Source organism: Methylomonas sp. LL1, assembly GCF_015711015.1.
Classification (GTDB): domain Bacteria; phylum Pseudomonadota; class Gammaproteobacteria; order Methylococcales; family Methylomonadaceae; genus Methylomonas.
In genome coordinates, this window is sequence record NZ_CP064653.1 from 4,437,280 (window position 1) to 4,494,950 (window position 57,671).

The 57,671-nt window shown below is 53.3% G+C and carries 52 protein-coding genes (2 of these 52 only partly in view); 25 read left to right on the top strand and 27 right to left on the bottom strand.

Going from position 1 to position 57,671, the window contains the following annotated elements; genetic code table 11:
* Positions 1-779 carry the final stretch of a dihydroxy-acid dehydratase gene (gene ilvD / locus IVG45_RS20845; RefSeq protein ID WP_196435667.1) on the top strand. Its footprint begins 1,072 nt before the window's first position, so 779 of the gene's 1,851 nt are visible here — the last part of the coding sequence; its start codon lies off the left edge, out of view; it ends in the stop codon at positions 777-779.
* A 326-nt stretch (positions 780-1,105) separates the two neighbouring features.
* On the opposite strand, the gene IVG45_RS20850 is transcribed toward ilvD, so the two are convergent.
* From IVG45_RS20850 to IVG45_RS20905, 12 genes are all read right to left on the bottom strand, one after another.
* Positions 1,106-2,440 (bottom strand): permease, encoded by a 1,335-nt coding sequence (locus tag IVG45_RS20850; RefSeq protein ID WP_196435668.1) that lies wholly within the window; start codon positions 2,438-2,440, stop codon positions 1,106-1,108.
* Between the two features lie 310 nt (positions 2,441-2,750).
* Complete coding sequence (locus IVG45_RS20855) at positions 2,751-3,563, bottom strand: hypothetical protein (protein ID WP_196435669.1); 813 nt, start codon at positions 3,561-3,563, stop codon at positions 2,751-2,753.
* Positions 3,564-3,838: 275 nt separating this feature from the next.
* A complete protein-coding gene (locus IVG45_RS20860; RefSeq protein ID WP_196435670.1) occupies positions 3,839-4,081 on the bottom strand; it encodes a thioredoxin family protein in 243 nt (80 codons plus the stop codon).
* 77 nt (positions 4,082-4,158) lie between these two features.
* Positions 4,159-4,617, bottom strand: coding sequence for a thioesterase domain-containing protein (locus tag IVG45_RS20865; RefSeq protein WP_230874676.1), 459 nt, complete (start codon positions 4,615-4,617; stop codon positions 4,159-4,161).
* A 4-nt stretch (positions 4,618-4,621) separates the two neighbouring features.
* Positions 4,622-5,440: a class I SAM-dependent methyltransferase gene (locus IVG45_RS20870; protein ID WP_196435672.1), complete on the bottom strand. Its 819-nt coding sequence runs from the start codon at positions 5,438-5,440 to the stop codon at positions 4,622-4,624.
* Between the two features lie 4 nt (positions 5,441-5,444).
* Positions 5,445-6,503 (bottom strand): ACR3 family arsenite efflux transporter, encoded by a 1,059-nt coding sequence (gene arsB / locus IVG45_RS20875; RefSeq protein ID WP_196435673.1) that lies wholly within the window; start codon positions 6,501-6,503, stop codon positions 5,445-5,447.
* 16 nt (positions 6,504-6,519) lie between these two features.
* Positions 6,520-6,963 (bottom strand): ArsI/CadI family heavy metal resistance metalloenzyme, encoded by a 444-nt coding sequence (locus tag IVG45_RS20880; protein ID WP_196435674.1) that lies wholly within the window; start codon positions 6,961-6,963, stop codon positions 6,520-6,522.
* Positions 6,960-7,505 (bottom strand): arsenate reductase ArsC, encoded by a 546-nt coding sequence (locus IVG45_RS20885; RefSeq protein ID WP_196435675.1) that lies wholly within the window; start codon positions 7,503-7,505, stop codon positions 6,960-6,962. Before IVG45_RS20885 ends, IVG45_RS20880 begins: the two co-directional genes overlap by 4 nt.
* A 16-nt stretch (positions 7,506-7,521) precedes the next feature.
* The gene (gene arsA, locus IVG45_RS20890; protein WP_196435676.1) at positions 7,522-9,276 is read right to left on the bottom strand and encodes an arsenical pump-driving ATPase; all 1,755 of its coding nucleotides are present in this window, start codon (positions 9,274-9,276) and stop codon (positions 7,522-7,524) included.
* A 26-nt stretch (positions 9,277-9,302) separates the two neighbouring features.
* Positions 9,303-9,911 (bottom strand): arsenite efflux transporter metallochaperone ArsD, encoded by a 609-nt coding sequence (gene arsD / locus IVG45_RS23065; protein WP_196435677.1) that lies wholly within the window; start codon positions 9,909-9,911, stop codon positions 9,303-9,305.
* Positions 9,912-9,927: 16 nt separating this feature from the next.
* Positions 9,928-10,407: an arsenate reductase ArsC gene (locus tag IVG45_RS20900; RefSeq protein WP_196435678.1), complete on the bottom strand. Its 480-nt coding sequence runs from the start codon at positions 10,405-10,407 to the stop codon at positions 9,928-9,930.
* 2 nt (positions 10,408-10,409) lie between these two features.
* Positions 10,410-10,778 carry an ArsR/SmtB family transcription factor gene (locus IVG45_RS20905; protein WP_196435679.1) on the bottom strand — a complete coding sequence of 123 codons (369 nt, stop codon included), beginning with the start codon at positions 10,776-10,778 and terminating at the stop codon, positions 10,410-10,412.
* Between the two features lie 345 nt (positions 10,779-11,123).
* Here IVG45_RS20905 and IVG45_RS20910 point away from each other — a divergent pair, with 345 nt between their 5' ends.
* Positions 11,124-11,762 carry a DUF5610 domain-containing protein gene (locus tag IVG45_RS20910; protein ID WP_196435680.1) on the top strand — a complete coding sequence of 213 codons (639 nt, stop codon included), beginning with the start codon at positions 11,124-11,126 and terminating at the stop codon, positions 11,760-11,762.
* 356 nt (positions 11,763-12,118) lie between these two features.
* Here the strand turns inward: IVG45_RS20910 and murI are convergent, their stop codons facing one another.
* The 4 genes from murI to IVG45_RS20930 all read right to left on the bottom strand — a co-directional run bounded on the left by murI (position 12,119) and on the right by IVG45_RS20930 (position 16,136).
* A complete protein-coding gene (murI, locus tag IVG45_RS20915; protein ID WP_196435681.1) occupies positions 12,119-12,919 on the bottom strand; it encodes a glutamate racemase in 801 nt (266 codons plus the stop codon).
* 269 nt (positions 12,920-13,188) lie between these two features.
* Entirely contained in the window at positions 13,189-14,226 is a 1,038-nt protein-coding gene (locus IVG45_RS20920; protein WP_196434802.1) for an IS110 family transposase, read from the bottom strand.
* A gap of 506 nt (positions 14,227-14,732) precedes the next feature.
* On the bottom strand, positions 14,733-14,879 hold the full coding sequence (locus IVG45_RS20925; protein ID WP_196435682.1) for a hypothetical protein: 147 nt from the start codon (positions 14,877-14,879) through the stop codon (positions 14,733-14,735).
* Between the two features lie 129 nt (positions 14,880-15,008).
* Entirely contained in the window at positions 15,009-16,136 is a 1,128-nt protein-coding gene (locus tag IVG45_RS20930; RefSeq protein WP_196435683.1) for a fatty acid desaturase family protein, read from the bottom strand.
* 479 nt (positions 16,137-16,615) lie between these two features.
* Between IVG45_RS20930 and IVG45_RS20935 the strand changes: the two genes are divergently transcribed.
* Positions 16,616-17,923 carry a DUF3422 family protein gene (locus IVG45_RS20935; RefSeq protein WP_230874677.1) on the top strand — a complete coding sequence of 436 codons (1,308 nt, stop codon included), beginning with the start codon at positions 16,616-16,618 and terminating at the stop codon, positions 17,921-17,923.
* A 210-nt stretch (positions 17,924-18,133) separates the two neighbouring features.
* Here IVG45_RS20935 and IVG45_RS20940 read toward each other — a convergent pair whose 3' ends face one another.
* Complete coding sequence (locus tag IVG45_RS20940; protein ID WP_196435684.1) at positions 18,134-19,045, bottom strand: PilZ domain-containing protein; 912 nt, start codon at positions 19,043-19,045, stop codon at positions 18,134-18,136.
* Between the two features lie 123 nt (positions 19,046-19,168).
* On the opposite strand from IVG45_RS20940, the gene IVG45_RS20945 reads away from it, so the two are divergent.
* The 9 genes from IVG45_RS20945 to IVG45_RS20985 all read left to right on the top strand — a co-directional run bounded on the left by IVG45_RS20945 (position 19,169) and on the right by IVG45_RS20985 (position 28,553).
* Entirely contained in the window at positions 19,169-19,741 is a 573-nt protein-coding gene (locus IVG45_RS20945; RefSeq protein ID WP_196435685.1) for a DUF2799 domain-containing protein, read from the top strand.
* A 601-nt stretch (positions 19,742-20,342) separates the two neighbouring features.
* Entirely contained in the window at positions 20,343-20,582 is a 240-nt protein-coding gene (locus IVG45_RS20950) for a hypothetical protein (protein ID WP_196435686.1), read from the top strand.
* Between the two features lie 155 nt (positions 20,583-20,737).
* On the top strand, positions 20,738-20,914 hold the full coding sequence (locus IVG45_RS20955; RefSeq protein ID WP_196435687.1) for a heavy metal translocating P-type ATPase metal-binding domain-containing protein: 177 nt from the start codon (positions 20,738-20,740) through the stop codon (positions 20,912-20,914).
* Positions 20,915-20,942: 28 nt separating this feature from the next.
* Positions 20,943-21,224, top strand: a complete 282-nt coding sequence (locus tag IVG45_RS20960) for a hypothetical protein (protein WP_196435688.1) — start codon at positions 20,943-20,945, stop codon at positions 21,222-21,224.
* Positions 21,225-21,331: 107 nt separating this feature from the next.
* Positions 21,332-21,946 carry a hypothetical protein gene (locus tag IVG45_RS20965; RefSeq protein WP_196435689.1) on the top strand — a complete coding sequence of 205 codons (615 nt, stop codon included), beginning with the start codon at positions 21,332-21,334 and terminating at the stop codon, positions 21,944-21,946.
* A gap of 67 nt (positions 21,947-22,013) precedes the next feature.
* Positions 22,014-24,461 carry a heavy metal translocating P-type ATPase gene (locus IVG45_RS20970; RefSeq protein WP_196435690.1) on the top strand — a complete coding sequence of 816 codons (2,448 nt, stop codon included), beginning with the start codon at positions 22,014-22,016 and terminating at the stop codon, positions 24,459-24,461.
* The gene (locus tag IVG45_RS20975) at positions 24,462-25,334 is read left to right on the top strand and encodes a sulfite exporter TauE/SafE family protein (RefSeq protein WP_230874678.1); all 873 of its coding nucleotides are present in this window, start codon (positions 24,462-24,464) and stop codon (positions 25,332-25,334) included. It abuts the gene before it with no gap.
* A 34-nt stretch (positions 25,335-25,368) separates the two neighbouring features.
* Complete coding sequence (locus tag IVG45_RS20980) at positions 25,369-26,220, top strand: SDR family oxidoreductase (RefSeq protein ID WP_196435691.1); 852 nt, start codon at positions 25,369-25,371, stop codon at positions 26,218-26,220.
* Positions 26,221-26,735: 515 nt separating this feature from the next.
* A complete protein-coding gene (locus IVG45_RS20985) occupies positions 26,736-28,553 on the top strand; it encodes an ABC transporter ATP-binding protein (protein ID WP_196435692.1) in 1,818 nt (605 codons plus the stop codon).
* Between the two features lie 166 nt (positions 28,554-28,719).
* Here the strand turns inward: IVG45_RS20985 and IVG45_RS20990 are convergent, their stop codons facing one another.
* The 8 genes from IVG45_RS20990 to IVG45_RS21025 all read right to left on the bottom strand — a co-directional run bounded on the left by IVG45_RS20990 (position 28,720) and on the right by IVG45_RS21025 (position 40,838).
* Positions 28,720-32,118, bottom strand: coding sequence for a DEAD/DEAH box helicase family protein (locus tag IVG45_RS20990; RefSeq protein ID WP_196435693.1), 3,399 nt, complete (start codon positions 32,116-32,118; stop codon positions 28,720-28,722).
* Positions 32,115-32,480, bottom strand: coding sequence for a HepT-like ribonuclease domain-containing protein (locus tag IVG45_RS20995; RefSeq protein ID WP_196435694.1), 366 nt, complete (start codon positions 32,478-32,480; stop codon positions 32,115-32,117). The genes IVG45_RS20990 and IVG45_RS20995 overlap by 4 nt, the downstream gene beginning before the upstream one ends.
* A complete protein-coding gene (locus IVG45_RS21000; protein ID WP_196435695.1) occupies positions 32,477-32,767 on the bottom strand; it encodes a nucleotidyltransferase family protein in 291 nt (96 codons plus the stop codon). Before IVG45_RS21000 ends, IVG45_RS20995 begins: the two co-directional genes overlap by 4 nt.
* Positions 32,768-33,964, bottom strand: a complete 1,197-nt coding sequence (locus IVG45_RS21005) for a restriction endonuclease subunit S (RefSeq protein WP_196435696.1) — start codon at positions 33,962-33,964, stop codon at positions 32,768-32,770.
* 29 nt (positions 33,965-33,993) lie between these two features.
* The gene (locus tag IVG45_RS21010; RefSeq protein ID WP_196435697.1) at positions 33,994-35,532 is read right to left on the bottom strand and encodes a class I SAM-dependent DNA methyltransferase; all 1,539 of its coding nucleotides are present in this window, start codon (positions 35,530-35,532) and stop codon (positions 33,994-33,996) included.
* Between the two features lie 141 nt (positions 35,533-35,673).
* Positions 35,674-36,711, bottom strand: coding sequence for an IS110 family transposase (locus IVG45_RS21015; RefSeq protein ID WP_196434802.1), 1,038 nt, complete (start codon positions 36,709-36,711; stop codon positions 35,674-35,676).
* Positions 36,712-37,881: 1,170 nt separating this feature from the next.
* Positions 37,882-39,291: a glutamate--ammonia ligase gene (gene glnA / locus IVG45_RS21020; protein WP_196435698.1), complete on the bottom strand. Its 1,410-nt coding sequence runs from the start codon at positions 39,289-39,291 to the stop codon at positions 37,882-37,884.
* A 176-nt stretch (positions 39,292-39,467) separates the two neighbouring features.
* Positions 39,468-40,838, bottom strand: a complete 1,371-nt coding sequence (locus tag IVG45_RS21025; RefSeq protein WP_196435699.1) for a porin — start codon at positions 40,836-40,838, stop codon at positions 39,468-39,470.
* A 397-nt stretch (positions 40,839-41,235) separates the two neighbouring features.
* On the opposite strand from IVG45_RS21025, the gene IVG45_RS21030 reads away from it, so the two are divergent.
* The 5 genes from IVG45_RS21030 to IVG45_RS21050 all read left to right on the top strand — a co-directional run bounded on the left by IVG45_RS21030 (position 41,236) and on the right by IVG45_RS21050 (position 45,753).
* Entirely contained in the window at positions 41,236-41,574 is a 339-nt protein-coding gene (locus IVG45_RS21030) for a P-II family nitrogen regulator (RefSeq protein ID WP_196435700.1), read from the top strand.
* Positions 41,575-41,596: 22 nt separating this feature from the next.
* On the top strand, positions 41,597-42,988 hold the full coding sequence (locus tag IVG45_RS21035) for an ammonium transporter (protein ID WP_196435701.1): 1,392 nt from the start codon (positions 41,597-41,599) through the stop codon (positions 42,986-42,988).
* 174 nt (positions 42,989-43,162) lie between these two features.
* Positions 43,163-43,501, top strand: coding sequence for a P-II family nitrogen regulator (locus IVG45_RS21040; RefSeq protein WP_196435702.1), 339 nt, complete (start codon positions 43,163-43,165; stop codon positions 43,499-43,501).
* A 107-nt stretch (positions 43,502-43,608) separates the two neighbouring features.
* Positions 43,609-44,901, top strand: a complete 1,293-nt coding sequence (locus tag IVG45_RS21045; RefSeq protein WP_196435703.1) for an ammonium transporter — start codon at positions 43,609-43,611, stop codon at positions 44,899-44,901.
* 87 nt (positions 44,902-44,988) lie between these two features.
* On the top strand, positions 44,989-45,753 hold the full coding sequence (locus IVG45_RS21050; protein WP_196435704.1) for an inositol monophosphatase family protein: 765 nt from the start codon (positions 44,989-44,991) through the stop codon (positions 45,751-45,753).
* A 182-nt stretch (positions 45,754-45,935) separates the two neighbouring features.
* On the opposite strand, the gene IVG45_RS21055 is transcribed toward IVG45_RS21050, so the two are convergent.
* A complete protein-coding gene (locus IVG45_RS21055) occupies positions 45,936-46,514 on the bottom strand; it encodes an ANTAR domain-containing response regulator (protein WP_196435705.1) in 579 nt (192 codons plus the stop codon).
* A gap of 2 nt (positions 46,515-46,516) precedes the next feature.
* Complete coding sequence (locus tag IVG45_RS21060) at positions 46,517-47,995, bottom strand: MFS transporter (RefSeq protein WP_196435706.1); 1,479 nt, start codon at positions 47,993-47,995, stop codon at positions 46,517-46,519.
* Between the two features lie 504 nt (positions 47,996-48,499).
* Here IVG45_RS21060 and nirB point away from each other — a divergent pair.
* From nirB to IVG45_RS21100, 8 genes are all read left to right on the top strand, one after another.
* Positions 48,500-51,040, top strand: a complete 2,541-nt coding sequence (gene nirB, locus IVG45_RS21065; RefSeq protein ID WP_196435707.1) for a nitrite reductase large subunit NirB — start codon at positions 48,500-48,502, stop codon at positions 51,038-51,040.
* A gap of 1 nt (position 51,041) precedes the next feature.
* Positions 51,042-51,374, top strand: a complete 333-nt coding sequence (gene nirD, locus IVG45_RS21070; RefSeq protein ID WP_196435708.1) for a nitrite reductase small subunit NirD — start codon at positions 51,042-51,044, stop codon at positions 51,372-51,374.
* Between the two features lie 3 nt (positions 51,375-51,377).
* The gene (locus tag IVG45_RS21075) at positions 51,378-52,295 is read left to right on the top strand and encodes a PhzF family phenazine biosynthesis protein (protein ID WP_196435709.1); all 918 of its coding nucleotides are present in this window, start codon (positions 51,378-51,380) and stop codon (positions 52,293-52,295) included.
* Positions 52,296-52,495: 200 nt separating this feature from the next.
* A complete protein-coding gene (gene glnL, locus IVG45_RS21080) occupies positions 52,496-53,566 on the top strand; it encodes a nitrogen regulation protein NR(II) (RefSeq protein ID WP_196435710.1) in 1,071 nt (356 codons plus the stop codon).
* 36 nt (positions 53,567-53,602) lie between these two features.
* On the top strand, positions 53,603-55,021 hold the full coding sequence (ntrC, locus tag IVG45_RS21085) for a nitrogen regulation protein NR(I) (RefSeq protein WP_196435711.1): 1,419 nt from the start codon (positions 53,603-53,605) through the stop codon (positions 55,019-55,021).
* A gap of 97 nt (positions 55,022-55,118) precedes the next feature.
* Positions 55,119-56,477, top strand: coding sequence for a hypothetical protein (locus tag IVG45_RS21090; RefSeq protein ID WP_196435712.1), 1,359 nt, complete (start codon positions 55,119-55,121; stop codon positions 56,475-56,477).
* A gap of 26 nt (positions 56,478-56,503) precedes the next feature.
* Positions 56,504-57,004, top strand: a complete 501-nt coding sequence (locus IVG45_RS21095; RefSeq protein ID WP_196435713.1) for a hypothetical protein — start codon at positions 56,504-56,506, stop codon at positions 57,002-57,004.
* A gap of 484 nt (positions 57,005-57,488) precedes the next feature.
* Positions 57,489-57,671, top strand: partial view of an alkaline phosphatase D family protein gene (locus IVG45_RS21100; RefSeq protein WP_230874679.1) — the 5' portion only. Its footprint extends 1,308 nt past the window's final position; only the first 183 of its 1,491 coding nucleotides appear in the window; the start codon lies at positions 57,489-57,491; its stop codon lies beyond the right edge, outside the window.

The window sequence follows — 57,671 nt, forward strand, 5'->3', positions numbered from 1 at the left end:
CGGCCGCGCTCGATCAATGGGACATCCAACGTACCCAAGACGAAAGCGTCAAGGAGTTCTATCGTGCCGCGCCCGGCGGTATCCCAACTACCATCGCTTTCTCGCAATCGGTGCGCTATCCGACGCTGGACGACAACCGCGCCGAAGGCTGTATCCGCGACAAAGCCAATGCCTATTCTCAGGACGGTGGTTTGGCGGTGCTGCATGGCAACATCGCCTTGGATGGTTGCATCGTCAAGACTGCCGGGGTGGACGACAGCATCCTCAAGTTCACCGGCCGCGCGCGCATATTCGAGAGCCAGGATGACGCAGTCGCCGGTATTCTGAACGATAAGATACAGCCGGGCGACGTGGTCGTGATTCGTTACGAAGGCCCCAAGGGCGGCCCCGGCATGCAGGAAATGCTGTACCCGACCAGCTATCTGAAGTCCAAGGGGCTGGGCAAGGCCTGCGCATTGCTCACCGACGGGCGTTTCTCCGGCGGCACCTCCGGCCTCAGTATCGGCCACGCCTCGCCCGAGGCCGCCGAGGGTGGAGCCATCGGCCTGGTGGAAGAGGGCGATACGATAGAAATCGACATTCCCAATCGCCGCATTCATCTGGCGGTGTCGGTGGAAGAACTCGAACGCCGCCGGGCCGCGATGCTTGCCAAGGGGCCTCGGGCCTGGAAACCGGTCAACCGTGAAAGAACGGTATCGGCCGCGCTCAGGGCTTATGCCGCCATGACCACTTCGGCCGCGAAAGGCGCCGTGAGAGACGTATCCCAGGTCGAGCGATAGTAAGAGGCTTCAATCCCGCTGGGTTTCGTGGTCGCGGTTCAAGCCGACGTGTATATGATTGAAACGTTACGCGAAGTTAATTTAATATCGGTTCTCGGACCGACAGCCGTGTTTGTTGCTTTTGCGCGGCCCCAAAAAAGAAACCCAAGAAAAGGCCGACCCGACACCGCCAGTTTCCCGTGCTTCTTGCCAAACACTGCGCTGTTCGGGGCGGTATAGGGGGGATAACAGTATTACTTCGGTATTATTCCGCTTCGCCAACAATTGCGGGCAAAACCGAGTATCCCTAGGGAGCAAAGACGAGGTTTTTGCTACCTCGAAATCGCTTATTCGGACAGATGCATCACCAATCCGTATAACAAGCCGCAGCCGGTCGCCATCACAATCACCAGTGATACAAAGGCAACCGTCTTGGTGGTGCCCAGTATGCTGCGGATCACCAGCATGTTGGGCAGCGACAAAGCCGGTCCGGCCAGCAACAAGGCCAGCGCCGGGCCTTCGCCCATGCCGCTGCCGACCAGGCCTTGTACGATAGGGACTTCGGTCAGCGTGGCGAAATACATGAAGGCGCCGGCGAAAGCGGCAAAGAAGTTGGCGCCGATGGAATTTCCGCCCACCGCCACCGACACCCATTCGGATGGAATCAGACCCTCGTGGCCGGGGCGGCCGAGTAAGGCACCGGCGATCAATACGCCGATCAACAGCAACGGCAAGATCTGCTTGGCGTAATCCCAGGCGGCGCCAAACCAAGCGCCGCCTTGATCCTGATCGGTGCTGGTGATCCAGGATAGGCCGATGACGGCCGCAGCAAAAGGCAGCAAGGGTTGGCTGCCGAACAGCAGCGCCGCCGCGGCAGTCACCACGGCCACCAAGGTCAGGCGGCCGCTCGGCAATTGAAACCAGCGGCTCAAGATGATCGCCAAGGTGACGCCGAACAAACCGGTCAGCCACCATTTGGCCGCATAAATCGCATGCCACAAGCCTTCTGTGTTATCCGATTTGGCCCAGTTGGCAAACACCAGAATCAACACCAGCGTGGCCAAAAACAGGCTGTTTTGCCAGAGCGGGCGGCTGGGTTCTTCTTCCGGCAGCGCGACTTGCTTTTTGATCTTTTCCAGTTCTTCCTTGCGAAACAGATAAGCCATGATCAGGCCAATCACCACGCTGAATAACACCGCGCCCAACGCGCGGGCGATGCCCAATTCCATGCCTAGAATCCGCGCCGTCAAAATGATCGCCAACACGTTGATGGCCGGCCCGGAATACAAAAAGGCTATCGCCGGCCCCAGCCCCGCGCCCATCCGGTAAATGCCGGCGAACAACGGCAACACGGTGCAGGAACAAACCGCAAGGATGGTGCCGGACACCGACGCCACCGCATAGGCCACGCCCTTGGGTGCCGTGGCCCCCAGGTACTTCATCACCGCGCCCTGGCTGACGAAGACAGCGATGGCTCCGGCGATGAAGAAAGCCGGAATCAAACACAGCAATACGTGCTCTTCGGCATACCAGCGCACCAGATACAAGGCTTCCCAGAAGGCATTGTGCAAGCGTTCCCAGCTTTGCAGGGCTTCCACCGGCAGGTAAAAACACACCAGGAAGCCGGCGACGATCAGTAATAGCGCCTTCCATTCGTCACGCCAAAATGAAGTGTTGTTCATGGTCGTTTTCCTCTGGGTTTTTGCTCGAGCCGGAAAAGCGCTTGGCAATTTTTGTAATTGAATGGGTTACCAATGCCACTCAGGATGTAGATGTAGGGTACGCATTGCGTACCTTGTTGGGCGTTCCAAATACCTAGGCGTTAAAAAGGTACGCGGTGCGTACCCTACAAGACTCGTAAGGCGGATTCGCCGATTGGCAATCCGCCATAGCTTTGAAGAGCGTTGGCGTTTTGCTATCGCGAAAACGCCCTACGATCTCCGGTTTTAAACGATCAGGATTGCTTTGGCTCCGCAGAGGCTAGTCGAACGGTTATTGCCAACTACCGTCAGATATCCGGCAGGCGGTTCTTGTCGAGCCATCGAGTAAACGACCGCTTTGAGTCAACTGGTAACTAAATTCGCGGCACCAGTTGCCGTCGGGATTCTGGAAACTACGTAACGGGACGATACGGTATTGGTTCGTGCCGTTGTTCCAGTCGATTGGCCGTTGATCATATCCGTACTCCAGCGATTGGCTAAAACAAAAACGATCCCCGTCATCCATGCTTTGCCCGATTTGATTGCCCAGCATTTGATTAACCATCGCACCGGCAATGGCTCCCATCATGGAATTACCGCCTCCTACCATAGTGCCTATGGCGCTACCTATCGCGTTTCCCATATTAGGTCCGCTGTTATAAGCCGACTGTGGGCGATTACAGCGTCCCTGGCCAATGCCATAGGTGTCGGCACCGTAACGGGAGCTGTAACGAGTATCGTATCCTCCCCAATAGCGATTGTTAGACCGAGTGCCTCGGTCGTAATCACCAGGATGTTCTTTTTTATATTCCTTTTGCATTTCCTTATGATCTTTTCGCTCCTCGCGCTGCATTTCTTCTTGATGCTTGCGAGTTTCCCGCTCCATTTCCTCCCAGTGTTTGCGTTCTTCGCGATCGATCTCTTCCTGATGTTTTTGTTCCTCGCGCTGCATTTCTTGATACTTTTTTTGCGCTTCACGTTGATGCTCCTGGAAGTCTTTTCTGGCCTCCCAGTCATCCTTATTGGGAGGATCGGCAAGACAGGGCGAACTCATAAGAGCGGTGGCTAAAATGACTTTAAAACCAGTGATGAATTGGATATTCATAATACTCCCTCGTTTTATATTTTTTAAAAAACTGCCGATGGCGGCTTATGCCGTAAAACGCAGATCAAAACACGAAAAAATGCATCAGCATCATAAGTTCCGCACATTACCTGTAATCGGACAAGGTTTCTATTTATCTGAATGATTGTCTGCTGTTTTGCGGAAGCAGCAGTTCGCAACTGACGATATTGGGCTTCCGATTTAGCGGGAGAGACGAACGTGAAATGTCAGAGGCTCCGATTGGTTGCAAGTTGGCTTTCCCTTGTTCCATCCGCTCAACCCAAATGGGCGGCGATTTCATCGGGCGTTAAAATCTTGCCCTGGCTGACCACCTCATCGTTGACGACCAAGGCCGGAGTTGCCATTACTCCCCGCTCGACGATTTGCATCATGTCGGTGATATGTACTACTTCAGCGGTGAGATTTCGCGAGGCAACCGCTTCCCGTGCGTTGGCTTCCATCTGCTGGCATTTCTTGCAACCCATTCCAAGAATCTCGATTTTCACTGTGTCGGTCATGGCATATTTCCTGTGGTTGGTAAAAAACATTCTGTCGGGTGGTCGCGTTTTAATGCACTCTCGAGTGTCGTTGCAACTTATCGGATGCCTGGCGCTTTGGCGATGGCCACGAAGTTTCCTTCAAAATTGCCCGCCGGCTGCCCCTCGTAGTCAAGGATAGCTGAAATCGCAATTCGGGCGCGGCCTCTACGGGAGAGCGTGCGCATGAAAACATCCCACGCTTCCGGCTGCTTGATGAACGAACGCGCCGTAAATGTGCCATGAATCGGCCGTTCATAGCTCATGGTATTGTTTTGAATCACGATGCCACTGGTGATACCTGCGCTTTTCAGGCGAACATGCACCAGTGACCATGCCGCCAGGGTTGCTACTGCCGAGGCGCTGCCACCGAACACGGATTCGGTGTGATTGATGTTGGGCGCCAACGGTGCGCTCAGAATAACCCTTTCTTGGTTTGCTTCGAATACGCTGACCTGCATGGCTTTTGACAGCGGGATATGGTCATGTAGATACTGCTCAAGTGTTTGCGGATTCACGGGCTCATTCCTTCGTGGCGATTGCGTAAATGACGTTGGTCTCAATCGCTGTCACTCGCTCTTCAAAAAGACGGGACAAGTTGCCTTGGCGCACACGCTTGAAAGTATCCGGGGCCAGTTGCTCAAGCGTGCCTCGATAGCCGCTGCCCATCGCGATCTTCCACCAATCTTCCGGCTCGTTCAAAGGATGTGTGCCAGATTCGGCCAGGATATCGACAATTTGCACACCGGCTTCCGCCAGCATCTGCCTGAGACCGTCCGGTTCCGAGATGCGCTCCCATGGATTGAAGGCTCGGTGTAAATCCGGGCGTTCAAGATGGATGGCTTCCCAGAAGGCGCCGTTGGCCGGCTCGAACAGATTCGGTCCCCAGGTGGTGATGGCCAGCCGGCCGCCGGGTTTCACCATGCGCCATAATTCCCTGACCGCCGCGTTCATGTCCGGCACGAAAAATATGCCGAACACGCAAACCACCGCGTCGAAGCTGTGATCGGGATAGCCCAAGGCCAGCATGTCGTCGACCCGGAATTCGATGTTGGTCATTCGCTGGGCTTCGGCCTTGGCTCTGGCCAGAGCTATCAGACGTTCGGCGAGATCGGCGGCCACCACGTAGCCTTCCGCGCCAACCCTATCCGCCGCCGGTAGTGCCGAACCGCCGCTGCCGGAACAAACATCCAGCACCCGTTCGCCGCTTTTCAGTTCGAGTCGTTCGATAGTTCGCCGGCCAAAGCGATGCCAGAACGAGCTGACCGGATGGTCGAAGTGGTCGGCGGCGGCGTTGTAGGCCATCGCGGCTTTGGCATTGGCTTGCTGATGTAGGCTCATTGGATTACCCCACGGCGTAAATGCGTTTCCTGAAGAAAAACGCCGCGTTCACCAGTGCAATCATCACCGGCACCTCGATCAACGGCCCGATCACTGCCGCAAACGCCGCGCCGCTGTTGATGCCGAAAACCGCAACGGCCACCGCAATCGCCAGCTCAAAATTGTTGCTGGCGGCAGTGAATGCCAGTGTCGTGGTCTTGCCGTAATCGGCGCCGATGGCCTTGCCCATCAAGAAACTGACCAGAAACATCACCACAAAGTAAATCAACAGCGGTATCGCGATGCGCACCACGTCCATCGGCAATTGCACGATCAGATCGCCTTTCAAGGAAAACATCACCACGATGGTGAACAGCAGGGCGATCAGCGTCAGCGGGCTGATTCTGGGTACAAATTTTTGCTGATACCAGTCCTTGCCCTTGGCTTTGACCAACAGCAAGCGGGTCGTGAATCCGGCGATGAACGGAATACCCAGATAGATGAACACGGTTTTGGCGATTTCGCCTATGGTGATGGCCACCAGGCTGCCTTGCAGCCCGAATAATGGCGGCAGCACGGTGATGAACAGCCAGGCGTAGACACTGAAAAACAGCACCTGGAACACACTGTTGAAGGCCACCAATGCGGCGCAGTATTCGTTGTCGCCGCGCGCCAGTTCGTTCCAGACGATCACCATGGCGATGCAGCGGGCCAGGCCGATCAGGATCAGGCCCGTCATGTATTCAGGATAATCGCGCAAAAAAACGATGGCCAGCACGAACATCAACACTGGGCCGATTATCCAGTTTTGCAGCAGCGAAATACCCAGCACCCGCCAATTACGGAATACATCGCCCAGTTCTTCGTAATGCACCTTGGCCAGCGGTGGGTACATCATCAGGATCAGGCCGATGGCGATCGGGATGTTGGTAGTGCCGACCGATACCGCGCGGTTGAAGTCGGTGACTTCGGTTGGAAATGCAAAACCGATGCCGACGCCGATCGCCATGGCGATGAAAATCCATAACGTCAGGAATCGATCGAGAAAGGATAAGCGGGCATTGGGGCAGTTGGGCGTACTCATTAAAGTCTCCTGATGGTTAACTTACCTGTTCGGGCGCAGAGGGTTTGCAGCAAGCCGAAGCTTGCTCCAGTTTTATGACTTGGTCTTCGCCGAACATAGGAATCGAACTCAAGGAATGGAAAGCCTCCCAGGGAATGCCTTGCGGATCGACGCTCCAGTATTTATCCGATTGCACGTAGCAACAGGCGGCTTGTTTTTGTTCGGTAACCGGCAAGGCGGCTGCGGCAAGACCGTGCTGTACGGCCTCCAGTTCATCGCTCGATTCGACCTGAATACCAAGATGATCCAGTCCCGGCTGGCGGCCGCGACTAGAGATGGCAAAGTTGACCCGCGGATCGTCCAGCAGCCATTTGGCGTAATCGGCTTCGAGAACCGTGGGCGTGCTCTGAAGCAGGGCACTGTAAAAATGAATGTTTTTCTCAAGGTCATCGACGGCGATGTGGATGTGTAGGCGTTTCATGGCGATGGCTCCGGTTGGGCTAGGGTGAACGATGTAGTCTCGGTTTGTTGAGCCCGCGCGATGTCGTCGAGCCGGTAGTTCAGGGTGGCGGCATCCAGTTTGGCTAGCGATAAGCTGCAAAATAGTTCGATGCGCCGTTTCAACAAACAATAGGTGTCGAAAAACAGTTTTTGCATACGCTCTTCGCTGGCATACAGCATGGCCGGGTCTGCTATGTCCCAATGCGCCCGCACCGGTTGGCCTGGCCAGATTGGGCAGGCTTCGCCGGCGGCTTTGTCGCACACGGTAAACACAAAGTCAAAGCGCGGCGCGGCCTCGGTTGCGAATTCGTGCCAATGTTTGCTGCGCAATTCGCTGGTGTCGTGATGGAAGCTTTTCAGCAAACGGATGGCGAGTGGATGTACTTGGCCGATGGGTTGGCTGCCGGCGCTAAGGGCCCGAAATCGGCCGCCGCCGATCTGATTCAGTATGGCTTCGGCCATGATGCTGCGCGCCGAGTTGCCGCTACAGACAAATAACACGATGTAGGTTTTTTCAGTCATGCTGCATCGGGGTGGGTCACGGCTTGCCGGCCAGTTTTGATAAACGCTCGACTCCCACCGGTTCTTCATGCATCAATGGCACCACGGCATAACGCTGGGCGTGTTGGTTGGCGACCGCTTCGATTTCGCGTAGCTCATTGGCGGCGCGTTGTCGCAGCAAGGGCGAATGCACGGTCGTGGCGGCAATGCTGTGGTTGATAATCCAGGCCCAGGGTTCGATGCCGGCCCGGAGCAAGTCGGCTTGCAGATTGGCGGCCTCCAGCACCGGGGTTGTTTCCGCCAACGTCGCAATCAAGACCTTGGTTTGCTTGGGGTCTTGCAATTGCATCATCGGCGTCAGGTAATCAGCGCCACTGGCCATTTGTCGCGACACTTCGCGGTGATAGGCGCCGGTGGCATCCAGCAGTAGCAAGGTATGTCCGGTCGGTGCCGTGTCCATCACCACGAACTTGCTGCCGGCCTCGCGGATGATGCGTGAAAAGGCCTGGAACACGGCGATTTCCTCGGTGCAGGGCGAACGCAAATCTTCTTCCAGCAAGGCCCGGCCTTGATCGTCGAGCTTTGCGCCCCTGGTTTCCAGCACATGCCGGCGATAGTTCTCGGTTTCGACCCGTGGATCGATCCGGCTGACGCTCAGGTTTTCCAGCGCGCCATCCAATGTTTCGCTCAAATGCGCGGCGGGATCGGAGGTGGATAGATGCACCGGCAGGCCACGCCGCGCCAAGTCAACGGCAATCGCGGCGGCCAACGTGGTTTTGCCGACGCCGCCCTTGCCCATCAGCATCAGCAGGCCATGACCGTCTTGGGCAATCTGATCGACCAATTGGGCGAGATTGGGTTGTTCCAGTTCTATAGGCGAATCGACACGGGTTTGCTCTTGCGCGGGTGATTCCAGAAATAGCTGGCGTAGCGCGTCCAGCCCCACCAAATTGAACGGTTTCAGCATGACTTGATCGCGAGGCAGGCCTTGCAACACTTCCGGGATGGTTTGCAACGCGTTTTGTTCGCGTTGATAAATGGCGGCGGCCAAGGGATCGTTGCCGGTTTCGCCATGAGGCAAAATACCGTTGATGACCAGGTGCTGCTTCCTCAGTCCAAGCCCGGCCAGTTCTTGATGAGTGCGGGCGACTTCGCGCAAGGTGGCTTGCTGGGCGCGCGCCACCAGGATCAACCGCGTGCGGGTTTGGTCGGCCAGCGCGTCGACCGCCGATTTGTATTGTTCGCGCTGTTTTTCCAGGCCGGCCAGCGGCCCCAGGCAGGAGGCGTCGCCTTTACCTTGTTCCAGAAAGCCGCTCCAGGCGCCGGGCAGTTGCAACAGTCTTATGGTGTGGCCGGTCGGCGCGGTGTCGAACACGATGTGATCGTAAGCCGCGGTCAGCCCGCTATCGGTCAACAGTGCGGTGAATTCGTCAAACGCGGCAATCTCGGTGGTGCAGGCGCCGGACAATTGTTCTTCTATGCCTTTTACCACCGTTTCCGGCAGCAGGCCGCGCACCGGGCCGACGATGCGGTCGCGGTAGGCTTGCGCCGCCGCTTGCGGATCGATTTCCAGCGCCGCCAGGCCCGGCACGGCCGGAATGGCGGTAATCCGATTGCCGATGTTTATGCCGAATACCTGGCCCACGTTGGAAGCCGGATCGGTGCTGACCAACAATACTTGCCGGCCGCCACTGGCCAGTTGCATGACCGTGGCACAGGCGATCGAGGTCTTGCCAACACCGCCCTTGCCGGTAAAAAACAGAAACTTGGGCGGGTTGATCAGAAATTCCATGGTTGGGTCTCCGGCTTTAGTCAACATTAACGGCAGCAACCGCCGCTTTCGGCCGGCTTCTCGGCGGACGAGACGCCGCAGCAAGCGGAAGCCGTGCTATCGGTCGAGGGTTTATCCAAGATGCGGCTGGCCAGTTCCAGCATGTTTTTGGCGGAGGCCTGTTTGACCATGTCGCCGATCTCGACCGCCTGCTGCATGGCTTGGTTGTCGACCCCGAGTTTGCGGGCTTTGTCGTAATGGAACTTGAAACAGGGCTCGCAGCCGGCGGCTATCGCCGCGCCCAGCGCGATCAATTCCACTACTTGTTCGCTTAGTTGAGACGATGCCGATGCGTTGATACCTGCCCAATGCGCCAGTTCGTCTCGGCTAGGATAACGGCCGGCCAGCATCAGCGCGCCGTCGACCAGAATTACGGGCAAGGCCTCCGCGCCGGAATTTTCCAGAAATGTCTTGACTACCGGGCTTTCGGCAAACGCCATCGGTTGCTGGGCCAGGTTGAAGCGTTCCACGGTTGCCCCGTTTTGCTTGGCCCACTCCACATCGGCGGAAAAGTCGACCAATTGCTGGTCGACGTCCACGCCGCAGACACCGGTGCTGCAGCATAGGGCGGGGTCAAATATTTGTATCGTTGTCATGACGGGACTCCTAAAATTAAGGTAACAGGTTGCCGATGCGGTCCAATTCGACTTTCAAGCGCTCGCGGTCGTTGGCCAATTCGTTCAAGGGCAAGGCCAGAAAGGTTTCGATGCGATGGCGCAAAATGGCGTAAGCGGTCTCGAAAGCTGCTTTGATTTCGGCTTCGCTGCCTTCTGCGTGCGCAGGGTCTTCCACGCCCCAATGAGCGCGCAACGCAGGGCCGAGGTAGGCGGGACATGTTTCGTTGGCTGCGTTGCCGCAAACACTGATAACAATATCCGGCGTCAAGGGCAGATCATTCCAGGATTTGCTGAAATAGCCCGAGGTCGATATACCTTTCTCTTCAAGCAAGGCCAATGCTCGGCTGTTCAGTCTGCCTAAAGGCTTGCTGCCGGCGCTGAGCGCATGCCAGCCTTCACGGGCCAGGTGGTTGAAAAGGGCTTCGCCCATCAGGGAGCGGCAGGAGTTACCGGTGCAAAGAAACAATACATTCATAGTCAAGAGTCCGCTTGGGTGGATGAAGGAATGGGTTTGGTGTCGCAGCAGTCCGCTGTCGAATCTGATTCGAAACACTGCTGGGGATGGCCGGTGCAGCATTCGGCGGTCAGATAAGCGATCAAATCCCGCATCAGGGTTAAATTGGCCCTATAGCGTTGGTAACGGCCCTCGGAGGTGACGTTGATCAGCCCGGAGTAGGTCATCGCCTTCAGATGAAAGGACAGATTGGTGGGCGGCAAGCCCAGTTGCGCGGCGATTTCGCCGGCGACCAAACCGTCGGGCGCGTTTTTGACCAGCAGCCGGTAAACGTCCAGCCTTACGCCGGAGGCCAGCGATTCGAAGATTGTTGTGGCAAGTTGAGTATCCATTGGGCAACTATACAACAATTATTGAACTATTAAAACAATCGCGTGTTGTAAGGGGCCGCATCGTATTAGCTATGCTGATCGTCGGTTGCAGGCTATCTGCGGACATTCCCGCCATCGACATGGAACCAACTTGAACGACTGCTCCCAAGCAATAGGCACTCGTTCACGAATCGCACAATATTCCGGAAAGGCAAGATTTCGGAGAATTAGCGATCACCCTCGTATCCGCATTTGCGTGAAGCGTCCGTCGCCTGTGTAGCCGTTTTGCAAGGTGGGGTAGCGCACAGACGACTTTCACACTTCGGCGTAGATTTAAACGCTATCCTCTACCGGAAGTAAATCGCCATGCTTGAAGAAGATGATTCATCAACGATTAATGCCCGCCTGCCAGATCCTCAGGTCTACACTGTGGTGTCCAGCGCCCGTTCGAACGAAGCACTGTCGGAAAATTCGGCGGTATCGACGTTAGCCAAGACAAAGAGCCAACAGAATGCCGCCATTGTCCAGGCATCGCTTGATGTGTCTATCCAGTCGAAAAACGAGCCACTTGCTTTGCTCCTGAAGACGGCGATCACCGGGATCAATGAATTGCTAAAATCAGAATTTGGCGTCGATGCTATTCAGGCCGCCGCCAGTCAGGACAACACCCCCACCGGCACGGCGGGCCGCATTTTGTCGCTCTCGACTGGCTTTTTTGAGGCATTCAAGCGGAACCATTCAGACGAAAACCCTAACGACGTGTTGACCAAATTCATGGATACCATTCGCAGTGGGTTCGAGAAAGGTGCTAAAGAAGCCCAAGGAATCCTGAAGAGCTTGGGGGTTCTCGGCGGCGATATAGCCAGCAACATCGATAAGACCCTAGAACTGGTCCGGCAAGGCTATATCGACTTTGAAGACGCGCAACGTAGCAGTCTATTGCGCACCTCAAACGGGAGTCCGGCGGACCCTCAGGCAAAACCTGTCTCGACACAAATTCAATAATTCAATTTGGTTTGTTTAAACAACCGACAGAAAACCCCGCGTAGATTAGCGACAGCTTAATCGGAGGGATGTCGACTTCGAAATGTGCGATTTCTCAAGCTAATCTACATTTTGCCTGGCGCCCAAGCTCCAGCTTGGGCGCTTTATCTTGGAAGCTCTGGCTTCCCTTCAAAACAGGAAGCTGGAGCTTCCGAGCCCTGAGTTACCAACCTGGAGGTTGGTAACCAGAGAAACCCCGACTCATTTAATAAGCGCCAGTTCAGTCCTACCGATAAAGGGCTTTGCCTTGCTCAATCAGCCTGCCAACTTGCCCTCTCTGTTGCGAGAGCGACAAAATCAGTTAATTCGGAACGTCCTTATTCGATACCCTGAACCGTCACGTTTTGGCCCCACAATACCGATATGATCGTGCGCGCGTCATCGGGATCGGCGCTTGAGAAAAATCTTGCTTCCGCCGGACGGGGGTGGGGTGTCGATACACACTGGTCGCCGAGTCGGCGAGCGACTTGCCGCGCAACTGCTACGGCCGGATCGACGATCGCAACGTCCGGCCCGACGATGTCGCGGATGAGTTGAGCGAGAAAGGGATAGTGCGTACATCCCAGCACCAGCGTATCGGCGCCGGCCGCCAGCAGCGGCGAGATGTATTCGACCAACAGAGCACGGCTCGCGTCGCTGAGCAACTCAGCCTTTTCGACTTGCTCCACCAAGCCGGGGCAGGGCTGCAACAGGATTTCGATATTCTGGCCGTGGGATTGGCAGAGCCTGGCGACGCTGGGGCTGGCGATAGTCTGGCGGGTAGCCAGTACCCCGATAACGCCGGTTCTGGTGTTTTGCGCCGCCGGCTTAATGGCCGGTTCCATCGCTACCACCGGCACCGGGCACCATGAGCGAATCCTCTCGATCGCCACCACGCTGACCGTGTTGCAGGCAACTACGATTGCCTTGGCGCCCCGGGTGAGCAGAATCTCGGTAATCTTGGTGGCCCTAGCGGCTATAAAGCCAGCATCCCGGTCGCCGTAGGGCGCGTTGCCGGAGTCGGCGACGTAAATCAAGTTTTCCTCGGGAAGCTTGGCGTGGATGGCGTGGAGAACGGACAATCCGCCCACGCCTGAGTCAAATACCCCGATGGGGGCGTCGTTGCCAAGGGCTGTCATAGCTCGGTGCGAAATATCGATATCAAAAGGGCGGAAATCCCTGTTTAAACTTTTCAATACGGGTGTGTTAACCGGTTTGTGCCGAACAAAGTGAAGCGTATCAATTGCGACCGATACGGCATTTTACCTTGGTACATCCTACACTTTTACACAAAACGTGTGAATGGCCTAATGCGTCGGGGGAAGCAACTTTTCGTCAAAAACAAGTTCCCGATATTCGAATGTTCTGTAGATACTCTGTTCCAAGTCAACAAAATTCCATCACTTTTTCACTCAGCGATGATGGGTGTCGGAATGACATAAAACCGTGTGTTATCGAACGGCTGGTCGTGCTTTAGCATGCCATGGATCGCATGCAGTAATTTACGCATCACTGCGCAGACGGCCTGTAAAGGTTTCTTGCCGTTGTCGACCAAGTGCTGGAAATAAGCGCTGACATGGGGATCATGCTGTTTGGCGCTCAAGGCCGGCATATACAATGCCGAGCGAATATGCCGGTTACCCGCCTTGGACAGCCGCATTTTCTTATGTACGCTTTTGCCGGATTCAAAGGCTTTGGGATCGAGCCCGGCAAACTTGACCCATTCGCGATGCGACAGGTTGGGTGGCAATAACAGCAGTTCGCCCATCAAAGCAATGGCGCTGGTTTGGGCAATGCCTTTGATGCCGGTCAGCAACTCAAAAACACGCTTGAGTTCCGGGTGCTGGTTGATCAAGGTCATCGCTTCGGCGGCCAAGGTATCGATGCGTTTTTCCAATTGACTGATCGCCAGCTTGGCATCGCGCAGCAACGCCTTTGGAGTTTCCTGAGTCGCACTCAGTGCATGCAGATGGTTTTTCGCGGCAGCTTTCTGACCGGTCAGCGCATCAATGCGGCGGGCAAACCCGCGCAAAGCCAGGGTCTGATTCGATGGCCGGGTCCAGGCGACAAAGTCCATGCGCTCGACGTATTCGGCCAGGGTATTGGCATCAACGGCATCGGTTTTGCTGTTTCTCATCAACACCTTGGCGAAGTTATGCGAGGCCTTGGGATTGACGACCATCACGGGAATACCGGCGTCATGCAACGCAATTGCCAGGTCGAAATGGTAAATGCCGGTGGCTTCCAGGCAGACTTTGATGCCCGGCAGCTTGATCAGCTTGTTGACCAAGCGGGCACGGTCAGAGCGGGTATTGGCATATTTTTGTGGATCGAACGACTTGCCGTTCTTGCGGATCACCAGCACCAATTCATCGGCTCCGACATCCACGCCGGCAAACAGGCGGTGGATAGATTCAGCGATGGCATTGATTGGGAGGTTCGTCATAATCGTTTTTTAATTCAGTTAAAGGTTAAGTACACTATTCACCGGTTCCCGACCCTGCGCATGCACCTACCTTCCTTGTGTATGCAGGCTCTAAGCCTCGGATACTCCACGGTATGGGTGAATAGGGCGGGGGCCAATCTACAGCACAGGCTCTGGTATTTACCAGTCCTCAGGGGCGAACGGCCTCCCAATGAACGATGACAGCTTAATCGGTTCTTCTAGGCTATCGGTTGTTAAAATTCATCATACAAGGGGGCGAATTCGCTACGCGCTCTTACGGGGCATTCGCCCTGGGCGATTAAAATCGCCCCTTGAATTCAGGGAAATTATTTCCAACCAAATCCTGAGGAATTCGTCACAAATAACTTCCCCTTTGGCAACGGCTCCATGCGTTGCCCTACCATGCAGTGGTCTTTGCCAAAGAGGGGGAATAAATGCGCGATTCGGTGCAATCCGAATGACGGGAAGTTTTTGCAACCATGCCCTAAGCTACTCTCGGCATTAATTCAGCTATAGTCATGAATACTCAGCAATAGCGTAGAAATCGCTAATGCCACCCCAAAAACAGTTACCTTCCAAGCATCGGGACCGATGTTGTGTTTCAGCCAGGATAAAAACGAAAGACTTTGAGTTTTTCTTATTGCTTCAGACATTTATAGACTCCTGTGGGTTGACAACTTTTTGGGAGTCGATTCTATGTGGTGAGTTTTTCTAATTCCGTGAGCTTGATCCCGAATTAGGGTTCTACTCCTATTTCAGCACCTTCTTTACGATGCTCGGCCTCATGACGCAATCGCCGGCTTCAGCATAGAGGTTTTGCCCACCATCACATCCACCGCTTTCAGCAGGCGCTTAAAAACGGATTGTTGGCAATATGGGATATTATGCTTTTTGCACAATGCCTCCACTTGTGGCTGCAATTTCTGATATTGGCTTAACGGCATATCCGGCCATAAGTGATGCTCGATTTGATAATTCAACCAGCCATAGAAAAAGTCATTGAAATTGGACCCGGTCGGATAATTGACCGAACCCAATATCTGCCTCAAGTAAAACTCGCCCTTGCCCTTGGCTTTTTCGTCGAACATCATCACATCGTCGCCGGCATGATTGGGAATCATCACTAGAAAACTGTGCATATTGGTCAAAATTTCCGCCAGTATGGAGTTGATCAATACGCTGACGGCGGCAAATGTGCCCAATGGCAAGAACAACAACGGCAGCAGTACAAAACGATAACCGATATACGGCAAAACACTTTGCAGCCATAGCGCTCGTCCTTGTGGTGTAAACCAACTCCAGGCCCCGAGACGGGTGGTTTCTGGCGCGGGTCGGTCTTGTTGCCGGGCGGCATTGAGAACCAATTCCTTATGAGTGCGGGGGGTGTAATAAATAAACTTCCAGATGCCGGAAAATAACGCTACGATCACATAGCGTTGCCACATCGGCAGACTGGATTGTCTGAGCCATTCCATGTTGTGCTGCGCATTGTTCGGGTCGGCTTTTTCACCCAGTTTGTAATGATGCAATACATCATGTTCGTGATGCCAACCCTCCGTGGTAAACCAATCCGGCCAATCCAGGAAGCGCCGCCAGCCCCTCGCAAATTTTTTACTGGTGTAATTTTTGTCCGCGCCGTCAACTTTGTCATAGGCTCTATGTACTATTGGATGCCCCACTTGCGTCCAACGCGTGAAACTGCCTTGGCTGATGAACAGCGCGGAAATAGGATTGGGCATCAGCCAGGCCGTGCCGTAGCCGATGATAGAGCACACTTTCCCCCAGCGCTCCATGCTTTTTAAATGGTTAAAATCCTCGAGCCCAATATTGGTCAAGGCTTGTTGATGAATTTGGGTGATGTCCTTGGCTAATTGCTCGCGATCGACCGACTGGTAACTATTTAAACTCAAAACGTATTGTCTCTATGAAGTGCAATGATGGGATTTTAAAGCCCGCGCGCCCATGGCTAATAAGCCAATCGACCCAATGACTGTTAAATTTCGGTGGGGCAAAAAAAAGGCCTACGTTTTACCGTAAGCTCTCGATACATTTGATTTCCCCAGTTGGAACTCCAACCGCCAACCTAGCGCTTCACGGCGCTTTGGCCCGCGTACAACCTTGTTTGCCCGCTGATCAAGAAAAATCGTTGAGGAATCTTACACTTGATTTTGTTCAGAGACAATTCTTTTGACGGAAAAGCCGAGCCGCCATTTCCAGCGGACCAAAAACCGGCCCGGAAAGACAGGTTTTAACGTCGGCATCGACTGCTGGGCAGGGCGGTTCAGGCTATGATTGCGCGATGATCGGCTACCTTGGCGCACGGAACGGCTATTCAGCTTGCAGCGAAACGCTGATAAAGTAATACCTCTAAATATTGACCAGAATACTCGTGACCACCTTATTTCAAATCCCCCAAAATCATCCGCAACGGTTTGTCTTGCATAACGAAGTCCATGCCAGGGCATCGTCTATTTTGAGTTTGCCGGTTAGAGCCAGCTATCTTGCATTGTCGCTATCCAGCGAGGAAAAAGCACTGGAACGCCGGCATCTGAAGGCGCTGTGCGAACGATTCGGCGTTACACCGCCGGACAATGACGCCGATCACTTCAGCGCCAATTTCGATGCGTTTCAAATGAGCTGGGAGCAACACGGAGAATTCAGCACTTACAGTTTTTATGCTTACGACTCGGATGGAGAGCCGTTTTCGGACCCCGCTTTAAAAAAAGTTCCGGTTGATTGGTTATCGCGGATCAACGGGCAAGTGATCGTTGCGGCTCATGCTAGCGTGGTGTCGGCGGCGGACGTGAATTATCAGGACGAAATGGACTTGTCGCCTTTAATGGCATACTTTGCCGGCAACCCTATCGTCGGCTCCAAAGTGACCGGTGGTGCCGCCGCCGTTTTCACCGATTTCCGGATTCATGTGGATGGCTTCAGCCGTTTTTTGGTGGTGAATCATAATTTAAGAACCGCGCAGGCCGGGCGGCTGTTGCATCGGTTATTCGATATTGAAGTTTACCGGGTCATGGCGCTATTGGCGTTTCCGATCGCGCGCAAATTGTATCCGGAACTAAAGAAGGCCGATCGGCAGTTGTATACCATCACTAACTCGATGACACAGCCGGATAACGACGACGCCAAACTGCTGGATGAATTAACGGCATTGGCGGCGGAAGTGGAAAACCATATTTCGACCCATCAATTCCGTTTTGCCGCCGCCAGCGCTTACTATCAACTGGTCGGGCAACGCCTGTCGGACTTGCGTGAAGTGCGGATTCAAGGCATTCAAACCTTGGGCGAATTCATGAAACGGCGCCTGGAACCGGCCATGACTACCTGCAATTCGGTATCGCACCGTTTCACATTGGTTTCGGAACGCGTCAGCAATGCCAGCCAGTTATTGCGTACCAAGGTTGATATTCTGATCGAACGGCAAAATCAAGGCTTGTTATCGTCGATGGCCTTGCGGGCGAAAATGCAGTTGCGCATGCAACAAATGGTTGAAGGTATCTCGATGGTGGCCATTACCTATTATGCCGCAAGCCTAATCGGCAAAATCGCCGAAGCCTTGCATGGCCTGGGTTGGCATGTTGATGCCGAACTGGTTGAGGGAGTATCGATTCCTTTTATTTTGGTCATCATCGCCATCAGTACCAAACGGATTCATAAAATTATTGCCAGCACTACCGATTCGTAGGTTTTTAAGGCTGCACTAAATTAACTTTTTCGACGGGGAAAACGGTATAAGTGGTTGATTTCGTTCATGGCGAGATAGTTGAGCCATGAGTCAAATCTTTGTATGGGTTTGTTTTTTGCTGATTAAGCCGGCATGGCCTCAAAAAAAGTTCAGCCGGCCAAATTTCAAACTGAACCACGGCCTTACAGGGGTGAAGCTTGTGCGAGTGTCTCACATGCCGAAGTAAACATAGCAGGCTACCGCGGTGCTTCCCAAGCCGATAATTTTGATTTTATTTGCTAAGGTCTGTTCGCTCCAATAATAAAGGCAGCTGGATTTCTTGCGTGACCAGTATTGAAGTAGGCTGTTTTTCAACCGCAGGAAAATCGCGGGGAGCATCCGGCCCAAAAAGTACAATGCGCCAAGCCCCAACGTGGCCAGTAGATAAAATACGATCAGTTGAGTCTGATGGCGGTCGGTGTGGAACAGGTGTTCAACGATATGATCCAATCCCAATTCCAGGTATTCGAAAGCTATGTGCGATAGGTGCAAAACTATCTCAAGCAGTTGGTGTTCCACGCTGAGCAGTAGATCGAAAGCTTGGTCGGGAGCCGCCAAAATAGTCAATAATAAAAGGGCTATAAACCCGTTCAAGATCCATTGCCGTTTTTTTCTTCCGTCGACAAATCGCTTCAATAACTCGCTATCTTCGCGCGTAATATTGACAAATTGAGCACCGATTGAATAAGGGTAGCGGTCGCTTTCGAAAGGATTGCTGGGTTTGCAATAAACCACTTTGCAGCAGCTCATGACGGCCGTCATGCTGGATAGCAAAAGGATTCTGAGCATCAGAAAGTCGCCGGGTTGTAACTTGTCCTCGCAGGTAAAAGCAATGCCGCTGGAACTAATATTGACATTCAGTGTGTCGTTTTCCTTGCTTTGCGAGAATGGAAATGATGAATCGGCGGTCGAGCGGTCGGCTGATTGATGTTGGCTGTAATCCTGTAAAACGTTGTCAAACTGAGGCGGGGTGTCGGTCGGTTGATCGTGCTCAATTTTTTGGTAAAACAGATTTGCCTGTTCATATACCCGAAACGCATGCCTGCGATTTGATTTTTTGTTGTTTGGCGCTGTCGCTGGCATTGAAAATCTCGGATCCTGGTTATCACATCCGGCAGATAGTAGCTAAATATGCAATGTTAATACAATGGAACACTGGTGTTTATTTTTCAGGCCAATCGGAATAACCTATTCGGCAATAAATTTATGCAAGAGAAAAGTCATTTGCAACGCTTAATTGGGTTTCTGAGTATCATTTTTTTAGCCGGCTGCGCCACGTTAAGTCAGGAAGAATGCGTGCGCGGTGATTGGTTTGGATTGGGTATTCGCGACGGCCATGCCGGTGAAACAAATAGCCGCCTTTATGAGCACCAAAAGGCTTGCTCTGAATATGGCATTGCGCTGAATAATGAAGCGTATTTTGCCGGGCGCGAGCAAGGGCTGTGGGACTACTGTCGGCTTGATAACGCCTTTAGAACCGGTTTGGAGGGGCAACCGTATCGTCACGTGTGTCCGCCATCAATCGATGCCTTGTTTCAGCGCTACCATTCCGCTGCTTTTGCTGTTTATGCGGCGCGCGCCGATCTGGATAGGCTCGATGACGAACTTTCCAGTAGGGAATACAATCTGCAAGATAAAAAATTAACCGATAAAGAGCGGGCAAGGATTCGTCACGACATTAGGGATTTGGATCGCAGGCGCGACCAGCTACGCCATGACCTGTATTACCACGAGCGGCTACTGGATGATTTCCGCCGCGAAGCCAATTCATATCGCTAAATAACGCCGGAGCGCTGCTTTGTTCACGCGGGTCGATTTCAATCGCCACCATTGGAATCAATGGTTTGCCATTCGTCCAGATTCTGTAGAAGGATCGGATAAGGGCTGTCTTTAGTGTCGTTTAGTCGTACTTGATCGGCTATGCCGTGGCTGTTTTATTTGGCTATGTTTGCGTTAATCGTTGAAACAACATCGAAACCGGGATTTGCGCCATAAGTATCAAGGTGAAAAACCTTCGCCATCCCTGGCGTCTGGACTCGGCAGTGCATGCCGGGGCGACGCTAACTTTATGGTGGTTGTCGGGCTTAACCAGCATTCGAGGTGTGGCGTTGTTTGCTCCGAAAGTCACGCCAGTCTAGGCGTTTGCGGTGCGATCGGTTGGCGAGGTTGTCATTCCAAAAGGATAAAGATTTGAAGTAGCGTAAGTAGGGCTATAAAAAAACTATGTTATATGACATAATAAAACTGAGTTAGATAGCCTGATTTTTACGATTCTTACGGGTTTTTTATTTTTTTATCAATAAAAACAATGTCGTGAATCATGGCATCTTTTATGCCTCATCTTTCCAGTGATTTATTTTTACTTGGTGAGGTTAAAAGTATGGCTCAAGAGTTAATCGCTTCTAATTACGTGGCAACAGCGGAACAAATCAATACCGGCGCGTTGATGCTGGGAGCGGGATTGGCTTTGACATCAATGATTCTGCTGCCGGCCTTGGCCATGCGTTTGGGCTTGAGTGCGAGCCTGACCGGCGCATTGAGAATCGCCTTGATGAAGGCGTCTAGTCGTGCGGTTGCCGTCCGGGCGCCCGATCAAAATCAACAACGCTTGTTGCGTTGAGCTGATGGGACGGTTGTAGTACTCCGGGAGGTGGCTATTTTATTGTGGGCTTTGATTGATTTGGTCGGTTTGCTTTGTTGTTTTAGTAAGACGGAAAGTTATAATGCTCGCCTTATTCCGTTGGGTTTTCTTTATAAATCTGCTCTGAATTGACAATGAATGATAATAAAAAACAGTGTGATCTTTGCGGTCTGGATGTCGAAGTCGAAGGGTTTGAACTAAAAACCATTGAAGGTGACAAACGCTTCTGTTGCGAAGGATGCAAGGGCATTTATCAGATGTTGCATGAAGATCAGGTATTAGCCGAAACACCCGACGATGCAAAAAATTAAATGAATTAAGCACGAGGGTATCGTATTTATGGCACACAATCAGCAAACAAAAGATTCCATGGGCAAGCAAGTCATGGCGGGCACATTGGCAACCGCGACAGTCAATACCGGGGGAAAATTAATGAGTAAAGTCACCAAGCATCCGCTGCTGGTTTTCGGCCTGGGCATGGTTGCCGGCTATTTTGTATATAAATACCGGAAAGATATTATCGCCGGTGCCACCAAAACCATTGATGCCGGTAAGGATTTTGTATTGCATCAAAAAGAGAATCTGGAAGATTTGGTTGCAGAGGCCAAGGAAGATAAATAATTCCGCCATTGTGTGATGCGTTGATTCATCTCTACGTGTAGTTTTAATTTGAAACGGGCGCGCCTGCTTTACAGGTTCGCCCGTTTTGCTTTTGTATCGTGTTGATTATGGCTATCCAAAAAGAATTCGTATTGCGTTACCGGTCGGAGGGGCATGTTCGCTTCCAGATACCGCGGCGGGCCACTCAAGCGCAAGTCGCTAAACTGATCACCGACAACATTTTGGCGATTGAGGGTGTTTATGCCGTCAGTTTGTTTCGGCGTTCAAAAAAACTGGTGATCCGCTACCATGAAAATGTCTTGAGTTTTATCGATATGGCCAGACAACTGCATGTCGCTTTGGCGGCATTGGAGCAACAAGGCTGGTTCGATCCTCAAGCAATTGTCGAGTTATCCAAAAAACCACGGTTGGGCCTGAAACACAAGTTCAAGGCCGGTAAAATCAAGCGCTGGTTCGGTGAAAAAGTTACGGCGGCCAAGGAAACCGCGCAAGCGGCCAAATTGTTGGGCAAATTGAGTAGCAAAGGCCCTACAGCCTTGATCAAGGATCCTGAAAAAGCGATTATCGGTTTTTTAAACGATATTTTGGTGTTGTATCTGATCAAGGTGCATTGGACCCGGATCACTCAACAATGGCTGGTGAAACCCTTCGTGCATCGCTATGAATGGTTGGCTACGTTTTACCTCTTCTTCCTGTTAGTGCGTTCGCGCAGACCCAAATAGTTTTCCGATCCGGCGGCTGATGTGGCTCACAGCCGCCGGATTGGCGGATCATTGTTCAGAGGAACCCATGGACTCCGATATTCGCGATTACAAACATTTTACTATTCAGCATCAATTAACAAACCGTGTCCGCATCATTACCCCGGTGTTGAAAGACGATCCGGAGCGCGGCTATATCCTGGAAATTCTGCTGAAAAAACGCCCGGAAATCAGCGTTGTTCGATCGGTTTTCGGGATCGGTTCGGTGGTGGTCGAATTTGACTCCAGCCGCCTGCCGAAAAAAAACCTGTTGATCATGCTGGATGCGGTGTTGGGTAATATCGCTCAAAAACAGCCGACGGTTAAGAACAACAAGAAAAAGCAGTTCGAAGGCCCGGTGCAGGACATCGATTTGGCGGTGGAAGGCATGAGCTGCGCCTCTTGTGCCTTATTGATCGAAATGGTGCTGAACCGCGACGAGCGAGTCAAAACCGCCAGCGTCAATTTCGCCACCCAAACCGTCAATGTGCAGGGGCAGTTGAGCAAGGCTGATGTGGTGCATCAAATCGAAAAACTGGGCTATAGCGCCTTGATGGTGGATACCCTATCGCAAAGAAAGAAGCTCATCGAAAAGGAGCATCATCGAATTGACGCGGCCCGGCGTCGATTTGTATGGGCAGGGCTTTTGACCATACCCGTGGTCGGCGTGGCGATGGCGATGAATACCTCGCGTTGGGCGCACTGGTTGCAATTTGCCTTGACTACCCAAGTAGTGTTCGGCACCGGCAGCCAATTTTTCGGTAAAGCCTACCGTCTGGCCAAACAGCGAGCGGCCAACATGGATACCCTGATCGCCCTGGGCGTGGGCTCGGCTTATGGCTACAGCGTACCGTCCTTGTTCCGCCAACGCGGTCATGTCTATTTCGAAGCCGCCGCCGCGATTATCACCTTCGTGTTGTTGGGACGCTATCTGGAAGAGCGCGCCAAGGGCAAGGCCGGCGAGGCTATCCGTAAGTTGGTGGATCTACAACCGCAAACCGCCACCTTGCTGAAAGACGGTCAGGAAATCGTGGTCGATGTCGACGAGGTTCTGGTCGGCGATTGGGTGTTGGTGCGGCCTGGGGAACGGATTCCGACCGACGGCAAGGTAGTGTTTGGTTTATCCACGGTCGATGAGGCCATGGTCACCGGTGAAAGCATGCCGGTGGTCAAAAATATTGGCGATGCGGTGATTGGCGGGTGCGTGAACGGCAACGGCGTACTGCATGTGGAAACCACGGCGGTGGGCATGGATACCGTGCTGGCCGGGATTGTACACATGGTCGATCAGGCTCAGGCCACCAAACTACCGATACAAAAACAGGTCGATAAAATTTCCGCCGTTTTCGTGCCGTCGGTTATGGCGATTTCCGCCGCGACTTTGTTCGGCTGGATGTTGGCCGGCGCACCGTTCGCCTTCGCCTTCGGCAACGCGATTACCGTGCTGTTGATAGCCTGTCCCTGCGCGCTGGGTTTGGCGACTCCGGCGGCGATCATGGTCGGTACCGGTCAGGCGGCTAAAAAAGGCGTTTATATCCGCAACGGCGAGAGCCTGGAAGTGGCCAGCCATCTGAATGCGATCGTGTTCGATAAGACCGGCACCATTACCGAAGGCAGACCCAAAGTCAGCGAAGTGTTTAATCTGTCGGGATTTGACGATGCTGTATTGGTAACGCTGGCGGCCTCCGCCGAACACGGTTCCGAACATTTTCTGGGTAAAGCCATCGTCGAGTTTGCCCGCCAAAAAAATATCGAGCTGCGCGAGTGCAGTTATTTTTACAGTGAAACCGGTCGCGGTATCCGCGCCGAAGTGGATGGTTATAAATTATTGCTGGGTAATCAAGACTGGTTGCGTAGTCAAAACACCGATATTTCCAAGTTGGAGTTGGCGGCGGACCGGTTTGCGGAGCAAGGAAAAACTCCGGTATTTATGGCGATCAACGGCGAGGCGGCGGCGATTTTTGCCATTGCCGATAATCCGCGTCCAGAGGCCGCCGCCGCGATTATGCGTTTGCATGAATTGGGCATTAAAACCCTGATGGTGACCGGCGATACCGAAAAAACCGCTTATTACATTGCCGACCGGGTCGGTATCGCCGATGTGGTGGCCAACGCCAAGCCGGACGAAAAATTGCGGATCATTCAGCAGTTGCAGAGCGAGGGGTTTCGGGTCGGCATGATAGGCGACGGTATCAACGATGCGCCGGCGCTGGCGGCGGCCAATGTCGGCTTTGCCATCGGCAGCGGCACCGATGTGGCGATCGAGTCGGCGGATTTGACCCTGGTGCAGGGCGATATTTCCAAGGTCACCGAAACCATAGAGCTCAGCGCATTCACGATACGCGTCATCAAACAAAACTTATTCTGGGCCTTTGGTTATAACACCATCGCAATTCCGGTGGCGGCCTGGGGCAAACTGAATCCGATGATAGCATCGGCGGCGATGGCGTTGAGTTCGGTTTCGGTCATTGTTAACTCATTACGATTAAACAAATAAATGGAAAACAGTATGGAGGGCATGGATCATTCCGTGCATGCGATGAACCACATGGATCATGCGATGCACGGCATGGCGGAGGTCGCATCCGCCACCGGTTTTGACTATTCGCTGGCCTTTGTCGCCGGCTTTTTAGGCAGCGGCCATTGTTTGGGCATGTGCGGGGCGTTGGTATCCGGTTATTTCATGAAAACCGGCAAAAACAAGAGTTATTTGCCGTATTTTGCCTACCAATTCAGCCGCATCAGTGTGTATACCGCGGTTGGCGTGCTGGCGGCCTCGCTGGGAGTAGTGCTGGTGTCCAGCGGCATGTTCGGTAAGTTGCAAAGCATTTTGCAAATGTTGATCGGCTGTGTGGTGATCATCCTGGCCTTGGGCATTTTAGGCTGGATACCCTGGCAGGGCTCGATCCGTTTGATCCCGATGCAAGTGCTGCGAAAAGGCTACGCCAGTGCCAGCCAAAAAGGCCCGGTATTGGGCGCGATGACGGCAGGATTATTAAACGGCCTGATGCCGTGCCCCTTGACCTTTGCGATGGCGGTAAAAGCCACCACAGCCACCAGCTTGCTGGAGGGTGGCGCACTGATGCTGGCCTTTGGCGCCGGCACCTTGCCGATGATGCTGTTTATCAGCGTGGCCTTCGGCAAGATGAGCGCAAAGTTGCGCGGCTTTATGTACAAGTCCGCGGCCGCGATCATGATGTTCATGGGCCTCAATACCATCCATAAAGGTCTGAGCTTTTATCTGGACGAGGATTTCAGGCACAGTACCTTTCTGATGATGGTCAAAACCAAGCTGGATGCGTTCGACGTATTCATAGGTCAAACCATGGATTACATTGCCGGCATGATCAGCGCGATTCAGTCCATGTGATGAGCTGGGTTTATTCGTTTCTTCGAGGTCATTATTGGCCAGCATTCTAGTCGTCGGTTGCGGCGATGTCGGTTACCGGGTGGCGCTGGCTTTGCGAGGGCTGGGGCATCGGGTAGTCGGGCTTAAGCGACAGCCGCCGCCGGCGCCATCCTCCTTTCCCATCCTGACCGCCGATATTCGGCGAGCTTCCACGCTGACTGCTGTATCCACCGAATTTGATCTGCTGTTATTTATCGTCTCGCCCGGCAGTCGAGAACCGGATGCTTATCGGGCCGTGTACGAGATTGGCTTGAATAATCTGCTGACACACTTTGCCACGGCCGGGCGGGCGCCGAAATGGTTGATGGTTTCGTCAACCAGTGTCTACGGCCAAAATCGCGGCGAATGGGTGGATGAATCCAGCGTCACCGAACCTCAATCGGCCACCGCGCAGTGGCTGGTTGCGGCCGAGCAACGTTTATGGATGGCCGACGCCAGTCATTGTGTGGTTCGATTCTCTGGCATCTACGGCCCCGGCCGCGACTGGTTGTTACGGCGGGCGGCACTAGGCGAAAGCATTCAACAACAACCGCCCACCTATACCAATCGCATACATCGCGACGATTGTGTGGCGGCGCTGGTATTTTTAATCGAAAAACAATTGGCCGGCGCCGGCTTGCAGTCTTGCTATCTAGCCAGTGATAACGAGCCGGTGCCGTTGTGGGATGTGATGTGTTGGATCGCCGATCAATACCAATATCCCACGCCCACGGCCTTGACCATGCCGGCCGACACCGGGCAAAACAAGCGTTGTAGCAATGCGCGGCTCGCCGCGCTGGGTTATGTATTTTTGTATCCAAGCTACCGCGACGGCTATCTGAAGCCGCCAAAGCCGGAGGCTGTCTAAATTTTACACAATTCAAGATAAGGTATTGATAGATATGATTTAATCTAATCAATTCGCACATTATCTACAAACTTATCCACATGAATTGGGGATAAACCGGATTAATTCGAAATCATCTCGGGATAACTTGGGTTGTCAGTGGCTTGGCCGTGTCAATACCCAAGGCTGTTTAAAATTTAGACAATTCAAGTCAACTATTTGAAAAGTAAAGATATTTAATTTTAAATATCAGCTTGTCTACAACATTATCCACAGATTATGGGGATAACCGTGGATAGACAAAATACGCGGTTTTTTCGATGAATACGGTGAGGACAGGATGGGTTTTAGCCGTGCTCAAAAATCAACATGTTATTTAACTCATTGATATATGGATTATATATTGACTATTACGCAAGTTATCGACAATGTTGTCCACAGAAAATGTGGATAACTGTTTTATTATGTGCTCCATGTTGAAAACTATGCCGCGCTAGCGGATGTGATAACTATCGATTTAACTTTGTTAGCCGAACATGAAATCCAATACCGCCGATAAGCCTTTCCAACGCGCCGCCGTGGCGCCAGCGCTGCCAACACACACGGTCAGTTTTATTATTTTTTGTCTGCGCCGGTTTCGGGCCTTGGTTTTGCTGATGATGTTGCTGGAAGCCGGGCAGGCCGCTGGTAGTATTCTGGTGCCCTATGCAATCAAGGCCTTGATGGATGCGGTCGCGGTTCAGCCGAATACCGAGGCTTTGTGGGAAACCTTCAAGCAGCCTTTGTTGTTGCTGGCGGGGATCAATCTGGCCGAGATTCTGTTCAGCCGCGCCAGCGGCGCGCTGCTGATCATCATGGGGCCGCGCTTACGCCAACGCACCAGCCGTTTGCTCTATGCTTATTTGCAACAACATTCGCCGCGTTATTTCGGCAATCATTTTGCCGGCAGTCTGGCGCACCGGGTCAGCGAAACCGCGATGAGCGTCAATCATACTACTTGGTCGGTACTGTGCGATTTCTGGCCGATCAGCGTGACCTTTATGGTGTCGGTGGTATTGTTGCTGAATGTGCATACCGGCTTGGGTGGATTCGTGGCCGGCTGGGTGTTCTTGTACGTGGCTTCATCCTATTGGCTGGCGACCCGCTGCCAACCCTATACGCAAAATTATGCCGCCACCCGCAGCCTGGTGAACGGCAAGATCGTCGACGTAGTCACCAACATACTGAATGTCAAGCTGTTTGCTCGGCTGGATTACGAACGGGAATATTTGGACGGTATTCTGGAAACCGAAGTGCGGGAAGGTCGGCGTACCTTCTGGTATATGGAACGGGTGCGCTGGTTTCAGTTTACCGCCGCGGCCATACTGAAAATCGGCACCATAGGCTATGCCTTGATGTTATGGAGCCGGGGCGACATCAGCGTCGGCGATTTTGCGATGAGCACGGGCCTGGCGCTGCTGATCATCGGTGACGCCCGCAACCTGACCCGCCGCTTCCTGGAGTTCTTCGAATATGTCGGCAACGTCGCCAATGGGGTCGATACCATCGTCAAGCCGCATGAAATCATCGATGCGGAAAATGCCCAGCCTTTGCAGGTGAGGGAAGGGCGGATCGAATTTCGTGAGGTCTGTTTTGCCTACGAAACCGGCCGGCCGGTATTCGAGAATCTGAATGTCGAAATCCAGCCGGGGCAGCGAGTGGGCTTGGTCGGCTTTTCCGGCTCAGGCAAATCGACCTTTGTCAGCCTGATTTTGCGCAACTATGAACCGCAGTCCGGCCACATCCTGATCGACGGGCAGGACATTGTTCAGGCTACCCAGGAGTCCTTGCACCGGCAGGTCAGCTTGATCCCGCAAGATCCCAGCCTGTTTCATCGCAGCCTGAAGGAAAATATCGCCTATGGCCGCCTGCAAGCCAGCGACGACGAGATACGCGAAGCAAGCCGTCTGGCGCATGCCGACGGCTTCATCGAGGCCATGCCGGAAGGCTATGACGCCCTGGTAGGCGAACGCGGCGTCAAGTTGTCGGGCGGTCAACGCCAACGGATCGCGATTGCCAGGGTCATGTTGAAGGATGCACCGATTCTGATCTTGGACGAGGCGACTTCCAGCCTGGATTCCGTCACCGAAAAGACCATACAGGAAAATTTGGATAGAGTCATGGGGCGTAAAACCGTGATCGCGATTGCCCACCGCTTATCGACCATTGCCCATCTGGACAGGATTTTGGTATTCGACCAAGGCCGGATAGTCGAGGACGGCAGCCATGATGATTTACTGGCCAAGAAAGGCTTTTACCACCAATTATGGGCCATGCAAGCGGGCGGCTTTTTACCGGATCAGCAGGGCGAATGAGTTGGACAAAATGATTTTCGAAGATGATCCTGCCGGACCCGTTTGGGATGGCAACCGGACCTTTCGTTGAGCGGAGCCGAAACGATAGCCGGCTTCGGTTGCTTCGGCTCCGCTCAGCACTAGTCCGCTCGGCCCACGGGTTTGAAAATCCGATTTCGGCACTTGACTACGCCGCCGCGCTATTCCAAATATCCTCCAGCACCTCGGCCAACTTGCGCACGGTGTCCGACGGGAATAAGCCGTTCGGCCCATGGGGATTGATATCGATAAATGGCGATTGATAGAGCCGCTCGACCGGCATCACTCCGTTTTGAGTCAGCTCCCGCACAATATGGTCAATATACTCGATCTGGTCGGCGCTGGCGGTGGTGCCGCTGATGAAGGTGCTGAATGCCCGCGAGACGGCTTCCCGTTCCAGGCCCACCAATGAGCGGATGAATACGCCCAAGCCGTGATGTTGTGCCTTGGCCAGGCTGATCAGTTCCGGCGAGCCGCCGGCTTCGATCAACATCCGTTCCAGCTCGATCAAATCCGACGGCGTCAGCGCCTGATTTCGGCGCAGACGTTGCAGCGAAACATGATCCTGATGGGCTCTCAGAAACTGCCGCGCCTTATCCTTGAACTTCGCCATATCCATGCCGCCGCCGACTTGCGGCAGATCTATGGTCGATTCCTCGCCCAGGGCATCTTCAAAATCGGTATAGACAATTTTCCTTTTGCTTTTCTCGATCAACTTGACCAGCGCCCGCAACCGTTTTCGCGCCGTTTCCAGCATCGCCACCGTCACATCCTGCCACCACTCGTCGCCGGCAATGGCCTGGATCAACACCATTTCCGCCTTGATCGCCGGAATGGCCTCCTGCTCCTGCAAGGCATGGGCTATGGCCTGAAGGGTTTCGCGCTGGCTGGTGAAATTCGGCTTGGCTTGCAATATGGCGAGTTGAATACGCAGCACCAGCATGTCGAAGCGCTTGGCCTCTTCGTCCTCGTCGCTCAGTTCCGTCGGCAGGCCGGCAAGCTCTTGCGCCAGCGTAGTCAAATCCTGCTCGGCTAGCGACCGCCAAGCCTCGGGCCGCGCGAATCTTTCCACCGCCTGGCGTTTGGGGCGGACCACGAAGTTGTCGATGTTCATGGCCGCGACCTGGCCCCGCAGAAAATCGGCCAGCTCCAGCCGCAATTGCCGTTGATCGACAGGATAATCGGCGGTTTCGGCGATCCGCCCGTCCGACAGCCATTTCTTATCCAGCTCGGCTATCATCTCCAGCCGGGCCTTGAATAAACGGGTTCCAAGAGACTCATTAAGCGAGCCGTCGGAAAAATTCGGCTTCTGGCTAAAAAACTCCAGATTCTGGCAATAATCGAAGATGTAGAAAAACTGCTTGTCCAGGCCGGGGCCGAACAAATCGGGACAAAGCCGTGTACCGCGCCCCAGCATCTGCCAGAACTTGGTTTTCGAGCGCACCACCTTGAAGAACACCAGGTTCACCACTTCCGGCACGTCGATGCCGGTATCCAGCATGTCCACCGATATGGCGATATGCGGTCCCTTGTCCTTGTTGGAAAAGCTGTCGATCAGACTCTGGGCATAAGTGGTTTTGTAGGTCACCACCCGGGCAAACTCACCCCGGTAATGCGGATAGTTGATGTTGAAGCGTTCGGCGATGAACTCGGCATGCTCGTTGTTTTTGGCGAAGATGATGGTCTTACCCAATCGATCGCCACCGGCGACTTTCTGGCCGTTGGTCATCAAATGCGCCAGCACCTTGTCGACGGTGTCGGTATTGAACAACCATTGATTCAGCGCCGCCGCGTCGATGGCATCCGGCGTGGTGCCGTCCTCGTTCCATTCCAGCGCATCCCATTGTTCCTTTTCCTCTTCCGACAAATCATCATACTTGATGCCTTCGCGTTGAAACTTCAAAGGCACCGACACAGCCTTGGGCGGCACCAGATGGCCATCCGCCACTGCTTCATCCAGAGCATAGGCATCGGTCGGCACGCCGGTTTCCAAATCGAACAGGCCATAGGTATTGCGGTCGATTTCGTCCTTGGGCGTGGCGGTCAAGCCCACCAAAAGCGAATCGAAGTATTCGAATATCGCTCGATATTTTTGATAGACCGAGCGGTGCGCCTCGTCGATGACGATCAAATCAAAATGACCGACACCAAAGCGGCGCTGGCCATTATTGGCATCATCAATTAGCCCCATCATGGTCGGATAGGTCGAGACAAACACTCGGCCTTCGGCATATTTATCGGTAACCAGATTCACCGGCGAAGCATCCGGCAGATGCTTCTTGAAGGCATTCACCGCCTGATTGACCAGCGCCACCCGGTCGGCCAAAAACAAGGCACGCTTCACCCAGTTGCCGCGCATCAATACATCGGCCAAGGCAATCACCGTCCGCGTCTTGCCGGCGCCGGTGGCCATCACCACCAACGACTTGCGTTGCTTGTCGATTTCAAAGGTGGAAGCTATGCGGCGCACGGCGCGGGTTTGATAATAACGGCCGGCAATCTCGGCCTCGATGACGACCTCGGCCAGCGGCTTGCGGCTGGCGCGGCGCTGAATCAGCAACTCCAATTCCGGTTTCTTATAAAAACCCTGCACCGGGCGCGGCGGATACATTGTGTCGTCCCACAACCAATGCTGATAACCGTTGGAATAGAAAATGATCGGCCGTTGACCGTATTGCCGCTCCAGGCAGTCGGCATACAGCTTGGCTTGTTGCTGGCCGACACGGGCATCCTTGCGGGTACGTTTGGCTTCGATCAGCGCCAACGGTTTGCCGTCGTCGCCCCACAGCACGTAATCGACAAAGCCTTTGCCCTCGTTATTGGGCATGCCGGATATTTCAACTTCAAAGTTCAGCTCCGGTTTTAAATCCCAGCCGGCTTCCTTCAACAGCAAATCGATAAAGTAATCGCGGGTTTCGGCTTCCGAGTAATCGTGACTGTCGGGCTGGGCGGAATTGGCCTGCTTGGCGGCGGCGATTTGCTCGCGCAGTTGTTTCAGTTCTTCATCCAGCGCCACCTTGTCCGACAGCAACTTGGACAGCTTTTCGTCGCGCTCATGCAACTGGCTTTCCAGGCTTTGCAGTTGCGCCAGGGTTTGCGGCGGCACTGCGGTCGCCTTGGGCAACAAGGCCGGATTGAACAACAAGCCAGGGTCGGGCCGGGTAGTGCGGCCATACGTCCGCCCCAGCCAATAACAAACGTGAAACAGCTCGCGCGTGGCGGTAACGGCATCGGTTGCAGAGATTTTGCGGCTGCTGTGCACCGCCAGATTGCCCAAGTCCTTGATCAGCTTGGCCTTGGTAAACAGCGCCTCGCCAACCGTTTGCCGAAAACTCGGTTCGTGTATCAATGCACTCAGATGGTCCTGATACGGCAAGCGCAAGCTGCTGTCGTGCTTGTACAGCCAGGCCATCGCCATTTCTAGGCTGCGCCGGGCATAAAAACAGGAGGCCCGTGGGTCGGTATTCGCTAACTCTTCGGCCTTGGTAGCCGGTTCGCTGAGGAACAACCATTCCGGCGACTGAAGGAAGGCAAAATGGCGGGTCATTTGCTTAGCGAATCCAGTGCGGTTTTCACCGCTTCATGCAACGACGACAGGTCTCTATGTATCGTCGCCCAGACGGCTTCCAAATCGACCAAAAAATAGCCATGCGACAACACATTGCGCATACCGATCGCTTGGCCGAACGGAATCTCCGGGTGGTCTGCAACAAACTCGGGATATTGCTTTCGGATATTGTTCGAAGCCTCGCCAATTACCTCGAAGGTGCGGATGACCGCATCCTGGGTTTTGCGATCCGCCAGAAACCCCACTTCATCCAGATCTTGGACATAGTCATGGCAGCGCTCGATAGCCTCCAAGATGTGGCCAAGATAATCCGCGAGGCGAAATGGCTTGGCTTGGGTCATATCGGTTGCGCCTCTTGAAGCACAAGATGCCGAAATTTCTCCGGCAAGGCGCGCGGTGTCAGCACATCAATCGAAATCTGCAACAATTCCGACAGCTCGAATTGGATGGCGCCAATATCCATCAAGGTAGTTTCGGCGGTCGGCTCCACCAGAATATCCAAATCGCTGTCGTCGGTATCATCGCCGCGCAATACCGAACCGAATACACGCGGATTGGTGACACGGTGGCTGAGGGCAATTTCGCGGATGCGGTCGCGGTATAAGTTCAGGGCTACGGATGGGCGCATTTACAGTTCTCCACGGAAAGCTCGGTGTTGGAGGGATGAGAATAACGAATTTAACTCATTCAATGACTTCGCATGAATGGCTTTGATTTTCGAAATTGTATCCATTTGTTTAGCGAATTGTACTTGAAGCGTTATTGGTGGAACTATACAAACCAAGTTTTTCAAATCTTTCAAATATATTGCCTGTTGAGCCGACGAACCTGATGTTTTATATAAATTGCTACGCATTACTGGATGCTTTAATAGCGCGTTCAAAAATGATGGCTCTATTTTTTGACGATGAAGCTTTAAAAGTATTACCGAGCCCATCAAACAGAATTTTTCATCAATAGTAACTTCACACATCCGGCCAATAGTTGCACCGCGACTTACTACCAACAAATCGCCAATTTCAGGGTTACATTTCTTACGGAATTTTTCACCTAACCCAATTTCTACTTTCTTAGCGAAGTATGTTTCTATTGAGTCTTCAAGCACATTGCCAGCCATAACAATGGGCATGCCTTCTTCTGAAAATTCAGGATTCAAATGTTCGCCATCTGTAATCTTTAAAGTGACTTCTTCTAGTTTTTGGAGTGGCCAATTCTTTGGGTTTGATTTCGGGTCACCAAACATCTCAATAAAAATGGACTGGGTTAGGCTGTCCAGTTGCGCCAAGGCTTCCCGGCGCTTCGCTCTGAGCGCATCGGCTTGGTCCAGAATGGCGGCGATGCGGTGTTGTTCGGGGAGTGGTGGAACAGGTACGGGAAGTTCTTTAATTTTTCCCAAACTCAAAGCTGGCTGAGCCGTTTTTGATGCGCTGCTTAATAGGTAATTTTTTGCGCTGGGTGATGTAAGCCAATGGTGTAAATACTTGGTATCAACGCTTTCAGGGTTGGGTGTAATTTTGGCTAAATTGGCTGGAATAATAGCGAAACTGAACTCTTGCAATGAATCGACAATTGCCGAATAACCAATGGAACCAATTTTAACAAGTAGAATGTCGCCGACTCGAACGCTACTACGTTTTAATTCGTTGGCTTTTATTTCAGATATAAAGCGAATATCAAACCAGTCGAAAGTATCATTCGTGATGTTTTTTCCCTGTAACACAGGAATTCCGGATTCAACATAGTCACTAAGTTTCAAATTTGAGCCAAACGGCCCATCTACAATTGCGTTGGGAATAGGGGCAGCCACCTCTTTTAGGGTTTTCAACTGCCAGCTTGAATGAAGCCTAGGAGCTCTCACTGTAACATTCCTTCTAGCACCTTCATCCCCGCCTGAATCTCGCCCTCCAGCTTGGCCAGTTTAGCCAATATTTCCTTGGGTGGCAGATGCTCGACGTCTTCATGTACCACTTCCTTGTAGCGGTTGATGGACAGATCGTAGCCGTTGGCGACGATGTCGGCCAGCGGCACGCAAAAGCTTTGTTCGGTTCGGGCGCGTTGCCGCTCGCTACGGTCGCGCAGTTTCCAGCGGGTCAGCACATCCGGCCGATTGTTCTTGGCATGTTCCTCGGCATTCAGAATATGCAGGGGCGCCAATCCGAGTTTGTCTTCCGGCAGCAGCGGCTGGCGCTTGTCGTCCAGGCTCCAGCCGTCGGCTTTCATGTCGTAAAACCAAACATTATCGGTGCCGCCGGAATTGGTTTTGGTGAACAGCAGGATGGCGGTCGATACGCCGGCATAGGGTTTGAAGCAGCCGGACGGCAGGGAAATCACCGCATCCAGTTTTTGTTCCTCGACCAGCATTTGCCGCAGTTGCTTGTGCGCCTTGGAGGAACCGAATAGTACGCCATCAGGGACGATGACCGCCGCCCGGCCACCGGGTTTGAGCAGGCGCAGGAACAAGGCCAGAAACAGCAGCTCGGTTTTCTTGGTCTTGACGATGGCTTGCAAATCCTTGGCGGTGTTTTCGTAATCCAGGGAACCTGCAAACGGCGGATTGGCCAGAATCAGCGAGTATTTTTCTTCGTCGCCGGCATGGTCTTGCGCCAGCGAATCCTTATAGCGAATGTCCGGGTTGTCGACGCCGTGCAGCGCCATGTTCATGCTGCCGATGCGCAGCATGGTGTTATCAAAATCGTAGCCATGAAACATGCCGTGGTGGAAATGTTCGCGGCTGACGGCGTCGCGCAGGATTTCCGGGTGTTTTTCGCGCAGGTATTCGCCGGCGGCCACCAAAAAACCACAGGTGCCGCTGGCCGGATCGCAGATGACGTCCTTGGCGTTGGGCGCGGTTAGTTCCACCATCAGCCGGATGATGTGGCGCGGAGTGCGGAATTGGCCGTTCTGGCCGGCGCTGGCGATTTTGCCGAGCATGTATTCGTACAGGTCGCCCTTGGTGTCGCGGTCTTCCATCGGCACATGGTCGAGCATGTCCACCACCTTGGCCAGCAAGGCCGGGGTGGGTATCGTGAAGCGGGCGTCCTTCATGTGGAGGGCATAGGTAGAGCCATCGCCGCCCATGCCGCGCAGGAACGGAAACACATGATCGTTGACCACTTCGTACATTTCGCCGGCGGCGAAGTGCTTGAAGCGCGACCAACGCAGGTCGTTGTAATCGCGACCTCTGGCATCGTTGCCTTCCGGGAAAATGCGCCGTTCCATCGGTTTTTTTAAGGTCTGCGATTTGTTTTCTTCCAGCGTGTGCAGGTCGTCCAGACGGCGCAGGAACAGCAGATAGGTGATCTGTTCCATCACCTCCAGCGGATTGGAGATGCCGCCGGACCAGAAGGCGTTCCAGATTGAGTCGATTTGGCTGCGAATTTCGCCGGTGAGCATGAGCTATCCCTGTTATTTGTTTCGCCGAAAGGCGGTGTCTGAGGCTAGGGCCGCTACTATACCTCAGGATTTGGTTGAAAAAAATTTCCCTGATTTCCTTGTAGATACTCTGTTCCAAGTCAACAAAATTCCATCACTTTTTCACTCAGCGATGATGGGTGTCGGAATGACATAAAACCGTGTGTTATCGAACGGCTGGTCGTGCTTTAGCATGCCATGGATCGCATGCAGTAATTTACGCATCACTGCGCAGACGGCCTGTAAAGGTTTCTTGCCGTTGTCGACCAAGTGCTGGAAATAAGCGCTGACATGGGGATCATGCTGTTTGGCGCTCAAGGCCGGCATATACAATGCCGAGCGAATATGCCGGTTACCCGCCTTGGACAGCCGCATTTTCTTATGTACGCTTTTGCCGGATTCAAAGGCTTTGGGATCGAGCCCGGCAAACTTGACCCATTCGCGATGCGACAGGTTGGGTGGCAATAACAGCAGTTCGCCCATCAAAGCAATGGCGCTGGTTTGGGCAATGCCTTTGATGCCGGTCAGCAACTCAAAAACACGCTTGAGTTCCGGGTGCTGGTTGATCAAGGTCATCGCTTCGGCGGCCAAGGTATCGATGCGTTTTTCCAATTGACTGATCGCCAGCTTGGCATCGCGCAGCAACGCCTTTGGAGTTTCCTGAGTCGCACTCAGTGCATGCAGATGGTTTTTCGCGGCAGCTTTCTGACCGGTCAGCGCATCAATGCGGCGGGCAAACCCGCGCAAAGCCAGGGTCTGATTCGATGGCCGGGTCCAGGCGACAAAGTCCATGCGCTCGACGTATTCGGCCAGGGTATTGGCATCAACGGCATCGGTTTTGCTGTTTCTCATCAACACCTTGGCGAAGTTATGCGAGGCCTTGGGATTGACGACCATCACGGGAATACCGGCGTCATGCAACGCAATTGCCAGGTCGAAATGGTAAATGCCGGTGGCTTCCAGGCAGACTTTGATGCCCGGCAGCTTGATCAGCTTGTTGACCAAGCGGGCACGGTCAGAGCGGGTATTGGCATATTTTTGTGGATCGAACGACTTGCCGTTCTTGCGGATCACCAGCACCAATTCATCGGCTCCGACATCCACGCCGGCAAACAGGCGGTGGATAGATTCAGCGATGGCATTGATTGGGAGGTTCGTCATAATCGTTTTTTAATTCAGTTAAAGGTTAAGTACACTATTCACCGGTTCCCGACCCTGCGCATGCACCTACCTTCCTTGTGTATGCAGGCTCTAAGCCTCGGATACTCCACGGTATGGGTGAATAGGGCGGGGGCCAATCTACAGCACAGGCTCTGGTATTTACCAGTCCTCAGGGGCGAACGGCCTCCCAATGAACGATGACAGCTTAATCGGTTCTTCTAGGCTATCGGTTGTTAAAATTCATCATACAAGGGGCGAATTCATTCGCCTTGGGCGATTAAAATCGCCCCTACGGGACATTCGAATATCGGGAACTTATTTTTGTCGGCGAGTGTCGGCTTCCGGCGGGAAAGATTGCTAGCCATCCCTGGCTAGCAATCGCGCCTACACCGCCACGTGATTGCCTGCGGCGGCCCTGGCCGTCCGCGTCACCTCGCCTTTGACCCAACAAGGGGATCAAAGCCTTGGCTCTCGCATGACTCGACGCCGTTTCGCGATGCCTTGCAGTTTTTCTAGTCGAAAAACCGCCCGGCGCTACGGCTTCCAGGGACTACTCAACCTTCACTCGCTAACGCTTCGTTTCCAAGGTTTCGCAGCGACGGAATCTCAAGCGGCTCATTGGCGTATTGCAGCGGCAGAATTTGAGTCGGTTTTGGCTCTGAGTCAGGCCATTCTCGTTCGGAGATTGATTGTTCCGGCTCGAAGCCAGGCCATTCTCGTTCGGAGACCGATTGTTTCGGCTCGGAGCCAGGCCATTCTCGTTCGGAGACCGATTGTTTCGGTTCGGAGCCAGGCCATTCTGGTTCGGAGGCTGACTGTTCCGGTTCGGAGCCAGACCATTCTCGTTCGGAGACTGACTGTTCCGGCTCGGAGCCAGACCATTCTCGTTCGGAGACTCATTGTTCCGTCTCGGAGCCGGGTGATTCTCGTTCGGAGACTGATTGTTGCGGTTCGGAGTCTGGTGATTGTGGTTCAGAGACTGATTGCCATGGTTCGGAGTCTCCGGGATCAGGCTGAGATGGAGTGATTTTTGAGAAAGATCGTCCCCTTTGCCAATTCTCCGCGCAGTCAGCGGCAACCGGTTCGCATCGGACATAAAAAACCCCGCTAAGCCGGACGGGCTTGCGGGGTTTTTCGATAGCATGGGCCTGTACGAAACAGGCTTAACTATTACAAGCTGTAGTACATATCGAACTCAACCGGGTGAGTGCTCATGCGCAGACGGGTTACGTCTTGTTGTTTCAGCGCGATGTAGCCGTCGATGGCATCGTCGGTGAACACGCCGCCACGAGTCAGGAACTCGCGGTCCGCATCCAGTGCGGACAAGGCTCCGTCCAGAGAGAAAGCGACTTGTGGGATGGCTTTTTCTTCTTCTGGCGGCAAGTCGTACAAGTCTTTATCCATCGCTTCACCGGGGTGAATTTTGTTTTGGATACCGTCAAGACCAGCCATCAACATGGCGGCGAATGCCAGGTATGGGTTGGCGGTGGAGTCGGGGAAACGGACTTCGATACGGCGGCCTTTAGGGTTGGTGACGTAAGGAATACGGATGGACGCGGAGCGGTTACGCGCGGAGTAAGCCAGCATCACAGGGGCTTCAAAGCCTGGAACCAGACGTTTGTAGCTGTTGGTGGAAGCATTGGTGATCGCGTTCAGGGCTTTAGCGTGTTTGATGATACCGCCGATGTAGTACAGCGCGGTTTCGGACAAGCCGCCGTACAGGTTGCCGGTGAACAGGTTGACGCCGCCTTTTGCCAGTGATTGGTGAACGTGCATGCCGCTGCCGTTGTCGCCAACCAGCGGTTTAGGCATGAAAGTCGCGGTTTTGCCGTAAGCGTGAGCGATGTTGGCAATCACGTATTTCAGTTCCAATACTTCGTCGGCTTTTTTAACCAAAGTGTTGAATTTGGAACCGATTTCGCATTGACCGGCGGTCGCGACTTCGTGATGGTGCACTTCGATGGTTTGACCGATTTCTTCCAATACCAAGCACATGGCTGAACGCATGTCTTGGAAGGAATCGACCGGAGGAACGGGGAAGTAACCGCCCTTGATGCCTGGACGGTGGCCGATGTTGCCGTTTTCGTAGGCTTTTTCGGAGTTCCAGCCGGCTTCTTCGGAGTCGATTTTGTAAGAGCAGCTACCGATGTCGCTGTTCCAGCGCACGTCGTCGAAAATGAAAAATTCGTTTTCGGGGCCGAAGAATGCGGTGTCGGCGATGCCGGTGGATTGCATGTAGGCTTCGGCGCGTTTGGCGATGGAGCGTGGGTCGCGGCCGTAACCTTGCATGTCTTTAGGTTCGATGATGTCGCAACGCAAGATCAGGGTTTTGTCGTCGAAGAATGGGTCGATTTTAGCGGTGCTGGGGTCGGGCATCAGAATCATGTCGGATTCGTTGATGTGTTTCCAGCCGGCGACGGATGAACCGTCAAACATGTTGCCTTCTTCGAAGGTGTCTTCATCGATAGTGTGGGCAGGGAAAGTAACGTGCTGTTCTTTACCGCGGGTATCGCAAAAACGAAAATCGACAAATTTAATGTCGTTATCTTGGATCATTTTGAGTACGTTATCTACTGACATCGGCGAAGGTCTCCTACAGGATAATTGTTATGGTTTAGGTGGTGTAAAACAGCGGTAACAATAGCATCAATTGCCGTAAAGAGCTATATAAAACAAAGCTTCCAAGGATCGTTAAGCGATCTTGGAAGCCAGGATTAATTGATCTACCGGTCTAAATTATTTACCGCATCATCATTTTAGAATGTGACTACGACATCGGCCGAAACCAGGAATTGGCTGCGGGAGTTGCCGGTGTCAAACGCGTTGGCTTTGTCGGTAATATCGTAGCGAAGATTTGGACGCAGATTCAGCCATTTCGCCGGTTTGTAGCTCATGCCGGCGGTGATGGCGTAGTAACCGCTGCCGGTGGCCGGATAGCTGGCTGCATAGCCTCCGCCGCAAGCGAAATTGTCGCCTTGGTTTGCCGATGCGGCGTAGCAGCGTCCTGGTCCCCATATTCTATAGCCATTATGGTCACGGAACCATTCGGCGCGCAGGCCGGCCGATACTTTGTCGGTTACGTCATAAATCAAATATTGGTTGAGGCCGTACCACTCGGCATCTTCCCGGCCGCCATCGGTGCCTCTGGCCGCGCCATTGGGAGTCCAGACGTTATCGGCGAAGCCATGGTCATGCTGCATGATGAAATGCAATTTGTCGGTAAAGTTATGTTTGGCGACGATGCTGTACATGGCCCAACTGTCGCTGAAACTTTCCGAGCGCTCACCGGCGGTGGAGGTTACAGCCAATGAGGTACCGGCGTCGTCGCTGGTCCAGGTCACGCCGCCCAGCCATGCCCAGTTGCCCAGATCTCTATCCCAGTTGCCGTCCCAGCCGCCGGTGCTGCTGCCCGTGACGGCGCCGCCCATGACAGTCCAGTTTGGGTTGGCAACGTAGGTGGCCAGGATACCTGTGTGGGTAAACGGTTCGCCGTATTGCATGGTGTAAGGCTTGGTGATGAAGAAATTATCCGGCGCGGTGACCACTTCGTAACCGATGGGGGTGTAGAAGTGACCGGCTTTTACCGCGATGCCGTTGCCAACCGGCAGGTTGAATTCGGCATAAGCCTGTGGCAGTGCCAGGCCGTAAAAGCGTTCTCCGCGGCCGCTCAAATTCAAATCCCAGCTGCCGCGTTCGCTGGCTTCCAATGTGGCGGGATCAAAGCCTGGCGAACCGTAGGCTTGGGTGAAAATCGCGTCGGTGCCGTACATGACATCGACTCGGCCGCCAATGTCGAATGAGTCGCCGTTGACGTTGATGGCTTTTTGCAAATACAGGTACAACTGGTTCATTTGCAGTTCGCCGCTGCGATCATTAAATGTGATCGGGCCATTAAAACCGTCGCCGTTGCTGTGCATATTGGCGGAGATGCTGGAGTTGAGCCAGCCGCCCAGTTTTAGATTGTGATCCTTCATGAATTTTGCTTCATTCGGATCGGCGCCCAGTGCGCCCAATAAGCCGGAGGCTTCGGTCCAGTCGTCGGCATTGGCCGCAGAGGCGCTTAGCGCCAATAAACTTACAAAACAGGCACTAATAGATAGCTTGCGGGTGGGTGCGTTTTTTTTCATGAGTTAATCCTCTTTTTTTCAGTTACTACTGGATTCAAATATAGCACTTTGTGGGCCAGTTTCAATATCAGTGAAATCAATAAGATAAAGCCGATTCTCTGGGTGGTTTACGCGTTATTTTGGTGCGATTTTTTTGTTTTTGCACCAAAACAAAACATTTGCTCTGCCTTGTTTAAACGCCACCTTATAACGTTTGCTAGAAGGACTAGCCGGCGGTTATGTAGGCTGTGTCAGCGTGGTGCGAGACGAATTTGTTCGCACCATGGCAGTGCGAATGTGTGGCTGTTTGTGGGGTTGATTTTAATAAAGCGTTAAAAATCATGTTGATAGTTACTGGCATGTATCATGCTTGTGTTGTTGTGGGATTTTACTAACTCAAGCAACGAGGTGTTGAATTATGAAACTGATTACAGCAGTTGTTAAGCCGTTTAAGCTCGACGACGTGCGTGAAGCGTTGTCGGATATTGGCGTATCCGGGGTGACCGTGACCGAGGTGAAGGGTTTTGGTCGCCAGAAAGGCCATACCGAACTTTATCGCGGCGCCGAATACGTGGTCGACTTTTTGCCCAAGGCCAAAATCGAAGTGGCGGTCGGCGATAGTCTGGTGGAGCAAGCCGTCGAAGCCATCGTCAAAGTAGCCAATACCGGCAAAATCGGCGACGGCAAAATTTTCGTGACCAATTTAGAGCAGGTTGTCCGGATCAGAACCGGTGAATCCGGCGAAGAAGCACTTTAATCGATAAAGAGGGGAAATAATTATGAAACAACTTTTATTAGGCTCGGTGCTGTTTGCGCTACTGGGTTTCTCGGGTCTCGGCATGGCTGAAGAAGTGGCGGCTCCCACCGTCAATAAGGGCGACACTGCCTGGATGATCGTCGCAACCGTGTTGGTGGCATTGATGGTGATTCCCGGTTTGGCGTTGTTCTACGGCGGGATGGTGCGCGCCAAGAACATGTTGTCGGTGTTGATGCAAGTTTTCGTGATTTTTTCACTGACCGCGATTTTATGGGCAATCTACGGCTACAGCGTGGCCTTTACCGAAGGCAATGCCTTTTTCGGTGGCTTCAGCAAAGCCTTTTTGAGCGGAATCACGCCCGACTCGATGGCGGCCACCTTCAGTAAGGGCGTTTACGTTCCCGAATATATTTACGTGGCCTTCCAGCTGACTTTTTCAGCGATTACTCCGGCTTTGATCATCGGTGCGTTCGCGGAACGGGTTAAATTCTCGGCGGTGCTGGTGTTTACCGTGTTGTGGTTTAGTTTCACTTATTTACCGATGGCGCACATGGTTTGGTACTGGGCCGGTCCGGATGCCTATACCGATCAAGCCGCGGCGGACGCGGCCGGTGCGACTGCGGGCTTTTTGTTCCAAAAAGGCGCCTTGGATTTCGCCGGCGGCACCGTGGTGCACATCAACGCCGGGATTGCCGGTCTGGTGGGTTGCTTGATGATAGGCAAGCGTATCGGTTACGGCAAGGAATTCATCGCCCCGCATAGCGTGACCATGAATATGATCGGTGCTTCCCTGTTGTGGATAGGCTGGTTCGGTTTTAATGCCGGTTCCAACCTGGAAGCCAATGGTCTGGCGGCGTTGGTATTCGTCAATACCTTGTTGGCCGCGGCGGCCGCGACTTTGTCCTGGGTGGCGGCCGAATGGCTGGTGCGTGGCAAACCTAGCATGCTGGGCGCGACTTCCGGCGCGGTTGCGGGTTTGGTGGCGATTACTCCGGCTTGCGGTTGGGCCGGTCCAATGGGTTCTATTTTTCTGGGACTGGTGGTCGGCGCGGTCTGCTTCTGGACCGTCACTCGCCTGAAACATATATTGGGTTATGACGATTCGCTGGATGCGTTTGGCGTGCATGGCGTGGGCGGTATCATCGGCGCACTCGGTACCGCGGTAGTTGCCAGTCCCGCACTGGGCGGCACCGGGGTTTGGGATTATGTCGCCAACGCGGTGGCGGAATACAGCTTGTTTACCCAATTGACCAGCCAAGCCTGGGGCGTGGCTGTCGCCATCGTCTGGTCGGGCATCGGTTCTTTCATCGCTTTCAAGATCGCCGATGTGATGGTGGGTCTGAGAGTAGAAGAAGCCACGGAACGTCAAGGTCTGGATGTTACCGAGCATGGTGAATCGGCCTACAACCTTTGATTCTTGTTACCGCTTAGCATGATAGGAACGGGTGTCCAGTAATGGCCGCCCGTTTGCCGTTTTTGAAGCGAGTCTTCAAGCGGGCCGTAAACCGGCTAAATTGTAGGTTGCGGCGGAATTCTTTATCATGAAGGCAGTGGGCAAAACGTTTTTAACTAATCAATTGGGGAAAGCATGAAACTAATTACTGCGATTATCAAACCGTTCAAGTTGGACGATGTGCGCGAAGCCTTGTCCGAAATCGGCGTCGCTGGTGTCACGGCCACCGAAGTCAAAGGCTTCGGTCGGCAAAAAGGCCATACCGAGTTATACCGCGGCGCCGAATATGTGGTGGATTTTTTACCTAAGGTCAAATTGGAAATCGCCGTCGCCGATCATGTCGTCGATCAAGCGGTCGAGACCATCGTCAAGGCGGCCAATACCGGCAAGATCGGCGACGGCAAAATCTTCGTCACCAACTTGGAACAGATCATCCGCATCAGAACCGGCGAAACCGGAGAGGATGCGATTTAACATTTAATCGAATCAACTCGGCAGTACCAATGCAAATCGCCGGGCTTTACAGCCCAGGCGATTTTGTCGTTTTAGCCGCCGGGTTAAAAAAAAAATTTTGACCCACTATGACAATAATAATTAGAGCCTTAAAGCTCGCACTACTCACCTTTTTGTTGCCCGCTCAAGCTTATGCCGACGGGTTAAACCAAGCCAACACCGTCTGGGTTTTAACCTCCAGCGCGCTGGTGTTGTTCATGACCATTCCGGGACTATCGCTGTTTTATGGCGGCCTGGTTCGCAGTAAAAACGTACTGTCGGTGCTGATGCAATGTTTTGCGATTACCTGTCTGGTATCGTTGCTATGGCTGGCCGGCGTTTATAGCTTTGTTTTCGCCGATGGCGGCGATTGGCAACAATTTTTGGGCGGCGGCGCCAAGGTTTTTTTGCCTGGGATGGGAAGCGGAGCCATGACCGGCGACATTCCCGAAATCGTGTTTTTCCTGTTTCAAATGACTTTTGCGATCATCACGCCGGCATTGATCATCGGTGGTTTCGCCGAGCGGATGAAGTTTTCCGCCATGCTGTGGTTCAGCTCCTTGTGGTTGATCGTGGTCTACATGCCGATTTGCCATTGGATTTGGGGTGGCGGTTGGCTGGCGCAACTCGGGGTCAAGGATTTTGCCGGCGGCATCGTGATTCACGTTAATGCCGGCGTCGCCGCGCTGGTAGCCGCGCTGGTGTTGGGCCGCAGACGCGGTTTTCCGACCGTGGCCATGATGCCGCATAACATGACCATGGTGGTGACCGGCGCCGGCATGCTGTGGTTCGGCTGGTTCGGTTTCAATGGCGGTAGCGCCTTGAAAGCCGACGGTAGCGCGGGGATGGCGATTGTGGTGACTCATATTGCCGCCGCCGCCGGATCGCTGACCTGGATGACCATCGAATGGCTGCGTTTCGGCAAACCCAGCGTGTTGGGTATCGTCACCGGCATGGTGGCGGGTTTGGGCACCATCACGCCCGCCTCGGGCTATGTGGGGCCGGTCGGCGGACTGGTGATCGGCATCGTTGCCGGCGCGGTGTGTTTTTATGCCACCCAATACATCAAACGCGGTTTGAAAATCGACGACTCGTTGGACGTGTTTCCGGTGCATGGCGTCGGTGGTTGCGTCGGCTCGCTGTTGACCGGCGTGTTTGCCGCCGAAAGTTTTGGCGGACTGGGGCTGAATGGCGTCAGTATAGGCAATCAAGTCGCGGTACAGGCGCTGGCGGTTGCCGTTACCGCCATTTGGAGCGGCTTATTCAGTTACCTGCTATTAAAATTGATCGACAAGTTCATCAGTCTGCGGGTTAGCGAAGACGAGGAAGTTCAAGGCCTGGACATTGCCCTGCATGAAGAGACCGGCTATCACAACCTGTAATCAAAGGCGCTCCGGGTTACAATAGGCATTTGTTTGGCGAACAGGATGATAGCCGTCCTGTTCGCCGCTGCCATCACCCGAGAAAACATGCCAATCAATCTTGAAGCCCTGGAAAAAATCGTCCGCGCCGCCGGCGACGTGGCGATGCGTTATTTCAACGACCTCGACAAGCTCTCCGTCAGCAAAAAAAGTGCCCGCGACTTGGTTACCGATGCCGATGTCGCCGTGGAAAATTACCTAAAACAGGCTCTGGCCGAACATTGCCCGGAATACGGTTTTTGGGGCGAGGAAAGCGGACAGAGCGCCAATCAAATCAGCCGCTGGATCGTCGATCCGATCGACGGCACCCATTCCTTTTCCAAGGGTCAGTATTTTTGGGGCATCAGCGTCGCGCTGGAGATCGACGGCGAGCTGATGATGGGCGCTGTCTACGGTCCGGCGTTGGACGATTATTACTGCGCCGAGAAAGGCAAGGGCGCCTGGAAAAACGGCAAGCCGATCCGGGTATCCGACGAAACCAGTCTGGCCGACAGCATGGTATCCACCGGCTTTGCCTGCTTGCGCCAATATTTGCCGGACAACAATTTGCCACGTTTCGGGCGTATCGCCCAGGCTACCACCGGCCAGCGCCGTTTGGGTTCGGCCGCGCTGGACTTATGCACCGTGGCGGACGGCCAAGTCGATGCGTTTTGGGAGCAGGAATTGAATCTGTACGACGTCGCCGCCGGCGCGTTGATTGCCCGCGAAGCTGGTGCCAGTGTCACCGATTTCAAGGGTAACCCCGGCGTGTTTCCGAAACAAATACTGGCCACCAACGCTAAGATACTGGATCAGATTTTGCCGTTGATGTGAGCTTGGTTGAGCATGGATTGTAAACTAGCCGTTGGTTGAGCAAAGCAGAGGCCAACGGCAACATGCTGCTCGGGCTATATTTTCCGCGAAAAAGATACCCGGCCGGCGGGTCTTTTTTGTCCAATGCCGCTCGAAAACGGCGCAAGCGCGGGTTGCCGACAATACGCTAAATCACCTAATCGTCATTTAAACAGCTCGGCCATCGAAATCACGTTTTTGGCCATTTCGCCCAGCGAGACTTTCCTATCCATCGCTAGCTTGCGCAAGGCATGGTAGGCCTGATCCTCGCTGTAACCCTGGGATTTGATCAGGATTGCCTTGGCCCGATCGATCAACTTGCGTTCTTCCAGTTGGTCTTTGGTTTTTTTGAGTTCGTTCTTCAAGGCTTGCTGCTCCCTGAAGCGGGCAATCGCCACATCGATGATGGTCTTGATTCGTTTCGGCTCCAGGCCGTCGACGATGTATGCGCTGACGCCGGCCTTGATGACTTTATTGATGGTTTCGGTTTGCTGATCCTCGGCAAACATGATCACCGGCACCGAATGTTGTTGATTGATCTCCAGCATCATGTTCAATACCTTGTCATCCGGCGTATAAAGATTCAGCACCACCGCGTCGGGTTGCAGGGTTTTGACTACATCCAGCAGATTGAGCGCCCGCAATTTCAGGGTCGCCACCTGATAACCATGTTGTTTCAGGCTTTGTTCCAGAGCAAGATCGCTGTCGAATTCATCGACAACCAGGACTTTGAGCGGGTTCATGCTTATTCCAGTTCAATTCTGACGACAGTGCCGTCCGGCATGATTTCGGTGATGAAGTTTTTGGGCTCTTCAAGCGCGTAAACCAAGCCCAACAACAGCAAGCAGCACGCCCCCAGCATCAGAAAAAAACCGGTAGCGGATAGAAAGGTCAGCAATATCAGAAATACGATGGCTCCGGCATTGCCATAGGCGCCGACGATACCGGCCACTTCGCCGGTAATGGCCTGGCGGATCAACGGCACAAAGGCGAAAATCGCCCCTTCCGCCGCCTGCATGAACAGCGCGCAAATCAGGGTCACCAGTACCGCCAAGCCTATCGACCAATGCTCCGAAATCATCGCCATCAACAGATAGCCGCCCGCCAGCCCGGCGACGAATAGAGTCAGCGACAATTTGCGGCCGATTTTATCGCTTAGCCAGCCGCCGGCCGGGCGCGCGACGATATTGGTGATCACAAAGCTGGATGCCAAGAATCCCGCGTCCAGCATCGAAATGTTTTGAGTGACGCTGAAGGTGTTGAAGAAAAACATCGGCAACATCGACAGCACCGCCAGTTTGGAACCGAAGGTAATCAGATAAGCGATGGCTAGTATGAACACTTGCCGGTAGCGGTAATGATGAATGCTGGATATGGGCCGGCTTAGCCTCTCGGCGTTGTTGCTGACCAGTTGCCGGGCATGCAGTAAAAACACCAGCCAGATACCCAGATGAATCGAAAAAGCCCAGGTTTCGGACAGAATCGGCATTCGCAAGGCCGACAACTTCCAGGTCAACAGCGACAACGAGGCATACAGCGGCAATAGGCTGAGCATATATAGGAATAAATCGTTAATACTGCTGACTTCCATGGTGGTGGCGCGCTTGCTTTTTAATCCGGCCAGTTGCTTGGGCAGGTTTTCCACGTTGCGGTAATAGACCACCGAATACAGCAGCGCCAGCATCCCGGTCAGCGCTATCGCATAGCGCCAGCCGTTTTCCGCGCCGAAATACAACGCCAGACCGGGCAAAAATATCGCCGCTACCGCCGAACCGAAATTGCCCCAGCCGGCATAAATACCTTCGGCAGTCCCCATTTGGCTGGATGGAAACCAGTCGCCGATGATACGCACGCCCACCACGAAGCCGGCGCCGATGAAACCGAGCAAAAACCGCGACCAGGCCAGCTCGGCAAAATTTTCCGCCAGCGCAAACATGAAGCAAGGCAGGCTGCACACCGCCAGTAATACGCTGTAACTGATTCTGGCTCCGAAACGGTCGACTATCATGCCGATGATGACCCGGGCCGGGATAGTCAGAGCCACATTCAGCAACAGAATGATCTCGACTTGCGAATCGCTGATGCCGAGATCCTGTTTGATCAGCATCATCAACGGCGCATGGTTAAACCAGACCACAAAGCTGATAAAAAACGCCATCCAACTCATGTGCAGTATTTTGGTTTTACCCTGCATGGATAGCTGTTTAAGGGAAGCGATAGACATGGTTGATTCCGAATGTTGGCCGTATGCGCATTTATGCAGTTAGCATGCCATAGGCCCGTCACGCGTCATGAATCGATCATGGGTATGTTTGTAGGGGGGGGCTTTAGCCGCGACTGAAGTATTAATCGAGACTAAAGCTCCTCCCACGGCATTATTTAGATTCGGTATGTGTTTCAGTTGAACCAATATGGTGCAATTTACCCACAAAACTGCATTATTTGAGTGCGATACCGACCGAGGATGTCGACTGTTTTGGTATGGCGTCCCGGAAATTCGTGATCTTTAGGATTTGGCATTCATATTGCTGTTATTAAGTTAAGTCTCCCGCTGAGCTTACCTTGTCATACCTAACTGGACAAAGGCGTCCTGATTGAATGAGTTCCTCATTTCAATTCAGGCCGCCTTTTTTTTTGCCCAAAATAAGGCGAGCCATGCGGGCCGGGATTATGCGGCCGCGTCTGTCGCGGATGCGGTGGGATAAATCAATATCAGTAGAGGTCAGGCATGAATACGAAACAAACCTTGGTTGTCATCGGTAACGGCATGGTCGGTCAGCACTTTCTGGCCGAATTGGTCAACAGCCCAGCGCAGCGGCAGTACCGCGTGGTCATCTTTTGCGAGGAACCCAGAGCGGCGTACGATAGGGTGCATTTGTCGGAGTATTTTTCCGGTAAAACGGCCGAGGATTTGTCTCTGGTCAGCGATGGGTTTTTCGCCGAACACGGCATTGAAATTTTTCTGGGCGACAGGGCCGCCAGCATCGACCGTCAGCATAAAATGGTCACTTCCGCTCAAGGCCAAGTGATTGCCTACGACAAACTGGTGCTGGCCACCGGCTCCTATCCGTTCGTGCCGCCGGTACCGGGGCATGAACGCCGGCAGTGCCTGGTCTACCGGACTATCGAAGATTTGGAAGCCATCCGGGCCGCCGCGGCAACATCCAAGGTCGGCACCGTGGTCGGCGGCGGCTTGCTGGGTTTGGAGGCCGCCAAAGCCTTGAAGGATTTGGGTCTTGACACCCATGTGGTGGAATTCGCGCCGCGGCTGATGGCCGTGCAACTGGACGATGGCGGCGGCGCGATGTTGAAACACAAAATTCAGGCGCTGGGCGTCAATGTGCATTTAAACAAGAACACCTCGCTGATCGACGACGGTGAGCGTTGTCTGCATAAAATGAACTTCGCCGACGGCGAAGTGCTGGAAACCGACATCATTCTGTTTTCCGCCGGCATCCGTCCGCGCGACGACATCGCCCGTGCTTGTAGTCTGGAGGTTGGTCCGCGCGGCGGCATCGTCATCGATAATCAATGCCGCACTTCCGATCCGGATATTTACGCCATCGGCGAATGCGCGCTATGGAACGGCCAAATTTTCGGTTTGGTTGCCCCCGGATACAGCATGGCCAGGACCGTGGTCGCCGATTTGTCCGGCGGCGAAGCCAGCTTTACCGGCGCCGACATGAGCACCAAGCTGAAATTGATGGGCGTCGACGTGGCCAGCATCGGCGATGCGCACGCCAGAACCCAGGGCGCGCTGGTTTACACCTATCAAAACGGTTCCAGCGAAATTTACAAACGGCTGGTCGTCAGCCAGGACAAAAAACAGTTGTTGGGCGCGGTACTGGTGGGGGAAGCCTCGGCTTACGGCACCTTGCTGCAATATTGCCTGAACGGCATAACCTTGCCGGAAAATCCGGACAGCTTGATACTGCCGCAATCCTCGGGCGCGCCGGTGAGTCTGGGGCCGGATGCCCTGCCGGCCACGGCGCAAATTTGTTCCTGCCATAATGTCAGCAAAGCCCAGGTTTGTAGCGCGATAGAGGCCGGCTGCACCAGTATGGGGCGGCTGAAAACCGAAACCAAAGCCGCCACCGGCTGCGGCGGCTGTTCGGCGTTGTTGAAGTCGGTATTGGATTGCGAACTGGGTAAACTGGGCGTCGAAGTCAGCACCGATATTTGCGAGCATTTTCCGCATACCCGGCAGGACTTGTACAACCTGGTGATGGTGGAACAAATCAAAACCTTCGACGAATTGCTGGACAAGCACGGCCAGGGTTTGGGCTGCGAAGTGTGCAAGCAGGCGGTCGGTTCGATTCTGGCCTCATACTGGAACGATTATATTCTGGAAAAACCGCATATCGGCCTGCAGGATACCAACGACATCTTTTTGGCCAACATGCAAAAAGACGGCACCTATTCGGTGGTACCGCGCATCGCCGGCGGCGAGATCACGCCGGACGGTTTGATCGTGCTGGGCCGGGTAGCGAAAAAATACGGCCTGTATACCAAAATCACCGGCGGCCAACGAGTGGATTTATTTGGCGCCAGGGTCGAGCAACTGCCGTCGATCTGGAAAGAGTTGATAGCCGCCGGGTTCGAGTCGGGCCATGCCTATGGTAAATCCCTGCGCACGGTCAAGTCTTGCGTCGGCAGCACCTGGTGCCGGTTCGGCGTAGATGACAGCGTCGGCTTGGCCATCGAACTGGAAAACCGTTACAAAGGCCTGCGCGCGCCGCATAAAATCAAATTCGCCGTGTCAGGTTGCACCCGGGAATGCGCCGAAGCTCAAGGCAAGGACATCGGCGTGATCGCCACCGAAAACGGCTGGAATTTATATGTCTGCGGTAACGGCGGCATGAAGCCGCGTCACGCCGACCTGTTTGCCACCAATCTGAGCAAGGATACGCTGATCCAATACATAGACCGGGTACTGATTTTTTATGTGCGCACCGCGGCGCGATTGCAGCGGACTTCAGTCTGGATGGAAAACCTGGAAGGCGGTCTGGATTATCTGAAATCGGTGGTGATCGAAGACCGGCTGGGTATCGCCGGTCAACTGGAACAGCAGATGCGGCACGTGATCGACACCTATCAATGCGAATGGAAAACCACGTTGGAAGACGAGAACAGGCTGAAACGCTTCCGCCATTTCGTCAATAGCGATCAAACCGACGATAACGTGGTATTTGTGCAGGAGCGCGGCCAGATTCGTCCGGCCAATGAACAGGAACGCAAGCACTTCAAATTGATCGAGGAGGCGGCATAATATGAGTGGATGGATCAATGTCTGTGATATTGCCGATTTGCAGGACGACTCCGGTATCTGTGTGTTGGCGCAAGGCCGGCAGATAGCCATTTTCTACCTGCCCAAATTAAAGGCGGTTTATGCTATCGGCAATTACGACCCCTTCAGCCGGGCCAATGTGCTGTCGCGCGGCATGGTTGGGGATTTGGGCGGGCAGCCGATGCTGGCCTCGCCGATGTACAAGCAGCACTTCCATCTCGCAACCGGTGTTTGTTTCGAGGATGCCAATGTCAGCGTGCCCAGCTACCCGGTTAGGGTCGAAAATAACCGCGTGCTTATCAATGTGTCGGAGTAGACCATGAAATTCCAGTATTACATCGCCGACGTGTTCACTCAGCAGATTTTCAACGGTGCGCAAATTGCGGTGTTTCCCAACGCCGACGGCTTGAATGTCGACAAGATGGCCGCAATTGCCAGGGAAATGAACTTGTCGGAAACGGTGTTTATATTCCACAGGCTTCATAGCGACAACCTGCGCAGGATGCGAATTTTTTCGCCGTTAAAGGAAATCGATTTCGGCGGACATACCATCATCGCAGCCGCTTATGTGCTGGCCGAATGCGGCGATATTGGCCTGAACGCGCCTGTAACCCAGGTACTCTTCGAACAGAATGTCGGTGCCATCGAAGTCAATATTTCCAGCGAAAACGGCAAACCCAGTTTTGTGCAATTCAGCCGTAGCGTCAGCGCCATCGTCGACCGTTTCGCTCCCAGCGATGAAGAACTCTGCCGGTTTTTAGGCCTGCAAGCGGCGGATCTGGATCATAAAAAATATTCGCCGCGCCTGGTATCCTGCGGCTTTCCGTATTTGATCGTGCCGGTCTGGAATTATGAATCGGTGCGTAAAGCCCGCTTCAATTATCTGGCCTGGAGCGAATCGGCCGCGCCGCAAACCGCCGCCCAGGAAATTTTGTTGTTTGCACCCAAATCGCCTAATCCGGAGGCGGACTTCAATGCCCGGTTGCTGGGTCCCAATATCGGCTTACAGGCCGACCCTCCGGTTGGTAGCGCGATGCCGGCGTTTTGCGCTTATCTGTGTTCGTTCGAACGTACACAAAAAGGCACCCATAGCTTTTCGGTGGAGCGCGGCGACGTTGCCAGTCGGCGCAGCCTGATTCAATTGGAAATGGATAATAAGCAACAGGAAAATCTGATGGTCAGGATAGGCGGGCGGGCGGTTTTGTTTGCCGAAGGCACCATTCATCTGCCGGCTTGAGCCGCAGCTATCGACAGAATAACCCATAAACAGCGGTTGCAACACTCGGTTGCACCTTAAAAGTTCACAGCCGGCCTAAATTGCACCATAATGGAGCGGTCTGGGTGGTTTTCGGCGGTTCGGCTAGCGCCACGGCTTCCGGGCGGGTTGGCGCTTAAATTGCTAGGCAATCATTAGCCAATTTATAACTTGCTTATACTGTGTATAAAAAAATACTTGATCATCTCAACGAAGCGATCCTGCTATTCGACAGGGATTTACGCCTGACTTATATCAATCCGGCCGGCGAAATGCTGTTCGCCGATAGCGCCAAGCATTTGGTCGGCAATCCGGCCCGGAAGCTGTTCAAGACCGCTCATCACGGCCTGTTTTCCGATCTTGTGTCGCGGTTGAATCAGAACGAGCCGTTAGTGGACAGAGAATTGATACTGGAATGCATGAATCAATCGATTACGGTAAACCTGAGCGCCACGCCGATATTGGAGAACGGCGAACTGGCCGAAATCCTGATTGAATTGCAACAGGTCGACAGGCATTTACGCATCACCAAGGAAGAGCAAATTCTGGCGCAACAAAATACCAGCAGGATGTTGGTGCGCGGCCTGGCGCACGAAATCAAGAACCCGTTGGGCGGCTTGCGCGGCGCGGCCCAACTATTGGCACTCGAGCTGCACGATCCGGAGCTGAAGGAATACACCCAGATCATCATTGCCGAATCCGATCGCTTGCAAGAGCTGATGGATAAAATGCTCGGTCCCAACAAACCGGCTCACAAGAGCCCGTTGAACATCCATGAAGTATTGGAGAGAGTTAGACAGCTGGTCGCGGTCGAGGCCGGTAGCAGCATCATTCTGCAAACGGATTACGATCCCAGCATTCCCGAATTGTTTGCCGATAAAAATCAATTGATTCAGGCCTTGCTGAATATCGTCCGCAATGCGATACAAGCGATCCAAACCGTCGGCACGATCATCCTGAAAACGCGGGTTCAACGCCACATGACCATAGGCCGTAAACGTTACAAGTTGACCGTCAAAATCGATGTTATCGATAACGGTCCGGGGATCGAGCCCCGTCTGATGGGACAGATTTTTTACCCGATGATTACTGGTAGGGCCGAAGGCACCGGACTCGGCCTTTCGATCGCACAATCCTTGATCAACCAACACAACGGCCTAATAGAATGTGAAAGCGAACCCGGAAATACGGTTTTCTCCATTTATTTGCCGTTGGTGGATAGCCGCGACAACTTAATAGCTAATCACAAATAAAGTTTATTTTACCAACCCAAGTTTTGGAGACACCTCATGTCACTGCCAGATAAAGTCTGGATTGTCGATGACGACAAATCAATCCGCTGGGTTCTTGAAAAAGCCTTGCAGAAAGCCAACATCGACACCCGTTGTTTTGCCAACGCATCGGATTTATTAAAGGAATTGCATGCGGACTTGCCGCACGTTCTGATCACCGATATTCGCATGCCCGGCATGGATGGATTCGAGCTGCTGAAGAAAATCCAGCAGGATTATCCGTCGTTGCCGGTGATTATCATGACGGCTCACTCTGATCTGGAAAGCGCGGTATCGGCTTTTCACGGCGGTGCCTTCGAATATTTACCCAAACCGTTCGACGTTAATGAAGTGGTCGAAACGGTGCAACGGGCTTGCATACACAGCAAACAGCAACAAAATACGATTCAATTGCAAGCGGAACAGATCGAGGATACACCGGAAATCATCGGCGAAGCGCCGGCGATGCAAGAAGTTTTTCGGGCGATCGGCCGCTTGGCCCGCTCGCATATCACCGTGCTGATCAATGGCGAGTCCGGCACCGGCAAGGAATTGGTGGCTAAAGCCCTGCATCGGCATAGTCCGCGGGTCGAGCAACCCTTCATTGCGTTGAATATGGCGGCCATTCCCAGGGATTTGATGGAGTCTGAGTTATTCGGTCACGAAAAGGGCGCGTTCACCGGCGCGCAAGCCCGCCGCGTCGGCCGCTTCGAGCAAGCCAATAACGGCACGCTGTTTTTGGATGAAATCGGCGACATGCCGGCCGAATTGCAAACCCGCTTGTTGCGGGTGTTGGCCGACAATGAGTTTTATCCGGTCGGGGCGCATGCGCCGATCAAGGTCAATGTCCGCATTATCGCCGCCACCCATCAAAATCTGGAAGTGCTGGTGGCGCAAGGCCGGTTTCGGGAGGATTTGTTCCACCGCCTGAACGTGATCCGCATTCATATTCCACCGCTGAGGGAGCGTCGCCAGGACATCGGATTGTTGATGCGGCATTTTCTGTATCAAAGCGGCAAGGAATTGGGTACCGAAGTTAAAACCTTGAAACCCGAGGCCGAAGCTTTTTTGAGCGGCTTGAAATGGCCGGGCAATGTACGGCAACTGGAAAATACCTGCCGCTGGCTGACCGTGATGGCGTCGGGCCGTGAAATTCATATCGAGGATTTGCCGCCCGAGTTGAGCCAAAGCGTCACGGAATCCGGTGGCGATGCGGCGCATGATGACTGGGAAAGCTTGCTGCAAAACTGGATCAAGCAGCAACTGGCGGCCGGCAAGCACGATGTCGCCAAACAGGCGATTGCCACTGTCGAAACCTTATTGATTCAAACCGCGTTGACGCACACCCACGGCAGAAAACACGAGGCCGCCTTGCTGCTGGGGTATGGCCGCAATACCTTGACCCGTAAACTGAAAGAGCTGGATATACAGGAGTAAAATAACCGAGCATTTAGAATTTTTATCTGCCGAAAGCATCGGTGTATACTCCCCGCATCGAAATCAACCTTTTTTAATACGGCAGGGTTTAAATCTCATGGCAGATAAAACGGTAAGCAAGCATCTGATCAATCTTGAAAAGCAATTTGCCACGAATGACCCGGTTTTACAGAAAGCGGTAAAGGTATTTCAAGAACTGGATGAGCTGGAACATGAAATGGCCTTGGTCGATAGCGACGAAACCACCGCTCGCCAGAGTTCCTGGTGGCCGCTGATCAGTACCGTGGGCGGCTATTCACCGGCGAAATCCGAATTTTTGAATCGTTTGCTCGATGCCCAGCTGAATACCACCCGCCATAAATTCACGGTACTGCAATATACCCCGCAAGCCAACAGCGCCACCTTGCCAGGCAGCGCGCTGGACGCCGATCATCGCCTGCCTTTCTACCAGATCAGCCGCGACATCGAACAGGTCAGCCCGGGCGAAGGCAGTAAGGTCAACAGCTATCTGGAACTGGTCACTGTCAACAGTAGCAAATTAAAAAACAAACTGGTGATCGATACTCCGGTACTCAACCCGGCCGCGGAAAATGCCGTTAACGCGCTGTTACGCCAACATGTCATCGCCATTTCGGATTTGGTGCTGGTATTTACCGATCTGTTTGAAACCGATCCGGAATTCAATAAGGATGCCATTGCCAGCATCATTCAGTATCAGGATACCAATAAGTTTCTGTTCGTGATCGACCATTCCGAATTGAATCTGAACGACCATAAAACCCATGAGATCATCATCTCCTGGCAAAGGCGTTTGAACGAGTTTGGCATTTTCACCGGCCAGTTCGTGGTGTTGTCGCAAAACGGCAACGCCAGCCAGATAGAGCAACGGATCAACAATCTGAATAACGACCGCTCCTATCGGGTTTTGGAATCCCTGGAAAACAGTATACGCGCGGTGGACGACGTCATCATGGTCGAGGTGGAAAGCGCGCTGGCAACCTGGAAGGAACGCTGCAATGCCACCACGCTGATTATTCTGAGCTTCATCATCATGCTGATTCTATTCGCCGAAATCGCGGTCGGTGTGCTCGATCTGTTTTTCGACCCTATCATCGGTCCGGCGATTATCGTGGGCCTGATTGCGTTGCTGACGCCTTTACATATCGTCGTCAGCCGGGTTCACGCCAAGTTCATTATCAATCAATTACATAAACGGCAAAAACAGCTCAATCTAAGCGAAGACCTGTCCGGATTGTTCGAAAAAAGCCTGACTTTCTGGCGCATCTTGTTACCGATTACCCAGCCGGTCGGTAAAACCAAGAAAAATCGCAAGAAATTAAACAGTTTGCTGGAACAAACCAAGGATTTGGTTCAAGCGCTGAACGACCAATTCAGCCGCAGCCAGTATCAGGACTATCATGCCCCGTATGACGCTCAAGTTGAAGAAGACTACTGATTCCAGCTTTCTGAAGAAGACCGATCATGGACATAATCAAACAGTATCTGGCACTGTGTTGGTTCAATGTTTCGCCTCTCGAGTTGCCCAGGTCAACAGCTTTTTTTAAGAACAACCTGATATTTAGTCTGCTGGTTTTCTTTTTCATCCAGTTCAACATGACGGATGAAATCGAGTCGATTACCGAAGTGGTGCTGGAAACCCTGTTGAACCTGGGTTTTATCGCGCTAACCCTGTGGCTGAACAAAAACATGCACACGTTCATACAAGTCGGTTCGGCGATTTTGTTTTGTGAAAATGTGGTGGCCGCGCTGATCATCCCGATCATGTTCTGGGCAACCGTGGCCGAAGACTGGCTGGGTTACGGCATGCTAGGGATAATGGTCTTATGGAACTGGGCGATGGTCGGCATCATTTTTAAGCAAGCGCTAAATATCACCACACTTGCCGGCTTGATCATGTCACTGTTTTACTTGCTGTTCAGTTTTGGTGGAGGCTTCGCGCTCAACAGCGTTGTCAGCGGTTAATTTAAATAAGGCGACATCCTAGCAAGATTGCTCCCATGTCGCCGATTGTATGTCTCCGGTCTAGGAGGGGCTTTAGCCGCGACGATAAGCCTTTGGTCGCGGCTAAAGCCCCTCTCACATCGCTCAACCGGTAATTTGTTTGTTACCGAATCCTGACTTTATCTCCAATCCATAGCAAACTCCGTCCCCGCTATCCTGCCTTGCCCAATTCGCCCTAGGTTTATCCCAACGATTATCTGAAACCTCGGGGGCTCATTCGCATCGGGCTCGAACCGAAGCCCGCCGTTGTCAAAATTTCTTAACCAAGCGGTAATCACCGTGTCATGGGCAGCTATCTACAATGCAGACTCCTTTGCCATCATCAGGAGTCAACGCTATGCCATGGTTTAATTGTCAATATTTTGGTCCGGGTCGGAGGCTGTCTCTACTCCCTTGGCCGTTACTGCTCGCGGCAAGTGTTTCTTTTGCCGGCGAAGGACCCAAAATGGATCAAGGGATACAGATCGGCGATTTGGCACCCGGACGCGCTATTGTCTGGAGCCGTGCCGATAGGCCTTCGCGCATGATGGTGGAATACGCCTACAACCCCGATTTCGAACATGCCGTCACGCTACGCGGCCCCTATGCCATGGAGAATAGCGATTACACCGCGAGGCAGGATTTAGTC

Excerpts from the sequence above, each read along its gene's own strand:
- IVG45_RS20850 (WP_196435668.1), bottom strand. The coding sequence starts at position 2,440 with ATGAACAACACTTCATTTTGGCGTGACGAATGGAAGGCGCTATTACTG.
- IVG45_RS20855 (WP_196435669.1), bottom strand. The coding sequence starts at position 3,563 with ATGAATATCCAATTCATCACTGGTTTTAAAGTCATTTTAGCCACCGCT.
- IVG45_RS20860 (WP_196435670.1), bottom strand. The coding sequence starts at position 4,081 with ATGACCGACACAGTGAAAATCGAGATTCTTGGAATGGGTTGCAAGAAA.
- IVG45_RS20870 (WP_196435672.1), bottom strand. The coding sequence starts at position 5,440 with ATGAGCCTACATCAGCAAGCCAATGCCAAAGCCGCGATGGCCTACAAC.
- arsB (WP_196435673.1), bottom strand. The coding sequence starts at position 6,503 with ATGAGTACGCCCAACTGCCCCAATGCCCGCTTATCCTTTCTCGATCGA.
- IVG45_RS20880 (WP_196435674.1), bottom strand. The coding sequence starts at position 6,963 with ATGAAACGCCTACACATCCACATCGCCGTCGATGACCTTGAGAAAAAC.
- IVG45_RS20885 (WP_196435675.1), bottom strand. The coding sequence starts at position 7,505 with ATGACTGAAAAAACCTACATCGTGTTATTTGTCTGTAGCGGCAACTCG.
- arsA (WP_196435676.1), bottom strand. The coding sequence starts at position 9,276 with ATGGAATTTCTGATCAACCCGCCCAAGTTTCTGTTTTTTACCGGCAAG.
- arsD (WP_196435677.1), bottom strand. The coding sequence starts at position 9,911 with ATGACAACGATACAAATATTTGACCCCGCCCTATGCTGCAGCACCGGT.
- IVG45_RS20900 (WP_196435678.1), bottom strand. The coding sequence starts at position 10,407 with ATGAATGTATTGTTTCTTTGCACCGGTAACTCCTGCCGCTCCCTGATG.
- IVG45_RS20905 (WP_196435679.1), bottom strand. The coding sequence starts at position 10,778 with ATGGATACTCAACTTGCCACAACAATCTTCGAATCGCTGGCCTCCGGC.
- IVG45_RS20910 (WP_196435680.1), top strand. The coding sequence starts at position 11,124 with ATGCTTGAAGAAGATGATTCATCAACGATTAATGCCCGCCTGCCAGAT.
- murI (WP_196435681.1), bottom strand. The coding sequence starts at position 12,919 with ATGACAGCCCTTGGCAACGACGCCCCCATCGGGGTATTTGACTCAGGC.
- IVG45_RS20920 (WP_196434802.1), bottom strand. The coding sequence starts at position 14,226 with ATGACGAACCTCCCAATCAATGCCATCGCTGAATCTATCCACCGCCTG.
- IVG45_RS20925 (WP_196435682.1), bottom strand. The coding sequence starts at position 14,879 with ATGTCTGAAGCAATAAGAAAAACTCAAAGTCTTTCGTTTTTATCCTGG.
- IVG45_RS20940 (WP_196435684.1), bottom strand. The coding sequence starts at position 19,045 with ATGCCAGCGACAGCGCCAAACAACAAAAAATCAAATCGCAGGCATGCG.
- IVG45_RS20945 (WP_196435685.1), top strand. The coding sequence starts at position 19,169 with ATGCAAGAGAAAAGTCATTTGCAACGCTTAATTGGGTTTCTGAGTATC.
- IVG45_RS20950 (WP_196435686.1), top strand. The coding sequence starts at position 20,343 with ATGGCTCAAGAGTTAATCGCTTCTAATTACGTGGCAACAGCGGAACAA.
- IVG45_RS20955 (WP_196435687.1), top strand. The coding sequence starts at position 20,738 with ATGAATGATAATAAAAAACAGTGTGATCTTTGCGGTCTGGATGTCGAA.
- IVG45_RS20960 (WP_196435688.1), top strand. The coding sequence starts at position 20,943 with ATGGCACACAATCAGCAAACAAAAGATTCCATGGGCAAGCAAGTCATG.
- IVG45_RS20965 (WP_196435689.1), top strand. The coding sequence starts at position 21,332 with ATGGCTATCCAAAAAGAATTCGTATTGCGTTACCGGTCGGAGGGGCAT.
- IVG45_RS20970 (WP_196435690.1), top strand. The coding sequence starts at position 22,014 with ATGGACTCCGATATTCGCGATTACAAACATTTTACTATTCAGCATCAA.
- IVG45_RS20975 (WP_230874678.1), top strand. The coding sequence starts at position 24,462 with ATGGAAAACAGTATGGAGGGCATGGATCATTCCGTGCATGCGATGAAC.
- IVG45_RS20985 (WP_196435692.1), top strand. The coding sequence starts at position 26,736 with ATGAAATCCAATACCGCCGATAAGCCTTTCCAACGCGCCGCCGTGGCG.
- IVG45_RS20990 (WP_196435693.1), bottom strand. The coding sequence starts at position 32,118 with ATGACCCGCCATTTTGCCTTCCTTCAGTCGCCGGAATGGTTGTTCCTC.
- IVG45_RS20995 (WP_196435694.1), bottom strand. The coding sequence starts at position 32,480 with ATGACCCAAGCCAAGCCATTTCGCCTCGCGGATTATCTTGGCCACATC.
- IVG45_RS21000 (WP_196435695.1), bottom strand. The coding sequence starts at position 32,767 with ATGCGCCCATCCGTAGCCCTGAACTTATACCGCGACCGCATCCGCGAA.
- IVG45_RS21010 (WP_196435697.1), bottom strand. The coding sequence starts at position 35,532 with ATGCTCACCGGCGAAATTCGCAGCCAAATCGACTCAATCTGGAACGCC.
- IVG45_RS21015 (WP_196434802.1), bottom strand. The coding sequence starts at position 36,711 with ATGACGAACCTCCCAATCAATGCCATCGCTGAATCTATCCACCGCCTG.
- glnA (WP_196435698.1), bottom strand. The coding sequence starts at position 39,291 with ATGTCAGTAGATAACGTACTCAAAATGATCCAAGATAACGACATTAAA.
- IVG45_RS21025 (WP_196435699.1), bottom strand. The coding sequence starts at position 40,838 with ATGAAAAAAAACGCACCCACCCGCAAGCTATCTATTAGTGCCTGTTTT.
- IVG45_RS21030 (WP_196435700.1), top strand. The coding sequence starts at position 41,236 with ATGAAACTGATTACAGCAGTTGTTAAGCCGTTTAAGCTCGACGACGTG.
- IVG45_RS21035 (WP_196435701.1), top strand. The coding sequence starts at position 41,597 with ATGAAACAACTTTTATTAGGCTCGGTGCTGTTTGCGCTACTGGGTTTC.
- IVG45_RS21040 (WP_196435702.1), top strand. The coding sequence starts at position 43,163 with ATGAAACTAATTACTGCGATTATCAAACCGTTCAAGTTGGACGATGTG.
- IVG45_RS21045 (WP_196435703.1), top strand. The coding sequence starts at position 43,609 with ATGACAATAATAATTAGAGCCTTAAAGCTCGCACTACTCACCTTTTTG.
- IVG45_RS21050 (WP_196435704.1), top strand. The coding sequence starts at position 44,989 with ATGCCAATCAATCTTGAAGCCCTGGAAAAAATCGTCCGCGCCGCCGGC.
- IVG45_RS21055 (WP_196435705.1), bottom strand. The coding sequence starts at position 46,514 with ATGAACCCGCTCAAAGTCCTGGTTGTCGATGAATTCGACAGCGATCTT.
- IVG45_RS21060 (WP_196435706.1), bottom strand. The coding sequence starts at position 47,995 with ATGTCTATCGCTTCCCTTAAACAGCTATCCATGCAGGGTAAAACCAAA.
- nirB (WP_196435707.1), top strand. The coding sequence starts at position 48,500 with ATGAATACGAAACAAACCTTGGTTGTCATCGGTAACGGCATGGTCGGT.
- nirD (WP_196435708.1), top strand. The coding sequence starts at position 51,042 with ATGAGTGGATGGATCAATGTCTGTGATATTGCCGATTTGCAGGACGAC.
- IVG45_RS21075 (WP_196435709.1), top strand. The coding sequence starts at position 51,378 with ATGAAATTCCAGTATTACATCGCCGACGTGTTCACTCAGCAGATTTTC.
- ntrC (WP_196435711.1), top strand. The coding sequence starts at position 53,603 with ATGTCACTGCCAGATAAAGTCTGGATTGTCGATGACGACAAATCAATC.
- IVG45_RS21090 (WP_196435712.1), top strand. The coding sequence starts at position 55,119 with ATGGCAGATAAAACGGTAAGCAAGCATCTGATCAATCTTGAAAAGCAA.
- IVG45_RS21095 (WP_196435713.1), top strand. The coding sequence starts at position 56,504 with ATGGACATAATCAAACAGTATCTGGCACTGTGTTGGTTCAATGTTTCG.